General features: G+C 58.9%; 62 protein-coding genes and 2 pseudogenes (1 of these 64 cut by a window edge). 16 read left to right on the top strand and 48 right to left on the bottom strand.

Annotated features, from left to right (window positions below; translation table 11 throughout):
* The 5 genes from ACOX7T_RS12310 to ACOX7T_RS12290 all read right to left on the bottom strand — a co-directional run.
* Positions 1-508 carry the 5' portion of a recombinase family protein gene (locus tag ACOX7T_RS12310; RefSeq protein WP_433443155.1) on the bottom strand. 1,028 nt of this gene lie to the left of the window's left edge, so only the first 508 of its 1,536 coding nucleotides appear in the window; its start codon is at positions 506-508; the stop codon falls past the left edge of the window.
* A gap of 93 nt (positions 509-601) precedes the next feature.
* A complete protein-coding gene (locus ACOX7T_RS12305) occupies positions 602-781 on the bottom strand; it encodes a hypothetical protein (RefSeq protein WP_433443153.1) in 180 nt (59 codons plus the stop codon).
* A gap of 84 nt (positions 782-865) precedes the next feature.
* A complete protein-coding gene (gene mobV, locus ACOX7T_RS12300; RefSeq protein ID WP_433443150.1) occupies positions 866-1,813 on the bottom strand; it encodes a MobV family relaxase in 948 nt (315 codons plus the stop codon).
* Positions 1,814-2,013: 200 nt separating this feature from the next.
* On the bottom strand, positions 2,014-2,391 hold the full coding sequence (locus ACOX7T_RS12295) for a replication initiator protein A (protein ID WP_302382183.1): 378 nt from the start codon (positions 2,389-2,391) through the stop codon (positions 2,014-2,016).
* A gap of 110 nt (positions 2,392-2,501) precedes the next feature.
* Entirely contained in the window at positions 2,502-2,909 is a 408-nt protein-coding gene (locus ACOX7T_RS12290; protein ID WP_433443178.1) for a cysteine-rich VLP domain-containing protein, read from the bottom strand.
* Positions 2,910-3,107: 198 nt separating this feature from the next.
* Here ACOX7T_RS12290 and ACOX7T_RS12285 point away from each other — a divergent pair, with 198 nt between their 5' ends.
* From ACOX7T_RS12285 to ACOX7T_RS12265, 5 genes are all read left to right on the top strand, one after another.
* Positions 3,108-3,920, top strand: coding sequence for a helix-turn-helix domain-containing protein (locus ACOX7T_RS12285; RefSeq protein ID WP_297232812.1), 813 nt, complete (start codon positions 3,108-3,110; stop codon positions 3,918-3,920).
* Positions 3,921-4,029: 109 nt separating this feature from the next.
* Positions 4,030-4,224 carry a DNA-binding protein gene (locus tag ACOX7T_RS12280; RefSeq protein ID WP_080906324.1) on the top strand — a complete coding sequence of 65 codons (195 nt, stop codon included), beginning with the start codon at positions 4,030-4,032 and terminating at the stop codon, positions 4,222-4,224.
* Entirely contained in the window at positions 4,221-5,093 is an 873-nt protein-coding gene (locus tag ACOX7T_RS12275; protein WP_080906325.1) for a site-specific DNA-methyltransferase, read from the top strand. Before ACOX7T_RS12280 ends, ACOX7T_RS12275 begins: the two co-directional genes overlap by 4 nt.
* Position 5,094: 1 nt before the next feature.
* Positions 5,095-6,057 (top strand): XcyI family restriction endonuclease, encoded by a 963-nt coding sequence (locus ACOX7T_RS12270; protein ID WP_080906326.1) that lies wholly within the window; start codon positions 5,095-5,097, stop codon positions 6,055-6,057.
* A gap of 38 nt (positions 6,058-6,095) precedes the next feature.
* A complete protein-coding gene (locus ACOX7T_RS12265) occupies positions 6,096-7,733 on the top strand; it encodes a DUF6119 family protein (RefSeq protein ID WP_080906327.1) in 1,638 nt (545 codons plus the stop codon).
* Positions 7,734-8,105: 372 nt separating this feature from the next.
* On the opposite strand, the pseudogene ACOX7T_RS12260 reads toward ACOX7T_RS12265, so the two are convergent.
* A pseudogene (locus ACOX7T_RS12260) lies at positions 8,106-8,228 on the bottom strand (sporulation transcriptional regulator SpoIIID); the annotation flags it as partial.
* Positions 8,229-8,413: 185 nt separating this feature from the next.
* Here ACOX7T_RS12260 and ACOX7T_RS12255 point away from each other — a divergent pair.
* Entirely contained in the window at positions 8,414-9,325 is a 912-nt protein-coding gene (locus ACOX7T_RS12255; RefSeq protein ID WP_433443145.1) for a phosphatase, read from the top strand.
* Positions 9,318-11,459, top strand: a complete 2,142-nt coding sequence (gene ppk1, locus ACOX7T_RS12250) for a polyphosphate kinase 1 (protein ID WP_433443143.1) — start codon at positions 9,318-9,320, stop codon at positions 11,457-11,459. Before ACOX7T_RS12255 ends, ppk1 begins: the two co-directional genes overlap by 8 nt.
* 215 nt (positions 11,460-11,674) lie before the next feature.
* Here ppk1 and ychF read toward each other — a convergent pair whose 3' ends face one another.
* The 3 genes from ychF to mgtE form a co-directional block, all read right to left on the bottom strand.
* Positions 11,675-12,784 carry a redox-regulated ATPase YchF gene (ychF, locus tag ACOX7T_RS12245; protein ID WP_433443141.1) on the bottom strand — a complete coding sequence of 370 codons (1,110 nt, stop codon included), beginning with the start codon at positions 12,782-12,784 and terminating at the stop codon, positions 11,675-11,677.
* Positions 12,785-12,869: 85 nt separating this feature from the next.
* Positions 12,870-14,102 (bottom strand): MFS transporter, encoded by a 1,233-nt coding sequence (locus ACOX7T_RS12240; protein WP_433443176.1) that lies wholly within the window; start codon positions 14,100-14,102, stop codon positions 12,870-12,872.
* Between the two features lie 171 nt (positions 14,103-14,273).
* Complete coding sequence (gene mgtE, locus ACOX7T_RS12235; RefSeq protein WP_433443139.1) at positions 14,274-15,623, bottom strand: magnesium transporter; 1,350 nt, start codon at positions 15,621-15,623, stop codon at positions 14,274-14,276.
* Positions 15,624-16,158: 535 nt separating this feature from the next.
* Between mgtE and ACOX7T_RS12230 the strand changes: the two genes are divergently transcribed.
* Positions 16,159-17,511 carry an MATE family efflux transporter gene (locus tag ACOX7T_RS12230; protein ID WP_433443136.1) on the top strand — a complete coding sequence of 451 codons (1,353 nt, stop codon included), beginning with the start codon at positions 16,159-16,161 and terminating at the stop codon, positions 17,509-17,511.
* 41 nt (positions 17,512-17,552) lie between these two features.
* On the opposite strand, the gene ACOX7T_RS12225 is transcribed toward ACOX7T_RS12230, so the two are convergent.
* From ACOX7T_RS12225 to ACOX7T_RS12055, 35 genes are all read right to left on the bottom strand, one after another.
* Positions 17,553-18,920 (bottom strand): MATE family efflux transporter, encoded by a 1,368-nt coding sequence (locus tag ACOX7T_RS12225; RefSeq protein ID WP_433443134.1) that lies wholly within the window; start codon positions 18,918-18,920, stop codon positions 17,553-17,555.
* A gap of 158 nt (positions 18,921-19,078) precedes the next feature.
* Positions 19,079-19,420, bottom strand: a complete 342-nt coding sequence (gene rplQ, locus ACOX7T_RS12220; RefSeq protein ID WP_040647170.1) for a 50S ribosomal protein L17 — start codon at positions 19,418-19,420, stop codon at positions 19,079-19,081.
* Between the two features lie 164 nt (positions 19,421-19,584).
* Positions 19,585-20,532, bottom strand: coding sequence for a DNA-directed RNA polymerase subunit alpha (locus ACOX7T_RS12215; RefSeq protein ID WP_433443132.1), 948 nt, complete (start codon positions 20,530-20,532; stop codon positions 19,585-19,587).
* Positions 20,533-20,617: 85 nt separating this feature from the next.
* Entirely contained in the window at positions 20,618-21,220 is a 603-nt protein-coding gene (gene rpsD / locus ACOX7T_RS12210; protein WP_433443130.1) for a 30S ribosomal protein S4, read from the bottom strand.
* Between the two features lie 18 nt (positions 21,221-21,238).
* Complete coding sequence (gene rpsK / locus ACOX7T_RS12205; protein ID WP_006573430.1) at positions 21,239-21,646, bottom strand: 30S ribosomal protein S11; 408 nt, start codon at positions 21,644-21,646, stop codon at positions 21,239-21,241.
* 14 nt (positions 21,647-21,660) lie between these two features.
* Positions 21,661-22,029 carry a 30S ribosomal protein S13 gene (gene rpsM / locus ACOX7T_RS12200; protein ID WP_191540250.1) on the bottom strand — a complete coding sequence of 123 codons (369 nt, stop codon included), beginning with the start codon at positions 22,027-22,029 and terminating at the stop codon, positions 21,661-21,663.
* A gap of 19 nt (positions 22,030-22,048) precedes the next feature.
* Entirely contained in the window at positions 22,049-22,162 is a 114-nt protein-coding gene (gene rpmJ, locus ACOX7T_RS12195; RefSeq protein ID WP_006573428.1) for a 50S ribosomal protein L36, read from the bottom strand.
* Between the two features lie 117 nt (positions 22,163-22,279).
* On the bottom strand, positions 22,280-22,498 hold the full coding sequence (gene infA, locus ACOX7T_RS12190) for a translation initiation factor IF-1 (RefSeq protein ID WP_040647168.1): 219 nt from the start codon (positions 22,496-22,498) through the stop codon (positions 22,280-22,282).
* Positions 22,480-22,779: a KOW domain-containing RNA-binding protein gene (locus ACOX7T_RS12185; protein ID WP_433443126.1), complete on the bottom strand. Its 300-nt coding sequence runs from the start codon at positions 22,777-22,779 to the stop codon at positions 22,480-22,482. The genes infA and ACOX7T_RS12185 overlap by 19 nt, the downstream gene beginning before the upstream one ends.
* 17 nt (positions 22,780-22,796) lie before the next feature.
* Positions 22,797-23,549: a type I methionyl aminopeptidase gene (gene map, locus ACOX7T_RS12180; protein ID WP_433443173.1), complete on the bottom strand. Its 753-nt coding sequence runs from the start codon at positions 23,547-23,549 to the stop codon at positions 22,797-22,799.
* 8 nt (positions 23,550-23,557) lie between these two features.
* Positions 23,558-24,193, bottom strand: coding sequence for an adenylate kinase (locus tag ACOX7T_RS12175; RefSeq protein WP_433443124.1), 636 nt, complete (start codon positions 24,191-24,193; stop codon positions 23,558-23,560).
* A 16-nt stretch (positions 24,194-24,209) separates the two neighbouring features.
* Complete coding sequence (gene secY, locus ACOX7T_RS12170) at positions 24,210-25,577, bottom strand: preprotein translocase subunit SecY (RefSeq protein WP_433443122.1); 1,368 nt, start codon at positions 25,575-25,577, stop codon at positions 24,210-24,212.
* Positions 25,578-26,018: a 50S ribosomal protein L15 gene (gene rplO, locus ACOX7T_RS12165; protein WP_006573422.1), complete on the bottom strand. Its 441-nt coding sequence runs from the start codon at positions 26,016-26,018 to the stop codon at positions 25,578-25,580.
* A 14-nt stretch (positions 26,019-26,032) separates the two neighbouring features.
* Positions 26,033-26,215: a 50S ribosomal protein L30 gene (gene rpmD / locus ACOX7T_RS12160; protein ID WP_006573421.1), complete on the bottom strand. Its 183-nt coding sequence runs from the start codon at positions 26,213-26,215 to the stop codon at positions 26,033-26,035.
* Positions 26,216-26,229: 14 nt separating this feature from the next.
* Complete coding sequence (rpsE, locus tag ACOX7T_RS12155) at positions 26,230-26,730, bottom strand: 30S ribosomal protein S5 (protein WP_006573420.1); 501 nt, start codon at positions 26,728-26,730, stop codon at positions 26,230-26,232.
* A gap of 18 nt (positions 26,731-26,748) precedes the next feature.
* Positions 26,749-27,108 carry a 50S ribosomal protein L18 gene (gene rplR / locus ACOX7T_RS12150; RefSeq protein ID WP_294552863.1) on the bottom strand — a complete coding sequence of 120 codons (360 nt, stop codon included), beginning with the start codon at positions 27,106-27,108 and terminating at the stop codon, positions 26,749-26,751.
* A gap of 14 nt (positions 27,109-27,122) precedes the next feature.
* Entirely contained in the window at positions 27,123-27,671 is a 549-nt protein-coding gene (gene rplF, locus ACOX7T_RS12145) for a 50S ribosomal protein L6 (protein ID WP_433443118.1), read from the bottom strand.
* A gap of 15 nt (positions 27,672-27,686) precedes the next feature.
* Positions 27,687-28,088 carry a 30S ribosomal protein S8 gene (gene rpsH, locus ACOX7T_RS12140; protein WP_433443116.1) on the bottom strand — a complete coding sequence of 134 codons (402 nt, stop codon included), beginning with the start codon at positions 28,086-28,088 and terminating at the stop codon, positions 27,687-27,689.
* A 174-nt stretch (positions 28,089-28,262) separates the two neighbouring features.
* On the bottom strand, positions 28,263-28,448 hold the full coding sequence (locus ACOX7T_RS12135) for a type Z 30S ribosomal protein S14 (protein ID WP_006573415.1): 186 nt from the start codon (positions 28,446-28,448) through the stop codon (positions 28,263-28,265).
* Positions 28,449-28,462: 14 nt separating this feature from the next.
* On the bottom strand, positions 28,463-29,002 hold the full coding sequence (gene rplE / locus ACOX7T_RS12130) for a 50S ribosomal protein L5 (protein ID WP_198286281.1): 540 nt from the start codon (positions 29,000-29,002) through the stop codon (positions 28,463-28,465).
* A gap of 32 nt (positions 29,003-29,034) precedes the next feature.
* On the bottom strand, positions 29,035-29,352 hold the full coding sequence (gene rplX, locus ACOX7T_RS12125) for a 50S ribosomal protein L24 (RefSeq protein ID WP_006573413.1): 318 nt from the start codon (positions 29,350-29,352) through the stop codon (positions 29,035-29,037).
* A gap of 17 nt (positions 29,353-29,369) precedes the next feature.
* Entirely contained in the window at positions 29,370-29,738 is a 369-nt protein-coding gene (gene rplN, locus ACOX7T_RS12120; RefSeq protein ID WP_148319004.1) for a 50S ribosomal protein L14, read from the bottom strand.
* A gap of 12 nt (positions 29,739-29,750) precedes the next feature.
* Entirely contained in the window at positions 29,751-30,011 is a 261-nt protein-coding gene (gene rpsQ / locus ACOX7T_RS12115; RefSeq protein WP_433443113.1) for a 30S ribosomal protein S17, read from the bottom strand.
* 17 nt (positions 30,012-30,028) lie between these two features.
* Positions 30,029-30,232: a 50S ribosomal protein L29 gene (gene rpmC, locus ACOX7T_RS12110; protein ID WP_148319006.1), complete on the bottom strand. Its 204-nt coding sequence runs from the start codon at positions 30,230-30,232 to the stop codon at positions 30,029-30,031.
* On the bottom strand, positions 30,229-30,663 hold the full coding sequence (gene rplP / locus ACOX7T_RS12105; protein WP_148319008.1) for a 50S ribosomal protein L16: 435 nt from the start codon (positions 30,661-30,663) through the stop codon (positions 30,229-30,231). Before rplP ends, rpmC begins: the two co-directional genes overlap by 4 nt.
* A complete protein-coding gene (gene rpsC, locus ACOX7T_RS12100; RefSeq protein WP_433443110.1) occupies positions 30,663-31,517 on the bottom strand; it encodes a 30S ribosomal protein S3 in 855 nt (284 codons plus the stop codon). The genes rplP and rpsC overlap by 1 nt, the downstream gene beginning before the upstream one ends.
* Positions 31,518-31,532: 15 nt before the next feature.
* Positions 31,533-31,877 (bottom strand): 50S ribosomal protein L22, encoded by a 345-nt coding sequence (gene rplV / locus ACOX7T_RS12095; RefSeq protein WP_433443108.1) that lies wholly within the window; start codon positions 31,875-31,877, stop codon positions 31,533-31,535.
* Positions 31,878-31,891: 14 nt separating this feature from the next.
* Complete coding sequence (rpsS, locus tag ACOX7T_RS12090; protein WP_006573406.1) at positions 31,892-32,164, bottom strand: 30S ribosomal protein S19; 273 nt, start codon at positions 32,162-32,164, stop codon at positions 31,892-31,894.
* Between the two features lie 14 nt (positions 32,165-32,178).
* Entirely contained in the window at positions 32,179-33,015 is an 837-nt protein-coding gene (gene rplB / locus ACOX7T_RS12085; protein ID WP_433443105.1) for a 50S ribosomal protein L2, read from the bottom strand.
* Positions 33,016-33,030: 15 nt separating this feature from the next.
* On the bottom strand, positions 33,031-33,330 hold the full coding sequence (rplW, locus tag ACOX7T_RS12080; protein ID WP_006573404.1) for a 50S ribosomal protein L23: 300 nt from the start codon (positions 33,328-33,330) through the stop codon (positions 33,031-33,033).
* The gene (gene rplD, locus ACOX7T_RS12075; RefSeq protein ID WP_433443101.1) at positions 33,330-33,950 is read right to left on the bottom strand and encodes a 50S ribosomal protein L4; all 621 of its coding nucleotides are present in this window, start codon (positions 33,948-33,950) and stop codon (positions 33,330-33,332) included. The genes rplW and rplD overlap by 1 nt, the downstream gene beginning before the upstream one ends.
* 17 nt (positions 33,951-33,967) lie before the next feature.
* Positions 33,968-34,690 (bottom strand): 50S ribosomal protein L3, encoded by a 723-nt coding sequence (rplC, locus tag ACOX7T_RS12070; protein ID WP_433443098.1) that lies wholly within the window; start codon positions 34,688-34,690, stop codon positions 33,968-33,970.
* A gap of 136 nt (positions 34,691-34,826) precedes the next feature.
* Positions 34,827-35,141 carry a 30S ribosomal protein S10 gene (gene rpsJ / locus ACOX7T_RS12065; RefSeq protein WP_006573401.1) on the bottom strand — a complete coding sequence of 105 codons (315 nt, stop codon included), beginning with the start codon at positions 35,139-35,141 and terminating at the stop codon, positions 34,827-34,829.
* Positions 35,142-35,625: 484 nt separating this feature from the next.
* On the bottom strand, positions 35,626-37,974 hold the full coding sequence (locus tag ACOX7T_RS12060) for an S-layer homology domain-containing protein (protein WP_433443095.1): 2,349 nt from the start codon (positions 37,972-37,974) through the stop codon (positions 35,626-35,628).
* A gap of 229 nt (positions 37,975-38,203) precedes the next feature.
* Positions 38,204-39,133: a hypothetical protein gene (locus ACOX7T_RS12055; protein ID WP_433443093.1), complete on the bottom strand. Its 930-nt coding sequence runs from the start codon at positions 39,131-39,133 to the stop codon at positions 38,204-38,206.
* A gap of 209 nt (positions 39,134-39,342) precedes the next feature.
* On the opposite strand from ACOX7T_RS12055, the gene ACOX7T_RS12050 reads away from it, so the two are divergent.
* The 3 genes from ACOX7T_RS12050 to ACOX7T_RS12040 are packed head-to-tail and all read left to right on the top strand — an operon-like array spanning position 39,343 to position 45,483.
* Positions 39,343-41,028, top strand: coding sequence for a zinc ribbon domain-containing protein (locus ACOX7T_RS12050; protein WP_433443090.1), 1,686 nt, complete (start codon positions 39,343-39,345; stop codon positions 41,026-41,028).
* 40 nt (positions 41,029-41,068) lie between these two features.
* On the top strand, positions 41,069-42,754 hold the full coding sequence (locus tag ACOX7T_RS12045) for a zinc ribbon domain-containing protein (RefSeq protein WP_433443087.1): 1,686 nt from the start codon (positions 41,069-41,071) through the stop codon (positions 42,752-42,754).
* 44 nt (positions 42,755-42,798) lie between these two features.
* The gene (locus ACOX7T_RS12040; RefSeq protein WP_433443084.1) at positions 42,799-45,483 is read left to right on the top strand and encodes a zinc-ribbon domain-containing protein; all 2,685 of its coding nucleotides are present in this window, start codon (positions 42,799-42,801) and stop codon (positions 45,481-45,483) included.
* A 56-nt stretch (positions 45,484-45,539) separates the two neighbouring features.
* Here ACOX7T_RS12040 and ACOX7T_RS12035 read toward each other — a convergent pair whose 3' ends face one another.
* Entirely contained in the window at positions 45,540-45,971 is a 432-nt protein-coding gene (locus tag ACOX7T_RS12035) for a hypothetical protein (protein ID WP_433443081.1), read from the bottom strand.
* 237 nt (positions 45,972-46,208) lie between these two features.
* Here ACOX7T_RS12035 and ACOX7T_RS12030 point away from each other — a divergent pair, with 237 nt between their 5' ends.
* Together ACOX7T_RS12030 and ACOX7T_RS12025 are read left to right on the top strand one after the other, a co-directional pair.
* The gene (locus tag ACOX7T_RS12030; RefSeq protein WP_006573395.1) at positions 46,209-46,511 is read left to right on the top strand and encodes a Dabb family protein; all 303 of its coding nucleotides are present in this window, start codon (positions 46,209-46,211) and stop codon (positions 46,509-46,511) included.
* A gap of 288 nt (positions 46,512-46,799) precedes the next feature.
* On the top strand, positions 46,800-50,594 hold the full coding sequence (locus ACOX7T_RS12025; RefSeq protein WP_433443078.1) for a M14 family metallopeptidase: 3,795 nt from the start codon (positions 46,800-46,802) through the stop codon (positions 50,592-50,594).
* Between the two features lie 69 nt (positions 50,595-50,663).
* On the opposite strand, the gene ACOX7T_RS12020 is transcribed toward ACOX7T_RS12025, so the two are convergent.
* Positions 50,664-51,029 (bottom strand): hypothetical protein, encoded by a 366-nt coding sequence (locus ACOX7T_RS12020; RefSeq protein WP_433443075.1) that lies wholly within the window; start codon positions 51,027-51,029, stop codon positions 50,664-50,666.
* 149 nt (positions 51,030-51,178) lie between these two features.
* On the opposite strand from ACOX7T_RS12020, the gene bilS reads away from it, so the two are divergent.
* The 3 genes from bilS (at position 51,179) to ACOX7T_RS12005 (ending at position 53,625) form a co-directional block, all read left to right on the top strand.
* A complete protein-coding gene (gene bilS / locus ACOX7T_RS12015; protein WP_433443073.1) occupies positions 51,179-51,697 on the top strand; it encodes a flavodoxin family protein BilS in 519 nt (172 codons plus the stop codon).
* Between the two features lie 151 nt (positions 51,698-51,848).
* The gene (locus ACOX7T_RS12010) at positions 51,849-53,000 is read left to right on the top strand and encodes a D-alanyl-D-alanine carboxypeptidase family protein (protein ID WP_433443071.1); all 1,152 of its coding nucleotides are present in this window, start codon (positions 51,849-51,851) and stop codon (positions 52,998-53,000) included.
* A 424-nt stretch (positions 53,001-53,424) separates the two neighbouring features.
* Entirely contained in the window at positions 53,425-53,625 is a 201-nt protein-coding gene (locus ACOX7T_RS12005) for a hypothetical protein (RefSeq protein WP_433443068.1), read from the top strand.
* Between the two features lie 42 nt (positions 53,626-53,667).
* Here the strand turns inward: ACOX7T_RS12005 and ACOX7T_RS12000 are convergent.
* Positions 53,668-54,756: pseudogene (locus ACOX7T_RS12000) on the bottom strand (sugar kinase).
* A 71-nt stretch (positions 54,757-54,827) separates the two neighbouring features.
* On the bottom strand, positions 54,828-55,096 hold a 269-nt coding region (locus ACOX7T_RS11995; protein ID WP_433442124.1), incomplete at its 5' end, for a PfkB family carbohydrate kinase.

The raw sequence follows: 55,096 nt of genomic DNA, 5'->3' as shown, positions 1-55,096 counted from the left end.
TGATTGCGAGGTTGAAGTAATCCCCGATGGTCTTATCGTACCCATAGACAATGTTGGGGACGCGGCCTTTTTCCGCGTTCATTTTCTTGCCAAATTTTACACGCTTTGAAGTATTGGCGCTCTCCTCTTGGGCCAGGGCCCCAAAGATCGTCAGCACAAATTCGCTGTTGCCCATGCTGGTCATGTTGGCGGTCAGGAACTGCGTTTCAATCCCCAACGCTTTCAGTTTGCGGACATTCTGCAAGAGATCCACCGTGTTCCGGGCGAAACGGGAAATGTCCTTGACCACCACCATGTCAAAGAGGCCATGTTCCGCATCCGCCATCATACGCAAAAACTCTTTTCGGTTCTTGATTTTCGTCCCGGAAATACCTTCGTCTGCGTAAAGGCGCACAAGGTTATCCCCGGTGCGTTTGGTATATTCGGAGAAGAATTCTTTTTGCGCTTCCAGGCTGTTGAGCTGATCTTCTTTATCGGTGGAAACGCGGCAGTAAGCGGCGATGTTCATAGCAAAACCTCTCTGTTAAAATAAAACCGTTCTGTTACATCCCTATTTTATCATGTGCTGTTTTAGATTGCAATAGGGAAAGGGGCGCCCCGCTTATGCATGGCACCCCTCGTTATCCTTTTCGCCGGAACCATCCACCGCATCTGCGGCAGACTGTATGGCAAGCTGTACCTTTTCCTGGTTTGCTTCCATAAAGATTTTCAGTAAGTAATCGGCGGTAGCTGCCGTCGGGTTAGGGTTATGGAAGCGGTAATTGAGTTTCCTCTTTTTCACAGCAGCATTCCCACCTCCCTCTTGCTGCCTGTCCTTTGTCCATGTCTATGAAAACAAGGCGGAAAATAGTACCTGATAGGGTTGTCAAAGATCATGCCCCTGGTAGGGTCGCTGTGCCTGCCCTAATTCCCTGCGGATTTCCGGCGGGATGCGGTCAAGCAGCCGTTGCATATCGTGCAATTCACTTTCCAGCTTTGCCCGCTCCATGCGGTCTTTCATCTTCCCGCTTTCACTGGCCTTCGCCCTTGCTTCCAGCTTTTGATTTTCTTCCAAAAGGTCTTTGATCGTGATCTTGTACTTTTTCAGCTGCCCGGAGAAGTCCTCCATCTGCGGGAACCACTTTTTCAGCAGGGAGAGGGCTTCTTCCTTTTTCTTTCCGGCGTTCAGCGGGTTCATGCCGTCAAGGATGGCTTCGATGGCTCTGGCCTGTTTGGAGAGGGAAACCGCCTGCTTGAAAAGCCGGGTGGGGATATGCTTCCGGCCTGTCTTGCTGGCGCTCTCCCCACGCTCCAAATCCGGGTATTTCTCCACCATGTAGGCGTGAAAGTCATCCTGCCACTTCGTCAGGTTTGCCCGGTTGCCGATGATTTCTTTGGCGCACAGGCGGTTGTCCTTTGTCAGCGGCACAAAGGTCAAATGCAGGTGGGGCGTTTTCTCGTCCATGTGTACCACAGCCGACACGATATTTTCCCGGCCTACCCGGTCAATGAGGAAATCCGCTGCCCGCTGGAAAAACGCCTGTATTTCCTTTGGGGATTTCCCTTTGAAAAACTCCGGGCTGGCGGTTATCAGCGTATCGACAAACCGTGTACTGTCTTTCCTTGTCCGGCATCCGGCCTGCTCAATTCGGCTCTGAATGAAGTGGTAATAGCGTCCCTCCGGCTTGACGATATGGAAGTTGTACTTGCTCTTGGCGGTGTCAATGTCGGGATTGCTGGCATACTGCTCTTTCTGCCGTTCGTGATGGGCTTCCAGCGGCCTTGCCGGGTTGCCCTTGTGCTTCTCAAAACGCAAAATTGCGTGTTGTGCCATGAAACTCCTTTCCCCATTCCTTTCCCATCCGGGGTTTTCCACAGGGAAAATCCTGCCAGAAATAGCTCGGATAGGATTGGAATGGATAGAATCTAAATCAATCTCTTAATCTTTGTATTTCTATATACCGTCCGGTTTCCGTACTTCTCAAGGGTGATTTCCGTACTTCATGGGTACAGTTTTCAATCCTCCGGCGTACCCTAACCGGATTTCTTGAAGTCGGTGTTTGAAACCGCTTCATAGGATTTTGGGTAAATGCGGTTGGGTTTTCCACAGCCCTGCTTCTGGATCTCCACCAGCCCGGCGTATTGCAGTTCCCGCAGGGTATTCACCGCCTTTTGCCGCCCACAGCAGAGCAGGTCAACCACCTCGCAGATGGGATAATACAGATAAATCCGCCCGTACTCGTCCGCCCACCCATTTTTCCGGGATAACTCCGCCCGTCGCAGGATAAAGGCGTACAGTAGCTTTGCCTCGTTGGATAGAGGCTGGAATGTAGGGGCTTCAAAGAGAAAATTGGGGAGCCGGGTGAAGCTGAACGCCTGTTCCGGCTGATGAATGTAAATCGTGTTTGTCATAGCGTGTTTTGTGGACGGTTAGAAGCCCGTTTTCCGGGGTGGGCGATAGTTTATACCACCCGCCCCGGTTTGGGGCCTGTGAAGCCTGATAAATCAAGGCTTTTTTGCTCCTAACTGTCCACACAAGACCTCCTTTTCCGTTCACTTTCTGTTTTCTGCCGCCTGTGAACTTTGGCGGCGCAGCCGGGGCAGTATTTAGCCCGGTTGGATTTGGGGACGAATACGCCGCCGCAGACTGCACAGCGTTTCAAGTCCTTATCCCGGAAAATCTCTGCTTCCAACGCCCCGTCCAGCGGCAAGACCGCCCACCGGAACCACTTGCAGCAGACCGAGAAAGAAACCGTCTGCGGGCAGGTGCAGGCGTCCCCATCGTCAAGGGCAATACAGTTGCCGTCTTCACAGCAACAGCACTCCCGGCGTATCAGGGCGCTTGCCCGTTTCCGCTGCGCTGGTGTCATGCGGTAAAGGGAACCGTCTGGCCTGCGTCCCAGCGGCGGCAAAGTTTTGGTAGGATGGATGCTGACCCCTCTTTTCTTGTTGTATTCAACCGGTTGTGAGATCAGTTTATCATGAAAAAATGCAATTCCCGTTTTTCTGCGGGAATTGCATTTATGCCATCGTGTAGACCTTCAAAATTGTAAATCTGCAATTACTGCTATTCCTAAATGTGGAATGGTGTGGTAAACTGAAAGAAATACAGGCAAGGAGGGGGAAATATGGCGGCAAAACAGTTTGAGGAACATCCAGGCGACCGGATTGGCGATTTGAGGACGAACCTGGGGATGACAAAGAAAGAATTGAGCCGGAAAACCGGGATCGATGCATCCCAGATCACCCGCATTGAAAATGGCAGCCTCAAAACTATCAGCAGCGATTATCTGATAAAGCTGGCAAAGGAATTGAAAACATCTACGGATTATATCCTGGGTCTTACCCCTGTCAGCGTCCCGAAAAGCTATGATATTTCTGAACTGGGCCTGTCTAATGAAGCGGTTAAAAGGCTTGTCACGGGCGCTGTCGATGTACAAATCCTCAATCGGTTGTTAGAACACAGGAATTTCCCCAAACTGATAGATTTGATACGGATATATTTTCAGGACACGGCAGCAAAGGGGATAATGGCACGAAACCAGATTATCGAGATGGCAACGGCTTCCCTGTCTGACCTGATGAAAGAACACCCGGAATATCGGGCAGGAGCAAAGCCGGATTTGCAGCTTTTGAACGCCCAAAAGATGGGGGAACATGAAGCGGAGATTGAAAAAATCAAGAATGTGTTCCTTACCATCCTGCGGGATATTAAAAAAGATATGGATAGCGGTGGACAGCCGGGAGAAGTAGCCACCGCCGCAATGCTTCAAACCATGAGGGACGCGCTGGCTGGGCAACAGCAGGAGCCGGTGTCAATGGACGATGTGACTGCGATGATTGCTAGGCAGATTGGGCAGATTATCCCAATGGATGAGGAAACAGCAGAGGAGTTTCAACGATTGGCGATAAAAATGATAGAACAAGTGCGAGACACCTAAAAATGTATTCGTTTCCTATCAAAAGAATCCCTTGTGTAATTTCGCTTAAACGAATATAATATAGACAGTTAATAGCTTCTCCCCCAAAAACTCTGCTGAGGTAATATAAATGAACGGATATATTACGGTTCAAGAAGCGGCACAAAAATGGGGAATAACCCCGCGCCAAGTTCAGATTCTCTGTAAAGAAGAACGTATAATTGGAGCAACTCGAATGAGTCGCATCTGGGTTATTCCAGAGAATGCAGAGAAACCGACAAAAAAACTAAAGAAACAATATCGTATGTTTAAGGAGCAAAAATGAAAATGGGCGATATTACATATAAAAAAATTACAACAACCCCTATTAATCTCGATAACTCGATTATAATTGAAAGTGATGCTATACTTGCTTTACAAAAACTTCCATCGGCTTCAGTGCAGTGCATTGTTACTTCACCGCCATATTGGGGACTTCGAGATTATGGTATTAAAGGTCAAATTGGCCTGGAGGAAAAATTACAGCAGTACATTAATAAATTAGTATCTGTTTTTGCTGAAGCAAAAAGAGTTTTACGAGATGATGGTGTGTTTTGGTTAAATATTGGTGATGGGTATACTAGCGGAAATCGTGGGTATAGAGCACCTGACAAAAAGAATCCAGCTAGAGCAATGAGTGTTCGTCCCGACACTCCAGAAGGATTGAAACCAAAAGATTTGTTAGGAATTCCGTGGAGGCTGGCCCTAGCCTTACAAGCTGATGGTTGGTTTTTGCGTAGTGATATTATTTGGAACAAACCTAATGCTATGCCAGAAAGCGTGAAAGATCGGCCAACACGTTCCCACGAATATGTTTTTATGCTTACAAAAAAAGAAAAATATTATTACGATTACCAAGCCATAAAAGAAAATGGACGCAACAAGCGCACAGTTTGGAATGTAAACACCGCGCCGTTTGCAGAAGCCCACTTTGCAACATTCCCTCCTGCTTTGATAGAACCATGTATTCTTGCCTCAACTAAAGAGAATGATTTTGTGCTTGACCCATTTTTTGGTTCTGGAACAGTTGGCGTTGTTTGTCAAGAATTTAATAGACAATTTGTTGGCATAGAGTTAAACGATGAGTATGTTAAAATTGCAAGAACACGATTGGATATTTTAGAACTTCCAGTGTTGAAAGTTGTAGGTGAATAAGATGGCAATAATATTTGACTTGCCCAATACCCAGGTCGGTTTTGCTAATACATTGAAAGAATTACGAGAGACGTTTCTTCAGGATGCCTTGGCTACGACAGTTGCAGTAATGGAAATTAATATACTTGATTCAGAGCTACATGAGTATGTTAACAATGGTTCGCTACAAACTCTTGCCACGCATGGAATGAGAGGCGAATTATTGTTTGCGGTTCCAAGTATTTTGGAAAAGAACCCTAGATTACTGGGCTATTATCGTCTTTTGCTAGGTTACAGTCAAAAAGGCTTTTACACTGCCGCCACTGGCGCAGGGATGTTCAAATCATTAGAGGAAAAGGGCTCCCTTTCGCAAAAGCAACGTAGTGCTCTACCAGAATTATGCCGAGCATTAAATCTCAGTGCAAAATATATGTTGGAGCATCTTGAGGACCAAATGATCAGTTCCGGATTCTTTGATCAGTTGACCCTTTTGACATTGGGACCACAACTTCGTGGCGGGGCTAATGTCCAAAAAGGGACTTCTGCTATTTCACAAGTATTCGATGTAGTTTATCAAATTGTAAGCGCATCTGTTGTTCGCTCTAACTCAAGATGCATTGAATTAAAGAATAATTCAGGCCGTACCGTATACATACAATTTGCAGCTGATCCCGATATTGTGATAAGGGAAGAATTAGCAACAGACAAATACCGAAATTTAGTTGCAATCGAGGTTAAAGGAGGACAAGACTACTCGAATATTCACAACCGAGTGGGAGAGGCCGAAAAAAGCCATCAGAAGGCAAAAAAAGATGGTTATGTAGAGTGCTGGACAGTAGTTAATGTTGACCGCATTGATATGAACATGGCACAAAAAGAATCTCCGACTACAAACAAATTTTACCGAATATCTGAACTTTTGAATCAAAGCAGCGCTGAATATAGAGATTTTTCGTTGCAAATTTTATCTATTGCAGGCATTTAACCTTCACTAGATATTATTTGCAAAAACGAGGTGTTGGTATGCCACGAAAGAGAGACGATAAACCGCTCTATGACTACAATATATACCGCATTCTTCCAGAAAAAGCAGAGAGCTTCAAGTCGTTCTTGGAAGATCGAAGATTTGAAGAAATACCATTGAAACCGGAGTGTATTCAAAACCCCTCTGGATATACATTTACCCTCATGTTTTGCGATAAAGACAACCGAAAGGGCTCTCCTTGGGTAAATTTATTATCCACCTGTACCGAATGGGATTTGAGCCAAGAATTAAAAATATATGGAGCAGCCTTAATTTGTTATAGGGAAGACTCTTGTTTTGTTGTTTCTTATGGCAATGCACACTTTTATGTGAGCGATTATTGTGATTTTAATTTTGGAGTGGCTGTTGCAGAACGACTAATTGATTTAGACCAGGTTCGAGCACAACAAAATATTTCTCATGGTAGCAAGCTAAGTAAAATGCACATGGATTACTTGGGCGGTACAGTGCTGTCCTATCGTAGCGGAGAGATACCTACCTATATTCGAGGAACAAGTCTTGATCCAGAGTTATGGGGAACTACTATTAACTGCGGCACCTCTGCACAATTCAAATGGGAAGAGAAGCCAACTGAAATCGGCGAAAAATTGAATCTCCTAAATGAAATAATAAAAGCAGATAGCTCGATTTCTCTACCGAGATTAACTTTTTTGGATGTAGAAGAAGATGCAGAAAAAATTGAAAGCCTTTATCATCAATTAGCTGTTGCTATTGAGCAATATGACGGAGCCGCTAACGATGGAAACTTAATAAATGTTCCATCTTTCTACATGATGGGAACACGGCTAATACAGAACGATTCTGTCCGTTTCAAATTAAGCTGTAATCATAAAAGCCTTGAATTCGATGGTGAATTATCCATAACTGCAATTAATGAGTTTGTTAGGGAAAAAGAATTTGCGCTACAAGAAGTAATTCAGAAAATTAACATCTCTATTGAATACGCCAATGATGCATGGACAAACCGCAAACCTATCACGGAGTATCTGGAATTTATCACAGAAGATAATTTTTGCTTGCGCAATGGCAAATGGTGCTCCTTTAACATTGCATATCTTGACCGTATCTTCCAAGAAGCCAAAAGGGTTGCTTTTATAAATCATTCTCAAGACGAGTTTGCACTATCTAAAGACGATGTCATTCAATTTGCAAGGGAAAACGGTTTTTATGACGAAACAAACAGCAGGCAACCATATGAAACTTTCTACAATCAGAACATTTCGCAGCTGATAGGGGCAATTTGTTTACACCCGCGAACCGTACCTGTTGATCCGGAAGGTAATGGCCGATACAGATATGAAGTGTGCGACTTTTGCAAGGATCAGACCCTATACTTTGTGAAGATAGGAAAGCCGAATGATTTTGCGTATGCCATTGACCAAGCTATGCTGACACTCGAAAAATGTGAAGCAGGTATGGGTTCTTTAACATTGCCAGGAGATTTAGCTGTTTCTCCCACAGAGTTTAGAATGGTATTAATCTTTGATGGGCGTGCTAATATGGTAGAAAAATGGGAAGATGTTTTTTCTATCAATTTCCTTATCCATCTAACAGAATTGAAGCGGCGTTTGAGCAGTACAGACATATCTCTTACAATCGATTTTGTTTACTGGTGAGTTTTATATACCTGCTGCCACTCCCGAAACCGCCCAGCTTTTTGCTCACCCCTATCCGCAAAAACCTGTCCGTTTTCCTGCCGGGCAAAGTGAGCGTTTCCATCCGGCGAAACTCTCATTTTACCCGCCAGCCGTGACAGCAGGTATAACACACTACACTTTGCGTTGCAAAGTCGTGTGCCAAAGGGGAAGCCCCTTTGGAAACCCCGATTTTGTCGGGAAGCTGGTACAGCCTGCATAGGTGCAGTTGTACCCCTTCCTTCCAAAACGAAATAGGCGGCATAGGTCAGCCCGTCCCCGGTGCTGATCTATGCCGCCTATTTGCTTATATGGGCGCTTACTGTATCGCCCATATCAACCGTTCTAATTTATCACTTCCGTATGTACGGTGGATTTGCTGATGCCGAATTTCTGGGCAGCGCCGCGCACCGTGGCCCTGTTCTCTATAATGTAAAGCGCCAGCTGGCAGGCGCGCTCCTCGATATTCCCCTTCAAACAGCAACACTCCCTGCTTGTTTCTAGGGCATATATATGCGCCCGGGCTGCCGGTTATGAAGTTATCCCCCTTCTGACTCCCTTTTCCGTGAAGATTGTAAATCTTGCGTAAATTCCATTGATAACCGCTGGAAAATCGCGTAAACTAAATTGAATATATCAATTCATTGTGAGGTGTCAGGGAAATGAAATGCGGAATTGTGGATTTGGGCTCCAATACCATTCGGCTTTCCATTTACCACTGGGAGGGTCGGCAGTTCAAGCTGCTGATGAATAAAAAGGAGATGGCCGGACTGGCCGGCTATATCAAGGACGGCGTGCTGTCCGACCGGGGTATCCTGGTGGCCTGCCAGGTGCTGGCCGGCTTCAAGTCGCTGCTGGAGAATTTCGATATCCGGGATATTCACGTGTTTGCCACCGCCTCCCTGCGGAATATTGTCAACACAGAGGACGCGCTGGACACCATCCGCGCCGTCACTGGTATGACGGTGGAGGTAGTCTCCGGCTCGGATGAGGCCACCTTCTCCTTCCTGGGCGCCACGGTAGGCGGCGGCGCACCTGCCACCGGCCTGCTGGCTGACATCGGCGGCGGCTCCACCGAGCTGGTGTCCTACGAAAAGGGCATCATTACCTCCGGGTGCAGCCTGCCCATGGGCTCCCTGTCACTGTTCACGAAGTATGTCTCCGGGCTGTTCCCCACCCGTGAGGAGCGCCACGCCATCCGGGACCAGGTGGAGGCCGAGCTGGAGCGGGCCAAGACCGCCGGCGTGCGCAGCGCCCACCTCACCGGTGTGGGCGGCACCATCCGTGCGGCGGCCAAACTGTGCAACGACCTGTCCGGTGCCGACCAGAACAACCGCACCATCCCCGCCGAGGAGATCCGCGCCCTGTACAAGGACCTGAAGAAGGGCGACCAGGCCACCCTGCGGCAGATTCTCCGCACGGTCCCCGACCGTGTCCACACTATCCTGCCCGGCCTGGCCATTCTCAACGCAGTACTCAAGAGCTATGAGGTGGAGACGGTGCTGGTGAGCCCCTGCGGCGTGCGGGAGGGATATCTGCTCCAGTGGGTAATGGGAGTGAACGGACATGAGTAAAACAGTGGACACCCGCTACACCCAGGAGCGGGAGCTCTCTTGGCTGCGGTTCAACGAGCGTGTGCTGGAGGAGGCCCGGGACGAGAATGTTCCCCTGTTTGAACGGCTGAAATTCGCCGCCATCTTCACCAGCAACCTGGACGAGTTCTTCATGATCCGTGTGGGCTCCATCTACGACATGACCCTGTCCAAGCAGGACTATGTGGACAGCCGCAGCGGCCTGACCCCTGCCGAGCAGCTTCAGGCCATCTGCAAGGCGGTACCCGCCCTGTACAAGCAGCGGGACAAGATTGTCTCCCAGCTGGAAAAGCGGCTGCGGGCCTGCAATATCTGTGCCCTCAAGCCGGAGGAGCTGGATGGCAAGGAGCGCAAGCAGGTGGAGCGCTGGTTTAAGGACTATGTACAGCCGGTGCTCTCCCCCATGGTGATGGACAGCCACCACCCCTTCCCCCATCTGCCCTCCAAGAGCCTGAACATCTTCCTCTCCCTCCGCCGGGACGGAGAGCGGAGGTTCGGCCTGATCTCCATCCCCAAGGCGCTGCCCACCTTCCTCCGGCTGGAGGAGCGGGGGCTGCGGTATCTGCTCACCGAGCAGATTGTCCTGACCTATGCCGACTCCCTCTTTGATACCTATCAGGTGGAGGAGAAGCATGTCATCTCGGTCACCCGCAACGCCGACATTAGCCCGGAGGACGAGGACTACGACGTCATGGAGGACTTCCGGGAGCACATGCAGAAGGTGCTCAAGAAGCGGGCCCGTCTTGCCCCCGTGCGGCTGGAGGTCCAGGGGCACCCCTCCGAGGAGCTGCTGAGCTATCTGTGCCAGCGGCTGGAGCTGCCCAGAGAGCATGTGTTCTTCTCCAAGGCGCCTCTGGCCATGGGGTATGTGTACGCCCTGGAGGGCAAGCTGCCCCCGGAGAGCGCAGCCGCCCTGTGCTATGCCAAGTATGTCCCCCAGTGGCCTGCCGGGCTCAACCGGAACGAGAAGATGATCCCCCAGATTCTCCGGCGGGATGCCCTGCTCTTCTACCCCTTCCACTCCATGGACCCCTTTCTCCATCTGGTGAAGGAGGCCGCCAACGACCCCTCCGTCCTGGCCATTAAGATCACCATCTACCGTCTGGCCTCCACCGCAAAGCTGGTGGAGTATCTGGCGGCAGCGGCGGAAAACGGCAAGGACGTCACCGTGCTCATGGAGCTGCGGGCCCGCTTTGACGAGCAGAACAATATTGCCTGGGCCGAGCGGCTGGAGGAGGCGGGCTGCACCATCCTTTACGGCTTTGAGCACTACAAGGTCCACTCCAAGATCTGCCTTATCACCCGGCGGGACAAGGCCCGCATCCAGTACATCACCCAGATCGGAACGGGCAACTACAACGAAAAGACCGCCAAGCTGTACACCGACTTCTGCCTCATGACGGCCAGCCCGGCCATCGGCGCCGATGCGGCCGCCTTCTTCCAGAATATGTCCACCTCCAATCTGGAGGGGGATTACCAGCAGCTGCTGGTGGCACCCTACGGGCTCAAGCCCAAGCTCATGTCCCTCATCGACGGGGAGATTGAAAAGGCGCGGCAGGGCAAGCCCGCACGTATTTTCATCAAGGTCAACTCGGTCACTGACCGCCACCTCATCGACAAGCTGGCCCAGGCCAGTCAGGCCGGGGTGCCTGTCACCATGAACGTCCGGGGTATCTGCTGCCTGCGGCCCGGGGTACCCGGCCTTACCGACCACATCCGGGTGTTCTCCATTGTGGGCCGGTTCCTGGAGCACCCCCGCATCTATGCCTTCGGCGTAGGAGAGGAGACCAAGCTCTATATCGGCTCCGCCGACCTGATGACCCGCAACACCCAGCGGCGGGTGGAGATTGCATGCCCGGTCATCGACCCCGCAGTCCGGCGGCAGATTAAGCACTATGTGGAGCTGTTCTGTGCCGACAATGTGAAGGCCCGCAACCTCTGTGTGGATGGCACCTACGCCCCCGTGGGCCGTCCGGAGGGCGCACCCGCTCTGGATGCCCAGGCCACCCTGATGGCGGAGGCCCTCCAGGAGGCCAGCTCCACCCAGGCCGCACCCAGTCCCCAGGAGCGCCGTCCCGGCCTGCTGGGCCGTCTGCTGGGCAAACTGAAGGGATAAAAACAAAAAACTCCGGCGTGTCCCCCTCTGGGACACGCCGGAGTTTTTTAATATTTGGGGTTACACGTTGAAGCGGAAGAGGACAATGTCGCCGTCCTTCATCTCGGCGTCGCAAGCGCCGTATCCCTCACCCCGGCGATTTCGCCGGGGCTCGCTCACTCTGCTGCTCCGCCTCTCCCCACAAAAGGCACAGCTTTTTATGGGGACCCCGTTTGTTAGACGTTGAAGCGGAAGAGAACAATGTCACCGTCCTTCATCACGTACTCTTTGCCCTCGGAGCGGACAAGGCCCTTCTCCTTGGCTGCGGCCATGGAGCCGCAGTTCTTCAGGTCCTCAAAGGACACCACCTCGGCGCGGATAAAGCCACGCTCAAAGTCGGTGTGGATCTTACCGGCGGCCTGGGGGGCCTTGGTGCCCTTGCGGATGGTCCAGGCACGGCACTCGTCCTCGCCGGAGGTGAGGAAGGAGATGAGGCCCAGCAGGGTGTAGCTGGCCTTGATAAGCCGGTCCAGGCCGGACTCAGCGATGCCCAGGTCGTCCAGGAACATCTTCTTCTCGTCGGCGTCCAGCTCGGCAATCTCGGCCTCCAGCTTGGCGCACACGGGGATCACCTGGGCGCCTTCCTTGGCGGCCAGCTCCTCCACAATCTTGTAGTAGGCGTTGCTCTGGCAGTCGGCAAAGCCCTCCTCATCCAGATTGGCGGCGTAGATGATAGGCTTCAGGCTCAGCAGCTCGGAGGTGGCGATAAGCTCAGCGTCGTCCTCGTCGCACGCAAAGGATCGGGCGGAGTTGCCGTCGTTGAGCCAGTCCTTCAGAGCGGAGAACACCTCCACCTCATGGAGATACTTCTTGTCGCCCTTGGCGGCCTTCTGAGCCCGGTCAATGCGCCGCTCCACCATCTCCACGTCGGCCATGATGAGCTCGATGTCGATGACGCCGATGTCGCCGGCGGGGTCCACAGGCACATTGGTGCTGGTATCGGCCACCACGTGCATGATGTTCTCGTCGTCAAAGCAGCGGACCACGTGGACAATGGCGTCGCACTCACGGATGTTGGCCAGGAACTTGTTGCCCAGGCCCTGGCCCTTGGAGGCGCCCTTTACCAGGCCGGCGATGTCCACGAACTCCACCACAGCGGGAGTGGTCTTCTTGGGCTGATAGAACTCGGAGAGCCAGTCCAGCCGGCTGTCGGGCACGGCTACCACGCCCACATTGGGGTCGATGGTGCAGAAGGGGTAGTTGGCGCTCTCGGCGCCGGCGTTGGTAATGGCGTTAAACAGGGTGCTCTTGCCCACGTTGGGCAGACCCACGATACCCAATTTCATCGGTTAAAAACCCTCTTTCGGTATTTTAGCCATAGTATTATATATGATTGCGGAACAAAAAACAAGCCCCGGTCCGCCATTGCCCCTATTTCAGTGCCGCCATCTCCCGTCTGCCCGACAGGAGCAGGAAGCCCGCGGCAGCAATGGCGGCGGTGAACAGATAGACTCCTGAGATGGGCACTACCCGCTGAAGCGCGGCAAAAAACAGAGAGGCCACCGGCATGGAGGCGCAGACCAGGGCGTTGAATACACCGCCCACGCGCCCCAGGAACTCCCGATCCACATTTCGCATCATTACCACATTGAGCGCCACGCCCACCGCCGAGGTGGCCGCACCGTAGAGCAGGCAGAGGACGGCGTACAGCGCAGCTCTCAGCCAGGGCTGAGGCAGCCAGGTTACCGTCCAGAGGAGTAGATAGATACCCCCTACCGCCAGGCCGCAGGCACAGAGCAGCCGCCGCTTTGGAATCCGACTGAGGATCCCGTAGCCCGCCGCCCCCAGAAACAGGCCCAGGGAGAGCCCTGCGCTGCCCGTGGTGAGGGCGTCCTCTGCCAGACCAAGCCCCTCGGTGATGAACGCGGCCCGCAGGCTCTCCAGAGGCACACTCACCAGATTGATCAGGCAGCAGAAACAGGTCACCAGCACCAGTATCTGATTTCCTTTATAATAGCCAAGCCCGCTGCGCAACTGCCGGAGATAGCCTCCGCCAGGCCGCTCCTGCTCGGCGGGCAGCTTCAGCCCAGTAAGGATTCCGCCCGAGAGAAAGAATGTGGCCGCGTCCACCAGCACCGCGCCGCCCACGCCCAGTACCGCCACAATCACGCCGGACAGCCCCATACCTACCAGTTCACAGGCCCGGCAGGTGCTCTGATTAAAGGCCATGGCTGTCTCCAGATTCTCCGGCCGGAGCACTCTGGGCAGCACAGACAGGCCGCAGGGCTGACGCAGGGCTTCCAACGAAGAGTTGAGAAGTGTGATCATCAGCAGCATCCAGGGCGTCAGCCAGCCCTGAAAAAAGCCCAGGGCAATGAGCATCACCAGCAGTCCCCTGCCAAAGTCACACAGCACCATCACCCATTTTTTGTTCAGATAATTCACCCATGCGCCGGTGAAGGGCTGGAGCAGGACAGTGGGAAGGTAATTCACACCCAGAATCACCGCCAGCCATTCTCCCGAACCGGTCAGTGCGTAGATCAGCCAACCAAAGGCCACTGCATCCACCGAGTCGCCAAAGCGGTTGACCATGTTGGCGGCCACAATTTTCAGGTATTCATGCTCTGTCCAGATTCCTTTTCGAAAACGCTCCGTATGCACCATTTTCACCTCAATTCCTTCTCAATGTTCTGAATATTGATTACTATGACAATTCTTTTGTCATAGTATCACAAAAGAATTCCATTGAAAAGGCTTTTGTGACCTTCACAAATACCGGGGCCCCAGCGCCTGCCGGAAATAGATGGCAGACACTGGGGCCCATTTCCCCGCTGCTCAGATGGGCAGCAGTGCGGAGGCGATGTTGAAGTAGACGATGAGGGAGATGGCGTCCACAATGGTGGTGATGAGGGGGGCAGCCATGATAGCGGGGTCGGCGTGGAACAGCTTGGCGGCCATGGGCAGCACGCCGCCCACGGTCTTGGCCAGCAGCACGGTGACAAAGAGGGCCATGGCCACGGTGAGGGCAATCATCTCGTTGCCGGGGTAGGTGATGATAAGCCGGACGAAGTTGACCGCGCTGAGCACCACGCCCACCATCATGCTGACCCGCAGCTCCTTCCAGAACACCTTCATAAAGTCCTTGAGCTGGATCTCGCCCACGGCCATGCCGCGGATGATGAGGGTGCTGCTCTGGCTGCCGGCGTTTCCGCCGGTGTCGGTGAGCATGGGGATGAAGGTGACCAGCAGGGGCATGGCGGCAAAAGCGGCCTCGTACTGGCCCAGAATGCCGCCGGTGATCATGCCTGAGATCATCAGTACCAGCAGCCACACAATGCGGTGCTTGGCCAGAGTGAAGGCGCTGGTCTTGAGATAGGGCTTCTCCGAGGGGGCCATGGCGGCCATCTTCTCAAAGTCCTCGGTGGCCTCCTCCTCCATGACGTCCATACCGTCATCGACCGTGACAATACCCACCAGCCGGTTCTCCTTGTCCACCACGGGCATCGAGATGAAGTCGTACTTCATCATCCGGCTGACCGCCTCTTCCTGGTCCTCGGTGGTCTCGGCGGTGATGACATCGGTCTCCATCAGGTCCTCCACCCGCTGTTCGTCCTTGGCGATGAGCAGTTCACGCACGGTGATGACGCCCTCCAGACGGCGGGCGTGGTCGGTGACGTAACAGGTGTAGATGCTCTCGGAGTCCTCGCCTGTGCGGCGGATGTGGGCGATGGCCTCGGCCACGGTCATGGACTTCTTCAGGTCCATGAACTCGGCGGTCATAATGCTGCCCACCGAGTTTTCGGGGTAGTTGAGGAACTGGTTGATGAGCTTGCGGGTCTCGGGGCGGGCGTTCTTCAGCACCCGCTTGACCACGTTGGCGGGCAGCTCCTCCAGCATGTCCACCGCGTCGTCCACGTAGAGCTCCTCCACAATGGCGGACAGCTCCTGGTCGGTGGCGGCGGCCAGAATGGCCTCCTGGTTCTCGGGGGACAGGTTGGAGAACACCTCCGCCGCCAGCTCCTTGGGCAGGGTGCGGAACACCACCGTGGCCTGTTCGCTGGTCAGCTCCTCCATGAACTCGGCGATGTCCACCTCGTTTTCCTCGGCCAGAATAGCCTGAAGGGCGTGGTAATCCCGGCGCTCCAGCAGCTCCCGGAGCACCTCAAAGTTATTTTTCTTTTCCATCGGATATTCCTCCTGTTTGATGAGATGACAGCAAGGAAGTCACCAAATGGACAAAGCCGCAGCAGGGCCGCCGGACAAACTGTCCAGCCGCCCTCTGCGGCGATATTCAGCGGGGGATTCGTCAGAATGAGGAACCCAGGCGGACAGCGCCGGCCCGGACCCGCAAATGAATATCACTGCCCATTTTCGTACTTCGGCCGCATTGGTCCACCTGATTTTCCTCCTTTTTCCTATTATCTGGCTGGGAATTCCCAGCCGCCCAATGAGGATAGCACATTCCTGCTCTAAAATCAACCCCCATTTTCCCTTTTTCGCTCATTTTCAGCAAATATATTTATTTTCCCGCTTTGGCATTTCATTATCTCCCTCAATCTTCTTCTCAGCTCGTCTGGCTTTTGTTTTCTTCGTGTTTCTATCTTCCATTTTCTGTGTATTGTGCGCTGTGGAAAATAATTTTTCCCCGCTCTTGTAAAGCGCCGTCGGAGCGTGTAGAATCGTATGACAGTGTGCGCAATGTTTTTCAGGAGGTGTTCCCATGCTGCTGCGTTCCTCCGGTGACATCACTCAAGGTGTCATCTGGAAGCATCTGCTGGCCTTTTTCTTCCCCCTCTGGCTTGGTACCTTTTTTCAACAGCTCTACAACACGGTGGACACCTTGGTTGTGGGCCGTTTTGTAGGTAAGGTCGCCCTGGCTGCTGTGGGCTCCACAGGCGTGCTGGTGAACCTGACGGTGGGTATCTTTACCGGCCTGGCCAGCGGCGCGGTGGTGGCCATTGCCCAGCACTACGGCGCCCGTCAGTGGGAGGATGTGCACAAGGGCGTCCACACGGCCATGCTGCTCTCCGTCATCATCGGCGCTTTCTTTATGGTGGCGGGCTTTCTCCTCACGCCCTGGGCCCTCCGCGCTCTGGGCACCAAGGCAGACGCCTTTCCGGGGGCGGAGCTGTATCTGAAAATTTACTTTCTGGGCATGATACCCAATGTGGTATACAATATGGGCACCGGTGTGCTCCGGGCCGTGGGAGACTTTAAGCGGCCGCTGTACTTCCTCATTGCCGCGTCGGTGTGCAACATCATACTGGACCTGGTTCTGGTGCTGGGCTTCCGGCTGGATGTAGCCGGTGTGGCCATTGCCACGGTGTGCTCCCAGCTGCTCTCCGCTGTGCTGGTTGTGGTCTCCCTCATGCGCTCGGAGATGTCCGCCTACCAGTTCTTTCCCCGCCAGATGCGGTTCCACGCAGGTCCCATCCACAGTATCCTGGTGATCGGCGTACCCACCGCCCTCCAGTCGGTAATGTACAGCGCCTCCAACCTGTTTATCCAGGCCGCCATCAACTCCTTCAGCACCGACGCCGTGGCCGCCTGGACTGCCTACGGCAAGCTGGATATCTTCTTCTGGATGACCATCACCGCCATGTCCCAGTCCCTCACTACCTTTGCGGGACAGAACTACGGCGCCGGGAAGTTTGACCGGGTGAAAAAGGGTGTCCGGGTCTCCACCGCCATGACCGCTGCCTTCACGCTGGCTATCAGCTCCGTCATGTTTATTTGGGCTCAGCCTCTGGTCGCTTTCTTCTGTCCGGATGCGGACGTGGTACCCATCGGCATTGAGCTGGTCCGCTTTCTGGCCCCCACCTACATTACCTACATTCTCATCGAACTGCTGACCGGCGCCATTCGCGGCGCCGGGAAGTCCATGGTTCCCATGATTATTTCCATTCTGGGTGTCTGCGGCCTCCGATTGGCGTGGATTTTCTTTGTGGTGCCCGCCAACCACACCCTGATCATGGTGGCCGCAAGCTATCCCATTACCTGGTCCATTACCTCCGCGGCGCTCTATCTCTATTACCGCTTTGGCCGCTGGTTGACGCCTTCCTCTGTAAAATAAAAAATGCCTTCCTGAGCCGTTTAGGGCACAGGAAGGCATTTTTATATTGCAGCTTCCGGAGTCGCTGCTTCCACCACAGCGCCGTTTTTCCAGCGGCCCAGACGGTAATAAATAAGCTGGATGATAATCTGGACGGCAGAAGCCAAAGGAGCCGCCAGACCGATATGCAGCAGTGTAGCGCCCGGCATGGAGCTCACCAGCAGCGTCACCGGCACACGCACCGCGAAAGTGGAAGCCAGTGCGTTCATCATCGCAAATCCAGTGCGGCCGCAGCCGCCGAAGAAACCGTTGAGCGAGAATACGAAACACACCAGTATCACGTCGAAACTGAATGTCCGCAGATAAAGTGTCCCCGCCTCCATCACAGCCGGGTCGCTGCGAATTATACCGATGGCCTGTCCGGGAAAGATCTGAATCAGCGTGAACATGACAAGGCCAAACACCAGGGAGAACAGGATCCCCCACCGCAAAGTCTGTCTGGCACGCTCGGGACGCCCTGCGCCGATGTTCTGTGCCGTCATCGCGGAGACGGAGGAGAAGAAGGAGATCGGGCCCATCATGCAGAAATCGCTTATGCGGCCTGCTGCACCTACCGCAGCCGACTCCGCCAGGCCAATGTTGTTGACCGTAGCGGCAATAATGAGGAAAGAAAGGCTTACCAGAATGTTCTGGAGCGCCGCCGGTGTACCAATGCGAATAAGCGTAAAGAGCTTTTTCCGCCGGATGCGGAAGCTGGAGAAGCGGAAGTCAAAGGGAAAGTCACGACGCCGCAGTATAATCACAGAAAGCAGCAGAGAGAGTCCCTGGGCAAAGACTGTGGCAATGGCCGCGCCTGCCGCGCCCATTTGGAGCGGACCTACCAGAAGCAGGTCGCCCAGGATGTTCGCTCCACAGGCGATGAGAACAAAGATCATAGGGTTCTTGGAATCTCCCAGCCCCCGCAGAATACCGCTGACCATGTTGTATCCGCTGATAAAAATGATGCCGCAGCCGCAGATGAAGATATAGGCCCAAGCGTCATCTACCGCCGCCTCAGGTACCCGCATCCATCTGACAAAATGTCCCGCACATGCAGTCACCACGCCGGTCATCACAACTGCGAAGATCGAGAAAAATGTGAACATAGTGCCTATCGTCTCCGAGACGTCCTGCCGCCGTGCTGCCCCCCAGTACTGACCAATGATGACGGTTCCACCTGACGCCAGCCCCATAATCAGTCCAGTCACCGCCATCATAATCTGGCTGCCAGTTGATACGGCGGACACACCGGCGGTGTCGGCAAAGCGGCCCACAATCACCAGATCCGCTGCACCGTAAAGAAACTGGAGCAGGCTGGCTGCCAAAAAGGGCAAGGTAAAACGGAATAGTGTACTGCGTACCGCTCCGTCTGTCAGGTCATGCTGCTTCACCGTCTTGTGCCCCCTTGCAGTCGATTCCAATTAAAATTATAACAATTTTAACCAGTTTCTCTGTCTTGGTATAGGAAAAATCGGTTTCACCCGCTCTTATATTCATAAAAACAGCCCGCTGTTCCAAATGGAACAGCGGGCTTGCTTTTCCTTTATGCTCAGACGAGCTGGACAATGGCCATCTCGGCGGCGTCGCCGCGGCGGGGCCCGATCTTGACCACGCGGGTGTAGCCACCCTCGCGGCCCTGATACTTCAGGTTGAGCTCGGAGAAGAGCTTCTTGGCCACGTCCTCCTTGGTGATAAAGGACAGCGCCTGACGGTAGGAAGCCAGGTCGTTCTTCTTGGCCAGGGTGATCATCTTCTCAGCCAGGGGAGCAACCTCCTTGGCGCGGGGCAGGGTGGTCTTAATCTGGCCGTTCTCCAGCAGGTAGGTCACCATGGCACGAAGCATGGCCTTACGCTGGTCGCTGCGGCGGCCCAGTCTACGATATCCGGACATGAAAAACACTCCTATTCGATTTCACGTACGCAGACGCAAAATTCCTTTTAAATTCGTCCTGAAGAAGGCAGAGCCTTCTCTGGAAAGCACGCACAGCGCCCAGGCAGAACCTGGGGCCGCGAGGGAACGTTACATGCCCGCGGCCGCCTTCCGGTATAGGGAAATCAGTTCTCGTCGCTGGCCAGGCTCAGGCCCATCATAGCCAGCTTGTTGACGACCTCTTCCAGGGACTTGCGGCCCAGGTTGCGGACCTTCATCATCTCGTCCTCGGTCTTGGAAATCAGATCCTCGACGGTGTTGATGTTGGCGCGCTTGAGGCAGTTGAAGGAACGGACGGACAGGTCCAGCTCCTCGATGGTCATCTCCAGCACCTTGTCCCGCTGGGCCTCGGCCTTCTCCACCACCGTGGACTTGTTGCCCATGGTCTCAGACAGGTCGGTGAACAGCAGGAAGTGGTCGCAGAGGATGCGGGCACCCAGACTGACAGCGTCCCGGGCGGTGATGGTACCGTTGGTCCACACCTCCAGAGTCAGCTTGTCAAAGTCGGTCTGATCTCCAACGCGGGTGGGCTCCACGGTGTAGTTGACCTTGCGCACGGGGGTGTACACAGAGTCCACCGGGATAACGCCGATGATGTTCTGGGCCGGCTTGTTCCGGTCGGCGGGCACATAGCCCCGGCCGTGGGACAGGGTCAGCTCCATGTTCAGGGACGCGTCGGGACCCAGGGTGGCAATGTGAAGGTCGGGATTCAGGACCTCCACCTCGCCGTCGGCCTTGATGTCGCCGGCAGTGACCTCGCACTCGCCGCTGGCCTCAATATAGACCGTCTTGACGCCCTCGCAGTGGAGCTTCGCGATGATGCTCTTCACGTTGAGGACAATCTCCGTCACATCCTCCTTCACGCCGGGGATGCTGCAGAACTCATGCTGCACACCGGCGATCTTGATGGAGGTGACTGCCGTACCGGGCAGAGAAGAGAGAAGAATGCGGCGCAGGGAATTGCCCAGAGTCGTGCCGTAACCACGCTCCAGAGGCTCGACCACGTACTTGCCATAGGAGCCGTCGCCGGGGTTCTCCACACATTCGATGCGCGGCTTCTCGATTTCTACCATGTGTTACCCTCCTTTTCGCAGCGGCGGGCCGGGCAGTCCGCCGCCTGGTTTTACAGCTCACCAATAATCGAGGGTACGCGCTCTCTTACTTGGAGTACAGCTCGACGATCAGGTGCTCCTCAACAGGCAGATCCACGTCCTCGCGGACGGGCAGCTTGGTGACAGTACCCTTCAGGGTGTTCTTCTCGCGCTCCAGCCACTGGGGCAGCAGCACGTTGGGAGCGTCCTCGCCGGTCAGCTTCTTGAACTTGGCGGAGGAACGGCTGGTCTCCTTGACCTCGATCACATCGCCCGCCTTCACCAGGTAGGAGGGGATGTCCACGCGCTGGCCGTTGACGGTGAAGTGGCCGTGGTTGACCAGCTGACGGGCCTCGCGGCGGGTGTTGGCGAAGCCGAGGCGATACACGGCGTTGTCCAGACGACGCTCCACCAGGATCAGCAGGTTGTCGCCGGTCTTGCCGGGCATACGGGTGGCCTTCTCATAGTAGGAGCGGAACTGCTTCTCCATGATGCCGTAGACGAACTTGACCTTCTGCTTCTCAGACAGCTGAAGGGCATACTCGCTCTTCTTCTTTCTCATCTGGCCGCCGGGATTGCGGTTGCTCTCCTTCTTGGCGTAGCCCATAGCGGCAGGAGAAATGCCCAGCGCACGGCAGCGCTTGGCGATAGGCTGCATATTCTTTGCCATTGATTCTTCCTCCTTCTATTACACGCGACGACGCTTGGGCGGACGGCAGCCGTTGTGGGGGATGGGGGTCACGTCCTTGATCAGGGTGACTTCCAGACCCACGGCCTGCAGGGCGCGGATGGCAGCCTCACGGCCGGCGCCGGGGCCCTTCACGTAGACCTCGACGGTCTTCAGGCCGTGCTCCATGGCAGCCTTGGCGGCGGTCTCGGCGGCGGTCTGGGCGGCGAAGGGGGTGGACTTACGGGAACCGCGGAAGCCCAGGCCGCCGGAGGAGGCCCAGGACAGGGCGTTGCCGCCCATGTCAGTCACGGTAACCATGGTGTTATTGAAGGAGGAGCGGATGTGCACCTGGCCCTTCTCAACGTTCTTACGCTCGCGGCGCTTACGCACCACTTTCTTGCCCTTGGTATTAGCAGCAGTAGCCATGTGTATCTCCCTCCTTACTTCTTCTTATTGGCGACGGTGCGCTTGGGACCCTTGCGGGTACGAGCGTTGGTCTTGCTGCGCTGGCCGCGGACGGGCAGGCCCTTGCGGTGACGGATGCCGCGGTAGCAGCCAATCTCAGTCAGACGCTTGATGTCCATCGCGACGTCGCGACGCAGGTCGCCTTCCACAGTGTAGTTGTGGGCGATGCACTCACGGAGCGCGGCTTCGTCGGCCTCGGTGAGGTCCTTGACGCGGGTATCGGGGTTGATCCCGGTCTCGGCCAGGATCTTGTTGGCGCTGGTGCGCCCGATGCCATAGATATAGGTCAGACCGATTTCGATCCGCTTATCCTTGGGCAGGTCAATGCCGGCAATACGTGCCATATTTCTCGTGCACCTCCACTTAACCTTGTCTCTGCTTGTGCTTGGGGTTCTCGCAAATGACCATGACTTTGCCCTTGCGCTTGATGATCTTGCACTTCTCGCACATGGGCTTCACGGACGGTCTTACTTTCATAATGATAACCTCCTGATAGCCTGATGGCCCCGGCGTGGACGGGGGCAAGGCCCCTCGGCCGCCGGTCGTTGATGGAACAGCGGGTTGTTTCCCGCCATGAGCAGGCAGGCCCTCGCCTTACTTGCTCCGCCAGGTAATCCGGCCCCGGGTCAAGTCGTACGGCGACATCTGCACCGTTACCTTGTCGCCCGGCAGGATCCTGATGAAGTTCATTCTGAGCTTGCCAGAGATATGAGCCAGGATGATGTGCCCATTACCGATGTCCACCTTGAAGGTGGTGTTGGGCAGGGCCTCGGTGACAACGCCCTCCAGCTCGATCATATCGTCTTTTGCCAAGCGTGATTACCTCCTTGACCTTTGCTGCCGCCGTACAGCTGGTCTCTGGTCTGGGCCAGGACCCGCCGCAGCTCCCGGTCGGAGTCCGGAATGGCGGACATGGGGCCGGACCCACCGGCCAGCTCCACATGCTTTCTGCGTTTCCGCTTGGGCTGTGTGAGCTTTCGCCCTTTTCCGTCGGCCAGCAGCAGGAAGTCCCCCTCCGTCGCGATGACGCAGTAGAGGCTTCCGCTGTCGTGGCCGGCCAGGGCTCGGACGATGTGTCCGGTTTGGATTTCCATGCTGTTCACCGTCCCTCTCACACGGTGGTGGTCAGGATTTCGGGCTGCTCGCCCTCGGTGATGAGAATTGTGTTTTCATAGTGGGCGGCCAGACTGCCGTCACAGGTGACGGTGGTCCACTTGTCCTTCAGGACCCGGACCTCCCAGTGACCGGCGCACACCATGGGCTCCACCGCAATGGTCATACCCGGCTGAAGCCGGACGCCGTGACCGGCGGGGCCGAAGTTGGGAACCTCGGGGGGCTCGTGGAGCTTGGCGCCCACGCCGTGGCCCACAAAGTCCCGTACCACAGAGTATCCGTTGCTCTCCACATACTTCTGAACCGCATGGGAGATGTCGGAAATCCGGCAGCCGGGGTGGGCGAACTTCATGCCCTCCCAGAAGCTCTGCTCGGTGACGCGGATGAGGCGCATGGCCTCTTCGCTCACCTCGCCGCAGGGATAGGTGCCCGCACAGTCGCCGTGGAAGCCGTCAATGAGGGCTCCCACGTCAACGCTGACGATATCGCCCTCCTTGAGCACCCGGTGATCCGGGATGCCGTGGATGACTACCTCGTTGACAGAGATGCAGGCGGAGCCGGGAAACCCGCCGTACCCCAGGAAGGAGGGGCGGGCGCCCTGGCTTTCGATGAACTTGCGGACTGCGGTGTCAATCTCCAGCGTGGACACGCCGGGACGCACCATGCTGCCCGCCAGCTCCCGGGCCTGGGCGGTAATCCGCCCGGCACGGCGCATGTGCTCAATTTCACGGGGAGATTTAATGGAAATGATTTCCATTGTTACGCCTCCAGAATTCGCACAATCGCCTGGGTGGTGGCCTCAATGGTCCCCTGGGCGCCGGCCACCGGGTCCAGCTTGCCCCGCTTCTGGTAGAAGTCCTTCAGCGGCTCAGTGGACTGGTGGTAGATCTCCAGCCGATGACGCACCGTCTCCGGCTTGTCATCCTCCCGCTCAATCAGCTCGCCGCCGCACACATCGCAGACGTCGGCCACCTTAGGCGGGTTGGACTCAATGTGGAAAGGCGTGCCGCAGTGGGAGCAGACGCGGCGTCCGTCCATACGCTTCACGATATCCTCGTCAGAGACCTCCAGAGAGATGACGTGGTCAAAGGTGATGCCACGCGCCTCCAGAGCCTCTGCCTGGGCGATGGTGCGGGGCACGCCGTCCAGGATATAGCCGCCATTGCAGTCCGGCTGGGCCAGCCGCTCCTCGATGATGTCCAGGATGACATCGTCGGGAACCAGCTTGCCGGCGTCCATATAGGACTTGGCCTTCAGTCCCACGCTGGTACCCGCCTTGACGGCGGCGCGCAGGATGTTGCCAGTAGAAATAGTGGGGATCCCCAGCTTCTTGCTGAGAATCTCAGCCTGCGTGCCCTTGCCGGCACCAGGCGCTCCCAAGAGAATCAGCTTCATTTCTTCCTCCCTGCGCTTACTCAAGGAAGCCCTTGTAGTGACGCATGAGCATCTGGGCCTCCAGAGCCTTCACGGTCTCCAGAGCAACACCCACAACGATGATGATGGAAGTGCCGCCGATGGACAGGCTGCGGCCCATCTGGGAACCGCTGGCCAGGTTGATGATGTTGGAGGTGATGATGGGCAGCAGCGCGATGATAGCCAGATAGATGGCACCGAACAGGGTGATCTTATTGAGCACCTTGGCGATGAAGTCAGCGGTGGGCTTGCCGGGCCGGAAGCCGGGCACAAAGCCGCCGTTCTTCTTCAGGTTGTTGGCCACCTCGATGGGGTTGAACTGCATGGTGGCATAGAAGTAGCTGAAGCCCAGGATCAGCAGGAAGTAGACGATGGCGTAGACCAGACCGTTGGAGTCGAACACCTTCATGAAGGTGGACTCGCTGCCGCCGGGGATAAAGGCCGCGATGGTGGCGGGCAGAGAGGCAATGGCCTGGGCGAAGATGATGGGCATAACGCCGCTCATGTTCACCTTCAGGGGGATGTGGCTGGACTGGCCGCCGTACATCTTCCGGCCCACCACGCGCTTGGCGTACTGGACGGGGATGCGGCGCTCAGAGTCGTTGATGAAGACAATGAACACCACCAGAGCCAGGATGCCGATGATAATCAGGGGAATCATGGCGGGGTGCACCAGGCTGTTGCGGAAGGCCTCGCCCTGGGTGGTGCCCATGGCGGCGATCTCGTCATCAGACAGGTGCATGGACCACTTCTGCACACCATTCACCATGTTCATCAGCATGCTGGGGAAACGGGACACAATGCCGGCAAACAGGATCACGGAGATGCCGTTGCCGATGCCGAACTCGGTAATCTGCTCGCCCAGCCACATCACGAAAGCAGAGCCTGCGGTGAAGGACAGGACAATGATGATACCGGCCAGCCAGGTGGGCAGGTCACCGCTGACCAGGCCGTTGGCGTTGATCAGGGTGAAGTAGCCGAAGCCCTGAAGCAGGGCGATGGCCACAGTGGTGTAGCGGGTGATGGCCGCGATCTTCTTGCGGCCTTCCTCGCCGCCTTCCTTCTGCATCCTCTCAAGAGCGGGGATGGCGACGGTGAGGAGCTGGATGATAATGGAGCTGTTGATATAGGGCTGTACGCCGAGGGCGAAAACAGTGGCCATAGCGAAAGCGTTGCCGCTCATCGCGTTGATAAGACCGAAGATGCTGCCGCTCATGGCGTTCAGGTATTCCTGAAGGCCTTTCGTGTCAATCCAGGGCACGGGAACGGAAGAACCCAGCCGGAAGATCAGCAGCGCGAAGATGGTAAAGAGAATCTTCTTGCGCAGCTCGGGGATCGCCCAGGCGTTCCTGACGGTCTTGAACACTTAGACCACCTCGTACTTTCCACCTGCCGCGACGATCTTCTCCTTGGCGGAGGCGGAGAAAGCAGAGGCACGGACGATCAGCTTCTTGGTGAGCTCACCGTTGCCGAGCACCTTCACGCCGTACTCACACTTGGAGAGGATACCCTTTTCCAGCAGGTCGCAAACGTTAACGGTGGCTCCATCCTCGAACTTGTTCAGAGCGGAGACGTTGATAGCCTCCAGGGGCTTGGCGAAGATGTTGTTGAAGCCGCGCTTGGGCAGACGACGAACCAGAGGCATCTGGCCGCCCTCAAAGCCGGTGCGGACACCGCCGCCGGAACGGGCCCACTGGCCCTTCTGGCCGCGGCCGGCAGTCTTGCCGTTACCGGAGCCGTGGCCGCGGCCCTTGCGGTACGCGGGACGGGTGGAACCGGCAGCGGGAGAGAGTTCATGCAGATTCATTGACGTGCACCTCCTTACTGTTCCTCGGTGACCTGGAGCAGGTAGCCGATGGCGGCAATCTTGCCCCGGGTAGCCGAGTTGTCGGGCTGTACGGTCACGTCACCGATTTTGCGCAGCCCCAGAGCCTCGGCGGTCGCCTTGTGCTTGACAATGCGGCCGTTCAGGCTCTTGACCAGCTTGATATTCAGGTTAGCCATTGTATAGCCCCTCCTTAACCTACGATTTCTTCCACGCTCTTGCCGCGGACGCGGGCCACTTCCTCAGGACCACGGAGGGACTTGAGGCCCTCGAAGGTGGCGGAGACCACGTTCTGAGGGTTGTTGGAGCGCAGGCACTTGGCGCGGATGTCGCGGATGCCGGCGGCCTCCATGACAGCGCGGACAGGGCCGCCGGCGATGATACCGGTACCGGGGGCAGCGGGCTTCAGCAGCACGCGGCCGGCGCCGAACTCACCGATGACCTCGTGGGGAATGGTGGTGCCGGAGCGGGTGATGGTGCACATGTTCTTCTTGGCATCCTCGATGCCCTTGCGGATAGCCTCGGGCACCTCGGCGGCCTTGCCGGTGCCGAAGCCGACCCGGCCCTTCTCGTCGCCGACCACCATCAGGGCGGCGAACTTCATCACGCGACCGCCCTTGACGGTCTTGCTGACGCGGTTCAGAGAAACGAGCTTCTCGGTGAACTCGCTGGGTTCTCTTTCAAATCTAGCCATGTTCGTTTTCTCCTCCCCTTAAAATTCCAGGCCGCCCTCACGGGCGCCCTCGGCCAGAGCGGCGACGCGGCCATGGTAGACATAGCCGCCGCGGTCGAAGACCACGGTGGTGATGCCGGCGGCCTTGGCGCGCTCGGCTACCATCTGGCCAACCTTCTTGGCGGCCTCACAGTTGGAGCCGGAGCCCTCAAAGCCCTTCTCCAGGGAGGAAGCGGAGACCAGGGTCTTGCCGTGGACATCGTCGATGACCTGGGCATAGATGTTGGTCTCGCTGCGGAACACGTTCAGACGGGGACGCTCGGGCGTGCCGGCGATCTTGCCGCGCACTCTCTTGTGGCGCTTAAGCCGCTGAGCCTTGGTATTGGGACGATTGATCATAGTGGCACACCTCCTTACTTCTTCTTGACGCCGGTCTTACCTTCCTTGCGGCGGATGACCTCGTCGGTGTATTTGATACCCTTGCCCTTATAAGGCTCGGGGGGACGCTTCTCTCTCACTTCGGCGGCGAACTGGCCCACCTTCTGCTTGTCAGCGCCGCTGATGACGATCTTGTTGGGAGTGGGGACCTCGATGGTGATGCCCTCGGGCTCATCCATGGTCACCTGGTGGGAGAAGCCCAGGTTCATGACCAGCTTCTTGCCCTCCTTGGCAACACGGTAGCCCACGCCGTTGACGTCCAGCTCCTTCTTGAAGCCCTCAGTCACGCCCACCACCATGTTGTGCAGCAGGCTGCGGGTCAGGCCGTGCAGAGCGCGGTTCTCCTTCAGATCGTTGGGACGGGTCACGTGGATGACGTTACCCTCCTGATTAAAGCTCATCGCGGGGTGGAGCTGCTGAGTCAGGGTGCCCTTGGGGCCCTTGACGGTGACGACGTTATTGTCGCCGATCTTCACTTCCACGCCGGCGGGGAGCTCGATCGGCATTCTTCCGATTCTAGACATATCTGAGACTCCTCCTTACCAAACGAATGCAAGGACTTCGCCGCCGACATGAGCCTCGCGGGCCTTCTTGTCGGTCATGACGCCCTTGGAAGTGGACACGATGGCGATACCCAGACCCTTGAGGACCCGGGGCAGCTCGTCGGCGCCCGCATAGACGCGCAGACCGGGCTTGGAGACGCGGCGCAGACCGGAGATGGCCTTCTCCTTGCCGGGGTTGTTGTACTTCAGGGTGACGCGAATCACGCCCTGGGTGCCGTCGTCGATGAGCTGGAAGTTCTTGATATAGCCCTCGTCCAGGAGAATCTGGGCAATGGCCTTCTTCATGTTGGACGCGGGGACATCGACGGTGTCATGCTTGGCATTCGAGGCGTTGCGGATGCGGGTGAGCATATCCGCAATGGGATCGGTAATATGCATGAGTGTTACCTCCTATTAGAATTACGGGCATCTGCCCGTATCAGCGGCAAGGTATCGGAGCTAGGCAACTTCGACCTGTTGACCGCCGGCTGGGGATATATTGAAAATTGAAATTAGGAGTTCGGAATTAGGCACGCGCCTAATTCCGCATTCCTAATTTCTCATTTCACAAGGTTACCAGGACGCCTTCTTCACGCCGGGAATCTGACCCTTGTAGGCCAGCTCGCGGAAGCAGATACGGCAGATGCCGTAGTCCCGCAGGTAGGCGTGGGGACGGCCGCAGATCTTGCAGCGATTGTAGCGGCGGGTGGAGAACTTGGGCTCCGCCTGCTGCTTCAGGATCATAGACTTCTTAGCCATTTCGTTCTCCTCCTTTAGCGGGCGAAGGGAGCGCCGATGAGGGTCAGCAGCTCCTTGGCCTCTTCGTCAGTGTGGGCGGTGGTGCACATGACCACGTCCAGGCCGCGGATCTTGTCGATCTTATCGTACTCGATCTCGGGGAAGATCAGCTGCTCCTTGATGCCCAGGGCGTAGTTGCCGCGGCCATCGAAGGCGTTGGGGTTGATGCCGCGGAAGTCACGCACGCGGGGCAGGGCCACGTTGAACAGGCGGTCCAGGAACTCCCACATCTTGTCGCCGCGCAGGGTAACCTTAGCGCCGATGGGCATGCCCTCACGGAGCTTGAAGTTAGCCACGGACTTCTTGGCCTTGGTGATGATGGCCTTCTGGCCGGTGATCTTGGTCAGGTCGCCCACAACGGCCTCCAGCACCTTGGAGTTGTCACGGGCCTCGCCGCAGCCGCAGTTGACCACGATCTTCTCCAGGCGGGGGATCTGCATGGTGGACTTGTAGCCGAACTTCTGCATCAGAGCAGGAGCCACCTCGGCCTGGTACTTTGCCTTCAGGTTGGGCATGTTCTTCTCAGCCATTGTTAACTCCTCCTCTCTCAGATTTCAGCGCCGCACTTCTTGCAGACGCGGACCTTCTTGCCGTCGGCCAGAACCTTGTGGGCGGGGCGGGTAGCCTTGCCGCACTTGGGGCAGACGCGCATGACCTTGGAGGCGTACATGGGGGCCTCCTTGGGGATGATGCCGCCCTCCTGGCCCTGCTGACGGGGCTTGGTGTGGCGGGACACCATGTTGATCTTCTCGACAACGACCTTGCCGCTCTTGGGCAGGGTGGCAATGACCTTGCCCTGCTTGCCCTTGTCCTTGCCGGACAGAACGACGACCTCGTCGCCCTTCTTAATGCTCATCTTATTCATTGTCTACTCCTACCCCCTTACAGCACTTCGGGAGCCAGCGACAGGATCTTCATGTAGTCCTTGTCGCGCAGCTCGCGGGCCACGGGCCCAAAGATACGGGTACCGCGGGGGTTCTTGTCGTCCTTGATGAGAACGGCAGCGTTCTCGTCGAAGCGGACATAGCTGCCGTCGGCGCGGCGAACGCCCTTGGCGGAGCGGACGATAACGGCCTTCACGACCTCGCCCTTCTTCACCGTGCCGCCGGGCTGAGCCTTGCGGACGGAGGCCACGATCACGTCGCCGATGTTGCCATACTTGCGCTTGGAACCGCCCAGCACACGGATGGTCTTGATTTCCTTGGCGCCGGTGTTGTCGGCTACCTTCAGATAAGTCTCCTGCTGAATCATACCGACACCTCCTTACTTCGCCTTCTCGATGATCTCGACCACGCGCCACCGCTTGTTCTTGGACAGGGGACGGGTCTCCATCACCTTGACGCGGTCACCCACACCGCACTCATTGAGCTCGTCATGAGCCTTGAGCTTGTAGGTCCGCTTAACAATCTTCTTGTACAGGGGGTGGGCCACACGGTCGGCAATGGCCACCACCACGGTCTTGTCCATCTTGTCAGAGACAACCAGGCCGACTCTGGTCTTGCGGGAAGAAGTTCTGTTTTCCATTGTCTAGTTCCTCCTTCTTATCGGCCTGCGAGCTGCTGCTCACGGATGAGGGTCTTGACACGGGCGATGTCTTTCTTCACCTGGGCGATCCGGATGGGATTGTCCAGCTGATTGGTGGCGTGCTGAAGACGGAGCTGGAAGAGATCCTTCTTCAGGTCGCCCAGCTTAGCCTCCAGCTCGGCGGCGCTCATCTTACGGATTTCAGTAGCCTTCATCTTCATTCACCACCATTCTCGGTCTCGGCGGTCTCCTTAGCCACAATCTTGCACTTGACGGGCAGCTTGTGGGAAGCGAGACGCAGTGCCTCGCGGGCGATCTCCTCGGAGACGCCGGCGATCTCGAACATAACGCGGCCGGGCTTGACCACGGCCACCCAGTACTCGGGGGAACCCTTACCGGAACCCATTCGGGTCTCAGCGGGCTTCTCGGTAACGGGCTTGTCGGGGAAGATCTTGATCCAGACCTTACCGCCACGCTTGGTGTAACGGGTCATGGCGATACGGGCGGCCTCGATCTGGTTGCTGGTGATCCAGCAGGGCTCAGTGGCCTGCAGGCCGAACTCACCGTAGGTCACGGTGTTGCCACGGGTGGCCTTGCCCTTCATGCGGCCGCGGTGAACGCGGCGGTATTTCACTCTCTTAGGCAGCAGCATTAGTTGGCGCCTCCTTCCTTGGCAGCAGCGGGAGCGGCGGGACGGGGGCCGCGGTTAAAGCCCTGGCCCTGGGGACGGCCCTGGCCGTTCCGGTTGAAGCCGCCCTGACGGCGGTCACCGCCGAAGCCGGGCTTCCGGTCGCCGTCGCGGCGATCGCGGCGGGGACGGTCGGGACGCTCCTTGAAGTTCTTGGTGTCCAGGGTGCGGGGGGTGGTCCGCAGGGCCTGGGAGAGAATCTCACCCTTGTAGACCCACACCTTCACGCCGATGCGGCCGTAGGTGGTGGCAGCCTCAGCGAAGCCGTAGTCGATGTCGGCGCGCAGGGTCTGCAGGGGAATGGTGCCGTCGTGATAGTGCTCGGTGCGGGCGATCTCGGCGCCGCCCAGACGGCCGGACACCTGAGTCTTGATGCCGCGGGCGCCCATGCGCATGGCACGGCCCATGGCGTTCTTCATAGCGCGGCGGAAGCCGATGCGCTTCTCCAGCTGCTGAGCGATGTTCTCAGCGATGAGCTGGGCGTCCATGTCGGGGTTCTTGACCTCGACGATGTTCAGGGCAACGCTCTTGCCCAGCATCTTCTCCAGCTGCAGGCGCAGGGCCTCGATGGCCTCGCCGCCCTTGCCGATGACCACGCCGGGACGGGCGCAGTGCAGGTAGATGCGCACCTTGGCGTTGTCGCGCTCGATCTCAATCTTGGGGATACCAGCGCCGTACTGGGTCTTCTTCAGGAAGTCCCGGATCTTCTTGTCCTCCACCAGCAGGTCGCCGACCTTCTCGTTGCGGGCGTACCAACGGGAGTCCCAGTCCTTAATGACGCCCACGCGAAGGCCGTGGGGGTTCACTTTCTGTCCCATATTTTTCCTCCTCCCTTAGCGCTCGCTCACCGCGATGGTGATGTGAGAAGTACGCTTGTTGATGCGGAACGCGCGACCCTGGGCCCGGGGACGCATACGCTTGATGATGGGGCCGGGGTTGGCGTAGGTGGCAGACACGTACAGCTTCTCGGGATCCATCTGGTGATTGTTCTCCGCGTTGGCAGCCGCGCTCTTGAGAATCTTCAGCATGAGCTCGGAAGCAGCCTTGGGAGTGGCCATCAGAACAGCAGTGGCCTCGGGCACGCTCTTGCCCCGGATCAGATCGCAGACGATCTGAACCTTACGGGGAGAGATGCGGGCATAACGCAGAGTAGCCTGGGCTACCTTTTTATCTTCCATGTTATCTCTCCTCCTTACTTACCGGACTTGGCGCCGGCGTGACCGCGGAAGGTACGGGTGGGGGCGAACTCGCCCAGCTTGTGGCCGACCATATCCTCGGTAACGTAGACGGGCACGTGCTTGCGGCCGTCGTGCACGGCAAAGGTGTGACCGACGAAGGAGGGGAAGATGGTGGAGGCGCGGCTCCAGGTCTTCAGGACCTTCTTCTCACCGGTCTTGTTCATCTCATCGACCCGCTTGAGCAGCTCGGGGGCGCAAAAGGGGCCTTTCTTAATGCTTCTGGACATCTTTTACTGCCTCCTTACTTAGAATTACGATGCTTGACGATGAACTTCTCGGTACGGTTCTTCGTCTTGCGGGTCTTGTAACCCAGAGCGGGCTTGCCCCAAGGAGTGACAGGGCCGGGACGACCGACAGGGCTCTTGCCCTCGCCGCCGCCGTGGGGGTGGTCATTGGGGTTCATGACGGAGCCGCGGACGGTGGGACGCCAACCCATGTGACGCTTACGGCCGGCCTTACCAATCTGGATGTTGGCCCAGTCGGTGTTGCCCACCTGGCCGATGCAGGCCTTGCAGTCCTCGCGGATATAGCGGACCTCGCCGGAGGGCAGGCGGACCTGAGCCATGCCGTTCTCCTTAGCCATCAGCTGGGCAGCCACGCCGGCGGACCGGACGAGCTGAGCGCCCTTGCCGGGGTAGAGCTCGATGTTGTGGATGAGCTCGCCCACGGGGATGTTGGCGATGGGGAGGCAGTTGCCGGGCAGGATGTCGGCGTTGGGGCCGGAGACGATCTTGTGGCCGGCCTTCAGGCCAACAGGAGCCAGGATATAGCTCTTGGTGCCGTCCTCATACTGGATGAGGGCGATGTTGGCGGAGCGGTTGGGGTCGTACTCAAGACGGAGCACCACAGCGACCTCGCCGTCCTTCTGACGCTTGAAGTCGATGATACGGTACTTCTTCTTGTTGCCGCCGCCGCGGTGGCGGACGGTGATGCGGCCGTAGCTGTTGCGGCCGGCATTCTTCTTCAGGTTCTCAATCAGGCTGCGCTCGGGCTTAGCCTTCTTGTCAATGCCCTCGAAGGCGCTCACGGTCATGTGGCGGCGGGAGGGCGTTGTGGGCTTATAAGTTTTGATAGCCATTGTTCGTTATCCTCCTTACACCATGCCTTCGAAGAACTCGATGGTCTTGGAGTCCTCGCTGAGGGTGACCACAGCCTTCTTCCAGGAGGGGCGGCGGCCCTTGGGATAGGCGCCGGTGCGCTTCTCCTTACCCTGCATGTTCAGGGTGTTGACCTTGACCACCTTCACGCCGAAGATTTCCTCGACGGCCTTGGCGATCTCAATCTTGTTGGCGCTCTTGGCCACCTCGAAGGTGTAGCGCTTCATCTCGGTCATCTCCATGGACTGCTCGGTGATGACGGGACGCTTAATGATATCATAAGCGGTGGTAGCCATTATGCGAACACCTCCTCGATGACGGCCAGGGCGGCCTTGTCCACGATGAACTGGTTGGCGTTTACGATGTCGTAAACGGAGAGGAGCTTGGCAGTGGTGGTGACCACGCCGGGGATGTTCCGGGCGGACAGGACCACGTTCTCATTGACCTCGGGGGTGACCAGGACGGCCTTCTTGGACTCGACAGCGCCCAGGAAAGCGGCCATGTTCTTGGTCTTGACGGCGTCCAGGTTCAGGCCGTCCACCACGATGACGTTGCCCTCGGCGGCCTTGGCGGAGAGGGCGGACTTGAGAGCCAGGCGCTTCACCTTCTTGTTGAGGGTGTAGCTGTAGGAGCGGGGCTTGGGAGCGAACACCACGCCGCCGTGAGTCCACTGGGGAGCGCGGGTGGAACCCTGACGGGCACGGCCGGTGCCCTTCTGGCGCCAGGGCTTGATGCCGCCGCCGGAAACCTCGGCGCGGGTGAGAGCGGACTGAGTGCCCTGGCGGCAATTGGCCAGGTGATTCTTGACAGCCTCGTGAACAACGCTCACGTTGGGCTCAATGCCGAAGATAGCGTCGGAGAGGTCCACTTCGCCGACCTTCTTGCCGGTCATATCAACAACAGTTGCTTTAGGCATTTGGTATCTCTCCTTTCTTACTTGTTACGGGCGGAAGCCTTCTGGGGATTGCGGCCGGAAGCCTTCTGCGGGTTCTTGGAGATGTCAGCGCCGGCGCTCTTCTCCTTGACGTTGATGACGGAGCTGCGCAGGCACACGATGCCGCCCTTGGGGCCGGGGATGGCGCCGCAGACAGCGATGAGGTTCAGCTCGGGGTCGACCTTGACCACGTCCAGGTTGAGCACGGTGACCTGCTCATTACCCATCTGGCCGGCGCCGATCTTACCCTTGAAGATACGGGAAGGATCGCTGTTGGCGCTCATGGAGCCGGCGTGACGGTGCACAGGGCCGGTACCGTGGGACTCCTTCAGACGGGCAGCGCCGTGACGCTTGATAACGCCGGCGTAACCCTTACCTTTGCTGATGCCGGTCACGTCCACGCGGTCGCCGGCGGCGAAGGTGTCAGCCTTGACCTCGTCGCCGATGTTCAGGGACTCGGCGTTGTTGAGAGCGAACTCCTTGAGCACGCGCTTGGCGCTGACGCCAGCCTTCTTCAGGTGGCCCAGCTCGGGCTTGGTGAGCTTGCGCTCAGCGACGTCCTCGAAGCCCAGCTGCACAGCAGTGTAGCCGTCCTTCTCCACGGTCTTCTTCTGGGTGACCACGCAGGGGCCAGCCTCAATGACGGTGACCGGGATGACCTTGCCGGCTTCGTCGAAGATCTGCGTCATGCCGACCTTCTTGCCGATAATGGCCTTTTCCATGTGTTTTCCTCCTTAAATAAGGTTATTGGTTGGGAGACTTGGGGCATCAGGCTCCCCATTGGTCTGCCAACTTGACCCGTCCGCCTCAAAACGCGGCGGACTGCGGGTACAACATAGTTGTGAGACTCAGCTGCGATTACAGCTTAATCTCGATCTCCACGCCGGCGGGGAGCTCCAGGCTCATCAGAGCCTCCACAGTCTTGGGGGAGGGCTTGAGGATGTCGATGAGGCGCTTGTGGGTGCGGCGCTCAAACTGCTCCCGGGAGTCCTTGTACTTGTGCACAGCGCGCAGGATGGTCACGACCTCTTTCTTGGTGGGCAGGGGGATCGGGCCGGAGACAGACGCGCCGGTGCGCTTGGCGGTCTCCACGATCTTCTCGGCGCTCTGGTCGATGAGCTGGTGGTCGTAGGCCTTGAGACGGATGCGAATCATTTCTTTCTGGGCTGCCATGGTGTTTCCTCCTTAAAACATACGAAGTGGGGTTCGGTACTCCTCGCACGCTTCGTACGGTGAGAAATCTTATGTCCACGGTTCCGTGCGTATCACTCCGTGGCATGAAGAAAACCGGCTCTAAGCAGGCCGGTTTACTCCATGCACCGGCGATATACGCCCGTGCACAGATTCCTCAGCCGCCCGATTCTAGCTCGGACATACTCCGCGGAAGTTACCGGCTCTCGCCGCAATCTCCCGCATCATCGCAGATCGCGCCCTAAACAGGCACTTTGATATAATACCCTAAACCCCGATCTATGTCAAGGGTTTCCGGGTATTTTTTTATTATTTTTTCAGGAAAAGCCTGCTTTTGGCCACTTACACAAAGAGACTGACGACACAGCCTCTCCTTATGTCCGCTTTGCCCGTCCGGGGAGAAGGAGGACCGGGCCGTCCCTGCTGGACGGCCCGGTCTGAAGTGTTCATAGAGGTTCCGCTTTGATTACTTCGCGGTACGGACAATGATGCTGGCCTTGAACTCGCCGGAGGTGGTGTAGCCGCCGTAGATGTTCAGGGTGTCGCCGGTTTTCAGTCCGCTCAGGGAGAAGGTGCCGCCGGTGGCCTCCTGCATGACGGTGCCGGAGGGGGCGCTGACCTGGATGACAGACCCGCTGCCGGTGCCGTCATCGGCCCGGAAGGTGATGGTCCGGTCAGAGGTGTTCACGTAGATGACGGTGCCCACCAGCTGGCTGCTGCTGGTGGTGGTCTTGTCCACCTCGATGGATGCCACGGCGTCGCCGTTGGTGACCATGGCCACGTGGTAGCCCACCCGCAGGTCGTACATGGAGATAAGCTTGCCGTCCTGGGTGACCGACACGCCGCTGGTGATGGAATAGGTGGCGGTGCCGCCGTTGTTGTCCAGCTCCACCTCAATGGTGATGCCGGAGGTGTCCTCGCTCTTGCGGGTGATGGTGCCGGAGACGTTGGCGCTCTGGGGCACGGAGTCAATCAGGGTGACGGCGTTGTACCGGACGGTGACGGTGACGGCATCGCCGGTGCGCAGCTTGTCGATGGAGCTGGTCTTGTTGCTGCGGCGGACCTCCGGAGGATCGGACAGGTCCACCTGGAAGGGGACCACCCGGCCGTCGGCGGTGGTGACGCTGATGATCTCAGTGGTGGTGCCGGTGGGGTAGCTGATGTCGGTGATGGTACCCTCGGTGACGGTGGAGCCGGGGTAACCGGCGAGCATGGCCACCTCGCCGCCGGACAGGCGGATGGTGACAAACCAATCCTTCTGGACGCCGCCCACGGTAATAGCCTTGCCCTCATAGGTCACCACGGCGTCGGCGGAGAAGTTATAGGTAGTGGCCTTGTTGGTCTTCAGGTCGGTGATGGTCACGTTGTTGACGCCGCTGGCGCTGCCAAGGCTCTTCACCGCGCCCTGAATGTACTGGGTGACCGTATCCAGCGCGGCAGTGGTCACATTGCCGTTGTCATTGGACACCCGCACAGACACATAGCTGCCCACATAGCTGGCGCTCATACCGGAGACGGCCAGGCCGTTTGCGGTGATGGCGGTGCCCGCGGGGACGGTGAGCCGCTCCAGCTGGCCGTCGAAGTTGGAGATGGTGATCACACAGCCGCCGGAGGCCTGGGTCTCCACAGCGGTAATCAGGCCCTCAGCCTTCCGGGTTCCGCCGGAGAGCTGGACAGCGGCCAGATGGTCCTGCTGGTCCACCCGGCAGACAGCGGTGGTATACCCCGCCTCGGGGTCGATAAGCTCATAGCCGCCCACCTTCTGGCCCACCTGTACCTCAGTGAAGCGGTCATAGGGCAGAGTGACGGAGGTGCCGTTTACATTAAGGAGGATCTCACTGTCGGAGACGCCCACCACAGTGCCGGCCACGGTGTCCAGCTTGCCGGACAGGCGCACCGCCATGGGGGTGCCGTCCTCGTCGTAGCACACCCGGGCATAGGTGCCGGGCTGGAGCAGGGCGCTGTCCACCAGCATGCTGTTCTCATAGATGGGGGTATCCACCGGCAGGGAGATGGTGTAGGAGCCGGACAGATCGCTGTTGAGGGTGAGGAGGATCACGTTCTTGCTGCTGGAGGTGGCGGAGACGATGGTGCCCGCCTGCCACTCGTAGTCGGTGTAGTTGGGCAGCTCCACGCTGGTGCCCCGCTCCTCCATGAAGGCGATGGCCCGGGAGAGCATGGTGGCGGCCACCTCACGGGTGACGGTGCTCTTGGGCTGGAACTCGTTCTGGTCGGTGCCGGTGATGATGCCGTATGTATTGAGCAGATAAATGTAGGGCTCACGGCCGGGGGTAATGTCGGCCTTGTCGGTAAAGGTGAGGGTGTAGCTGGACAGATGCTCGGCCATAGAGTCCAGCTGCATGGCCCGCACCAGATAGAGGGCAAAGTCCTCCTTGGTGATGGTCTTGCCGTTGTCCAGGGCGCCCGAGTCATAGAGGCCCTTCAGCTCGGTGTAGGAGAGAATACCCGCCTCCAGACAGGTGGCATACTCGTCCCGGAACCAGGACTGTTTGTCTCCCATGATGGCGGAGATATCATCCGCCCGGTCCTTGCCAATCTGGGTCCGCAGGTCGGTCTCCACGGCGATACGGGCGCACAGAGCCAGAGCCTCGCTGCCCTGGAGTTCATTCTTGGGCCGGAACTCACCGTTGTCATAGCCCTTAAAGACCCCCTGGGCGGCCATGTCGTTGATATAGGACTCCGCCCAATATCCGGCGGGCACATCGGGGAACGTGGCGGCGAATGCGGGTACTGTGGTCAGTGAGAGTGCCAGCGCCAGGGCCAGCGCACCGGAAAGCAGTCTGTTTCGTTTCATAGCGCACCTCCAAATTTGGGCTCGTCCATGCCCCCGCTGTAAGGCGGGTTGCTGCACTTAACATAATTATAGCGGCTTGTCCAGGAAAAAGCAACGGGAACCCTGTCTTTTTCTTCCCGTTCCAGAATCTGCTGTTTTTCAGACGTTTTCCCCCGCAAAAAGTTCCGCGGTAAAAAAGGAGCGGAGACAGCAATGCCATCTCCGCTCTATATATTATATATGTATCCTCTTACGCTCCGGCAGCCTGGCTGTTCTGGTCGGCGCCGGTATCCTGCGTGCTGCCGTCACTCTGGGCAGCCTGGGTCGCGTCCTCCGCCTCCAGGGCCTCGGCCGGGATCTCAAAGTCGGTGGCCGCACCGAAATCGGAGCAGGTCATGCGGATCACAGAGCCGAGCAGCTCGCTGGAAGCCTCGTCGGTGGCGGTGCTGGGGTGGCCCAGGGTCTCGTCAATGTTGGCCTCCATGTTGTTGATGACCTTCAGCATGTCCAGCTCCATCTTTACCAGATAGCCCTCCTGGTCCACCCACACAGCGACCTCCGCGGCGGGCATGCTCTCCAGGTTGGTTCTGATTTTGGTCTGCTGATCCTCAGACATGGAGGAGATGGAATCCAGGTAGCCATTGGACTCCAGAATGTCCACCAGAGGCTTGCCGCTGATAGAGCCGGTGTACTTCACCGCCTGGGCGTCGTTGACGGTGTCGGTGCCGTTCTTTTTGAAGCCGGAGGCGCCGCTCAGGTAGGTGGCCAGCGTGTTGCCCGCGTTATAGGTGTCCAGCACCTCCTGGGTGGTGGTCTGCTTGGCCCAGTAGCTGCCGTCGGTGGCGTACTGCACCAGGTCCTCCCCATCCTTCTGGGCATACATGGTGATGGTCTGGGAGTAGGTATCCTCTCCGCTGGCCATGTCCAGCACCACCTCCGCCTTGATCTTCAGCGGGTCCTGGAAGCTGGTCAGATTCAGCCGGTTGGTGACAGACAGGCTCTGATCCTCCGAGGCGTACTCCGCCGTCACCTCTACAACGGCGTTGACGCTGGGGGCGTTCTTCACCTTCTCCAGCGCGGCGGTCACGGTCTCGTCGGCATTTCCGCCGGAGCAGGCAGCGAGAGACATTGTCAGCATCACGGCAGCCCCCAGGGCGGCCGCAGATTTCATCCATTTCATTGTGCATTGTCCTTTCTTTCCGGTACGCGGCATACGCGCAATTATGGTTAGTATAGCATGTTTTTCTCCCTCTGTCACCCATTTCCCAGCCTTTTTGGCGGGTGAGTACGCTTTTTTCTTCCTCTTCTTGCTATCAGGGCCGGGGTATGCTAGGATGGATCTGGAAGCAAACATTCTGTCGATTATGATGTTTCAGAGGTGAGGACCCTATGTTTTGCCCCAACTGCGGCTTTCCCTACGGTCCCGACGACCGTTTCTGCGGTCGCTGCGGCGCAGCCCTTCCCGCTCGGGCGGAGACACCCTCGACGCCCTCCACACCCCCGCTCGAGGAGCCCTCTTCTCCCCCGCCCCGCCCGAAACGGCGTCGGCTCCGTTATGTGCTCCCGGCCGTTCTGGTGCTGGCCGCGGCGGCAGGTGCCCTGGCCTTCTTTCTCACCCGCCCGGCCCCGCTGGACCGGTCCTACACTCTGTGCAGCGACTCGGTGCCCGTCTTTCTTGCCCAGGAGGGTGCCGCCGCTCTGGAGCTGTGGCAGGGCACAGAGAAGGTGGCCTCCTTCTCTGCCGAGGAAGATGACTTTCTGGCCGTCTCGCCCTCCCTGGATCACGGAACTCAGCTGTTTGTCACAGAGCAGGGCACACTCTGCCGCACCAGCCCCCAGGGCTACGCCGTCCTGGCCGAGGGCGCGGACAGCTGCGCGCTCTCAGGCGACGGGAGCACCGCTGCCTGGGTCACCACAGAGAGTCAGCTCTGGCTCCAGCGGGGCGAGGAGACCCCGGTACTGGTGGACGAGGGTGTCCTCTCCGGCTCTGTGGCTATCTCATACAGCGGCAGAGCTCTCATGTGGAAGAGTGTGGCGGACAGCTGCTATTGTCTCTCCCTGGACGGCGGCACACCTCAGGTTCTGGAGCTGAACCCGGGCGGCAGCAGTCCCATCCTGCTCTCCGACAGCGGCACCTTCTACTATACCGTCATCGGCAGCGGCCTGCACCTGTACGCCTGGCGGGACGGAACCAGCACCCTGCTCACCGAACATCTCTCTGTGTTTGACGACGCTCTGCTCTTCAACCGGGACGGCAGGGAACTGCTCTACATCACGGAGGACGACGGCAGTACCGTCTCCACCTGGTTTTACCGGGAGGGAGAGGAGCCCCGGCGGGTGGGGAGCTTTGTGCCTGACACCCTCTGCACGCCCAGTTTCTGCTTCTCCCAGTCCATCTATGCCGACCACCTCACCGCCTCTCAGTACAATGTCTCCACCCTGCTGGAAAAGGCCTTCCTGGCCGGAGAGACCGTCTGGCTCCTGGGCCGGGAGGGCGAGGCGTCCCCCCTCTTCTCCGACGGCTCCGCCATCACCAACGCAGCTGTCTCCACGGATGGCAACAGCCTGGTGGTCCTGGTGGACAAAATGGATGGAAGTGCGCAAAACAACACGCTCTACCGCTTCGACGACCTCTGGGGCAGCTCAGAGTCCCAGGTCCTGGCAGAAAATGTTGCTTCTCTGGACGCTACTGCACCCGACCTCTCTGTCCTGTGCTATGCCGTCTCCCACGGCAACAGCTTCTACGACCGGACGCATTACCAGCTCCGGCAGGGCAGTACGCCGGAACTGCTGACCGAAGGCAATGAATTTGTCTCAATTTTTTCTGGCGGGGAAATCCTCTATTCTACCGAAAACCGCACCCGGTTCTTTCTCACTGACGGTGTGAGCGTTGTCCCTCTGGATATTTCCGTTCCGGAGGATAGTGCCGTTTCCCCCGGCCTGCTCTCTATTGGTCAACAGTTCTATCTCAGTCTGTACTACGAGGACACAGGCCTTATCGACAGCTATGCCGTCTCCTCCGACGGCTCCGTCACTCCCATAGAGGACGTAATATTCAGCTTTGTCTCTTGGTAACCGCACCCCTCAACCTGCACCACAGAGAGGAGGCATTTCCATGTTCTGTCCCAACTGCGGCTTTCCCTACGGCCCGGACGACCGCTTCTGCGGCCGCTGCGGCGCTGCTCTTCCCACCGGGGCGGAGGCGGCCGCGCCGCCGCCGGAACCCCCGCCCGAAGAACCGGCTTCTCCCCCGCCCCGCCCCAAACGGCGGCGGCTCCGTTACCTGCTTCCGGCCGTGCTGGTGCTGGCCGCGGCGGCAGGTGCCCTGGCCTTCTTTCTCACCCGCCCGGCCCCGCTGGACCGTTCCTACGGCCTGCACAGCACCCCCTCTCTCTTCTTCCTGACGGAGGAGAACAGGTCACAGATCGCGCTGTGGCGCGGCACGGAGCAGCTGCTGACCTTCCCGGCAGAGGACGGCTTCTTCCGATCCTCCGCCTCCGCCGCAGGCGGGTCCCCCATCCTGGTGACAGGCACCGACGGCATCCTCCACCGGGCTGATTCCCAGAGCTGCACCACCCTGGCAGAGCAGGTACTGAGCTGCTTCCTTTCCGGCGACGGCAGCACCGCCGCCTGGGTCACTGAGGACCAGGCGCTCTGGCTTCAGCGGGGAGAGGAGGCCCCGGTGCTGGTGGATGAATCCGTCTCCCCCTACTCCGTCCTCGTCTCCTTCACAGGCAGAGCCCTTGTGTGGCAGACCGATTACAGCATCGAGGGCGCCCCCCGCTGCTATCTCTCCCTGGACGGCGGCGCACCCCGGGATCTGGAGCTGGACGGTATTGCCCCCGCCCTGGTCACCGACAGCGGCACGCTGTACTACACCACCATGCAGGGCAGTTCCCTCAACCTGTATACCTGGCGTGACGGGGTGAGCACGCTGCTCACCGACCGGCTGTCCTCGCCGGGCTGTACGCTGTTCTTCAACCGGGACGGCACCGAGCTGCTCTACAAGACCGCGGAGGACGACATCACCTCCACCTGGTTCTGCCGGGAGGGGGAGGAGCCCAAAAAGCTGGGGGATTTCTTCCTCAGACTCCTCTGCTTCCCCTCCTGCGCCTACCAGCAGTTTTCCAGCACTGCTCATCTCTCCGTCTATCAGTATGATGTGGCCACGCTGCGGGAAAAGGCCCTCCGCACGGACCAGAACATCTGGCTGCTGGACCGGGACGGGAACGCCTCACCTCTGTTCCCGGAGGGGTCCGTGGTCAGCCTGAGCTATGTCTCCCAGGACGGAAACAGTCTGGTGACCCAGGTGGGCGGTTCGGGCGATCAGTATACCCTCTACCGCTTTGACGACCTCTGGGGCAGTCCTGAATCCCAGGTGCTGGCCCAGGGCAGAGGGCTCAGGCTGTCCGCCCCCTCTGCGGACCTGTCCGTCCTGTGCTACTCCACATACGGCGAGAACGAGAGCAGCCATATGTACTACGTAATCCGGGAGGGCTCGGAGCCCGAATGCTTTACGGAGGGAAACGAGTCCGTTTTGATGTTCCCCGACGGCCGGTTTCTGTACTCAACCGATGACGGCACCCGTTTTTTCCTGTCTGACGGCTCCGGTGACCCTATCCCGGTGGATATGCCCCAGACGGATGAGGACACCAATACGCTCACCTTCTGGTCCATAGGGCAGCAGCAGTTTGCCGTGCTGTACGATTTCAACACCTCCCTTCAGGACGTCTACGCCCTCTCTCCTGACGGCTCGGTCACCCTTCTCTCGGAGAATGTAGGAAACATGTTCAACTATTGACCTGTACCGCTGTACACAATGGGAAACAAGGAAATGAGGAAAGGATGAAAGCCATGTTCTGTCCCAACTGCGGCGGCCCTGTCGGCGCCAAGGCCAAGTTCTGCTCCCACTGCGGCGCATCCCTTACCCCGCCAGAGCCGGAGCCGGCAGCTCAGCCCGCTCCCTCCGTCCCCTCCGACCCGCCGGAGCTGTTCCCCAAGTCCCAGCTTCCTCCTCAGGACAGCCCGGACTCCTCCCCTGAGGCGCCCCAGTCCCCCTCTGCGCCGGAGGACGCCTCCACGCCCGGGGACCTGGACCAGTCTGCGGAGCCTGTCCCTCAGCCGGAGGAGGATTCCCCCTTCTCCGACCTGCTCCGCCGCCAGAGCGCCCCCAGCCCCTCCGCCGGGTTTGCGCCCCCCGCGGAGGATACGCCTCCCATGGGCTTTTACGGCGGACCGGCCGGACCGGACAGCCCTCCGCCCCCTCCGCCGGATATGCCGGAGGAGTTCCAGCCGCCCCACAGGAAAAAGCGGGTCGGCCTGGCAGTGGGTATTGCGGCCGCGGTGGTGCTGGTGGCCGCCGGCGCCCTTGCTGCTTTCCTGCTCTTCTTCAACACCAGCCCCAAGGCCCAGCTGGCCGCCTATATGGGAAATACCTGGGCGGCCATGGTGCCGGGCGGCGGGGAGGACGGCTTCTTTGCCGCTCTGGCCGCCGGCAAGGACAAGGCTTCCCGCCAGACCTGGAATATCCGTCTGGGAGATGACCTGACCGAGCTCCTTCTGGAGGGGGGTACGGACACCTTCCTCGGCACAAATGCCAGTCTCTCCCTGACTCCTGAGGAGCTCTCAGACAGCGGCATTACCCTGATCAGCGAGCAGGACCTGGCCAACCGCAAGCTGTCCCTGGCCATGTCCGGCAATCTGGGCGGCTTCCAGGTGGACGCCCTGCAGCTCTTCCTGGACGACAGCCTGCTGTCTGTCAGCAGTCCCGACTTCCTGGGCGAGCAGTTCTACGCCATCAACACCGAGACCCTGGCTGCCGACCTGGCCGCCTCCCCGCTGGGCGGGGGCGTCACCGCCGACGAGAGCATGAACTTCAACTACTTTGATCTGATCGCGCCGGAGGCCGACGGCAGGCTGGACCAGCTGCTCAGCCCCGACACCCTCTCCGCCCTCCGGGAGCTGTATAAAGCCTGGCAGGACAGCGTCACCGTGGAGAAGGGCAGCGCCGGTTCTGTTGTGGTCAACGGCGCCACCCTGACCTGCACCCCCTACACCATGACCATCCCCGCTCCCTCTCTGAGAGATTTCATCACCGACGGCTTTGCGCTGCTGGAGGCGGACGAGGCGTTCCGTATCTGGCTGGCCCAGGCCATGATAAACGGTGAATACGGCTCCCTCTCCGGCACGGACCCGGAGGCCTACTGGCAGGAGAACCGGCAGGACGTGTATGACACGCTGGACAGCCTGTCTGCCGTGTTCCAGGACGACCTGGTGCTGGTCTTCCAGGTGGCCGATGAGCAGGTCCGGCAGATCACCGGTAATACCCGTCTCACCTCTGCCTACGGGGACACCCTCTCCCTGTCGCTGGACGTACAGTTCGGCGACGAGAGCGGCGTGTCCGGCGCTTTCTCCGCCTTTCTCACCGTGGATGACGGGTACACCCCCGTCCGGCTGGAGCTGGTGTCCTCCGGCAGCCATGTCCCCCAGGCCGGGGAGGCCTTCACCGACGCCACCCGCTTCTCCGTGTTCGAGGCCGGAGCGGAGGTCTTCTCCATCACCGCCGACACCTGGTACGACAGCATCCAGCCCACGGACAACTTCTCCTTCTCCTGCCTGATCTCGGATGAATATGGATCCACCGCCATGCTGAATCTGTCCGGCACCGTCCGGTACGACGTCCAGGCCGGCGCCGCCTCGGTGGACCTGGACACCATCAGCCTGGGGTCCGGAGCACAGCAGTTCACGCTGGCGGGCAGCTGGTCCGTGGAGCCTCTGGACGGCTTCTCCTTCCAGCCGGACAGCCCCACCATGCTCCTGTCCATGAGCCAGGCGGAGCTGGACGCCCTCTCCCCGCTGGTAGAGGAGCGCCTGGCCGCGCTGGAGGAGCGGTTCTACGAGTACTTCCCCGAGGCCTATGTGGAGCCCTTTGACGCGGGGGACTTTATGACAGACCTGCTGGACAACACCTACCACGGTATCCTGGACCACGAATACCTGGAGCACAGCGGATACACCCAGGAAGAGGCGCTGGCCATCCATCGGAGCAAGCTGGACACCGAGCCTGAGTACTTTTTCACCGCCTTTGGCATTGAGTACCCCACCGAAGCGCTCCAGACCCGGTTTGCCACGCTGTATGCTCAGCTCTACGTCCAGGCCCGCTACGAGATTGCCGGCGTGGAGCAGCTGGACAGCGAGACCTATGTGGTCACCGTGGCCGTGGAGCCCATGGACGCCATCCAGCAGATGTACGACCGGTTCCCCGCTTTCTCCGAGGCCTTTGAGGCCCAGTTTGACGAGGCCGCGCTGGCGGCCATGAGCCAGGAGGAGTGGGACGACTGGTATGTCAACGTCTACGACGCCCAGTACGGCCAGGGTCTGTCCGACCTGTTTGAGACCGTGCTGACGGAGGGCGTCGGCTACGGCGAGACGGAGTATGTGGAGGTGTATGTCACCCGCAATTACGACGGCACCTGGTCCGCCGACGAGAACAGTCTGTGGGACCTGGACCTGGCCATTCTGCCCTATTAACGCCAAAGAGCGCCGCGCCCATGAAGGGCGCGGCGCTCTTTATCTGCGCTTGACGTTTACTGCTGAGCAGGCGTCCCCACCGGGATGCCTCTGGACCGCAGCTCGGCCAGGAAGATCTCCCGACCCTCAAAGAGGAACTCCAGATTCACCCGCCGGCCGTTTTTGAGGAAGATGGCCAGACGGCGGCCGCCCAGCACATCCACCCGGGTGATGTCCCCCACGGGGATACGTCTGGCGGGCCCATAGCCCTCACAGCAGACGAGGGTGTCGTCATCCTCCAGCCGGACTCTGGCCCGGGCGGGCCGCAGCAGGGACGCCACACCCACTACCGCCACCACCACGGCGCCGATGCGGCACAGCAGCTGCAGACTGTCGTCCCCGGTCAGCTCCAGCCCGCTGCACACCCACAGCAGCACTGCCGCCGCCAGAAACACCACACCCGCCAGGCGGTAGGAGGTGCTCAGACTCCGATTCATCCGATATTCCATGCGTTTTTCCTTCTTTCAGGAGGAGTGCCGCAGTATCCGCCGTTGTACCGGATGCTGCCGGCAGGCAGAGGAAATCATACCCGCTCCGGGCTTGCCCCTCTGCGCCGTACGCATTATAATATAACAAGACGTCCGGCGCAACGGTCATTCTGGTGGAAACACGGCGGGTTTTCTCCCCGGATTTTTGGCTGCCTGACTGTCCGGCGGCTCCGGCACTTTGCAGAGGAGGTTTTTCCCATGCTCAAGCATATTGTCGTATGGAAATTCAAGGATGAGGCCGAGGGCAAGTCCCGGGCCGAGAACTGCGCCCTGGTCCGGGAGCGGCTGCTGGCCCTGGTGGGGGTCATCCCCGAGGTGAAGCACATGGAGATCGGCATTGATATCGGCTCCATCCAGGGCAACTTCGACCTGGCCCTCATCGTGGACACCGACAACACCGACACCCTCTCCGCCTACGCCAATCACCCCGAGCACCTGAAGGTGGTGGACTACATCAAGAAGGTCGTGGAGCAGCGGGTGGCCGTGGATTTCACCTTTTGAATATTTTCAAGGCAAAAAGCGCCCTGTTTTTTGAGCAGGGCGCTTTTTTATTCCCATTTTCATCCGTATTCACCCCTATCCCCCATTGTTTATTCGCATCTGTACATTCAATTTATCCAATTCATCTTCATCTTGAACGCTCTATTTTGTCTGTTTTTTACCATTTAGACAGTTGACACTTTTATTTCACAGTGGTATTATTCTTTCATAATTATTCATCAAGTTGTGAGTATTCCGTATTTTTATTCTGTGTGTGCCCGCGATTTGAGAGAAGGAAAGGTGAAGCAAATGAAAAGCAGTATCCACGCCCCCAAAAAGTGGCTGTCACTGATTCTGGCGCTGGCCATGTGCCTGTCGCTGGTCTCTCTGCCCGCCGCTGCCGTGGAGACGGAGACTACCTCCGCCCCCGCCGCAACCTTTGTCAACACCACCGAGGACGGCGGCGACAACGCCATCTCCCTCACCGCCGAGCGTACCTTCAAGGTCATGCTCCCCGTTGACATGACCCTGGACCAGGCCAAGGCCGCCGCCGCTGAGGCTGTGTGGTCCCTGGTGCCCGACGAGACCCAGGACTACCTGGACGACACCCTGTTCCCCAACCAGACCGAGGGCGGCGCCCTGGACACCTGGATGTGCAAGGACGGGGAGACTCCCTTCTTCACCGACCTGAGCGCCTCCGCCGAGGAGGCTGACGGCCAGGTGTACGTGACCCTGACCTTTGCCAACAGCTGCTACTTCCTGGACGACTTCAGCGTCCCCCACACCAACGGCGGCTATTACATGGACGTGTGTGGCTACTTCAACCTGACCGCCCAGGCCGATGGTAAGACCCTGGGCTCCGTGAACGTGAAGATCGCCCCCTACGACCAGTTCCACACCATGAGCGAGATCTACGCTGAGATCGACGAGATGGTGGAATTTGCCGCTGAGAACACCGACCTGTACGTGGAGAAGTTCTCCATGGGCATGAGCCAGGGTGACAACGGGCTGGAGAGCCTGGATATGCCCTACCTCATCGTGGCCAAGGACAAGGCCGCTGTGGAGAAGTGGCAGAAGATCAAGGCCGAAGCCGAGAGCGACCCCACCGGCCTCATCGCCAAGATTGAGAACGGCACTCTGGGCGACTACCAGGTGCCCGTGATGTACTCCAACGTCCACGCCAACGAGGTGGCCGCCAGCGACGGCGTCACCGCCTTTGCCTGGATGCTCCTCAACGCCGCTGCCGGCGACGGCACCATCGACTACGACAAGCTCACCGGCTTCACCGCTGAGGGCGAGGCCGAGCTGGCCGCTCAGATGGGCCCCGAGGGCGAGGCTGGTTCCGTGGCCGTGCCCGACCTGGTGGCCGACACCGCCACCTACCTGGGCTACATCAAGGGCAAGAATGCCGACGGCACCACCGCCGACATCTCCACCGTAGTGGACCTGGAGAAGTACTACACCATCGAGACCGAGACCGTCAACGTGGACGAGCTCCTCAGCGACGTGTTCTTCATCCTGGTGCCCGAGGAGAACGTGGAGGGCCGGACCTATCTGACCCGTACCTCCTCCGGCGGCTTCGACCTGAACCGGGACAACTCCTTCCAGACCCAGGCCGAGACCCAGAATATGACCGCTCTCATCGCCGAGTGGAACCCCGTCAGCTTTGCCGAGTTCCACGGCCGGATCCAGGCCTTCCAGTGCGAGCCCTGCGATCCCCCTCACGAGCCCAACTTCGAGTACGACCTGCTGGCCGAGCACCTGCTGGCCGGCGGCGAGGCTCTGGGCATTGCCGCCGTGGCCAACAATGACGGCCACAACAGCTATGTGACCCCCCAGCGTGACTACCTGAGCTACACCGGTGAGGTCAACGCCGACGGCAGCTACCAGACCCAGTGGTACGATCCCTGGGACGATATGTCCACCAGCTACACTCCCCAGTACGCCATGCTCCACGGCACCCTGGCCTACACCGTTGAGGTTCCCGCCTACGACGACTACATGGTCACCGCCCTGTCCTACGGCCAGCTGGGCCAGAGCAACTACATCGCTGCCAACAAGGAGAGCTACCTGCTCAACCAGACCAAGATCTTCGAGCGCGGCGTGACCAACGCCAACTCCGATGCCTATGAGCTGGTTGGCCAGTGGTTCTGCGACCAGTACGACGTTGAGGGTGCCGAGGCCGACCTGTTCCGTCCCGAGTACGACGGCGAGGGTCAGAACGGCAACTTCTATCCCGAGTGCTACATCATCCCCCTGGACGGCGAGCATCAGAGCAACCTCCAGGATGCCGACGACATGCTCACCTACCTGACCCGCAACGGCGTCGAGATCATGGTGGCCGACAAGGCCTTCACCTATGACGGCGTGGAGTATCCCGCCGGTACCGCTGTGGTCTCCATGTACCAGGCCAAGCGGAGCGTGGCCAACGGCGTGCTGTACGACGGCACCGTCATCACCGAGTGGCCCGTCCTCTACTCCGAGGGCATCACCGCCTTCAATTACACCCGCGGCTTTGACATGATCACCTGTGCTGAGCCTGCCGCCTACGAGACCATCGCCGCCGCCTGCTCCGTCTCCGACGAGTGGGATGTGTCCTCCGCCTTCACCGGCGTCACCGGCGAGAAGGTCATCCTGTCCAACGCCTCCGAGGATTCCACCAGCGCCGTCAACGCCCTGCTCCAGGCCGGCAAGACCGTGTCCATGATCATCTCCGGTGAGAACAAGGGCTCCTTCCTGTGCGACTACGCCGACTGGCAGTCCGTCTCCAAGACCTACCTGCTCACCGGCAAGGGCGTCACCGCCGCTGAGGCTCCCCTGTCCCTGACCATCACCAAGGCCCCCGTCATCTACATCTCCGGCAAGCCCGCCGACAACGAGACCGGCTTCGTCAAGAGCACTCTGGTCAGCGGCGCCTACCAGTACAACTACGACCGGCAGTCCATGGAGATGCTGGGCTTCACCGTCACCGACAACGCCGCCGAGGCTGACCTCATCATCGGCGCCGCCGCTCTGGATGACCAGGCCCTGGCCGCCGTCAAGTCCGGCACTCCCTACATCGGCTACGGCTCCAACGCCATTCGCTCCGCCGTGTCCCTCTTTGCCGAGGGCGAGCTGGTCCGTGAGACCGCCGGCGACTCCGCCATGGATGCTCTGGCCTATGTGACCTATCCCACCGACAGCCTGGTGACCGCCAGCTACGTGGCTGAGGGTGACGACATCCTCTACGGCTACGGTGCCGGTTACTTCGCCGCCATCCCCGACGGCGCCCAGGTCCTCATCCAGCTGGACAGCTCCAAGGAGCTGCTGGAGGGCTTCCTGCCCAGCACCGGCGAGCACTATGAGGACTTCCTCAACGACTCCGTCCAGGCCATTGAGTACCACGAGAACGGCCTGAACCTGGTCCTCTTCGCCAACACCCTGACCAACAAGGTCAACCAGCGGGACGAGTTCAACTTCATCAGCAACACCGCCTTCTCCAGCCTGCTGGGCGACATCTGCACCGGCACCGCTGACAGCGGCGACAACGCCAAGGCTCTGGCCGCCGCCAAGTACACCGACGTGGACACCGGCGACTGGTTCGCCGAGGCCGTGGGCAGCGCCACCGCCAAGGACCTGCTCCAGGGCAACGGCAAGGGCGCCTTCCTCCCCCTGAGCACCACCGACCGCAGCGCTCTGGCCACCGTGCTCTACCGGCTGGCCGGTTCCCCCGAGGCTGAGTCCGCCAACTTCTCCGACGTGGCCGACAACGCCTGGTATGCCGACGCCGTCAACTGGGCCGCCTCCGCCGGCGTTGTCCAGGGCAACAACGGTGCCTTCTATCCCACCAATGCCCTCACCCGTGAGCAGGCCGTGGTCATGTTCTACAACTACGCCGCCTCTCTGGATCTGGACGTGAGCGGCAAGGCTGACCTGAGCGCCTACACCGACGCGGCCGACGTCTCCGGCTACGCCGCCGACGCCATGGCCTGGGCCGTGGAGGCCGGTCTGGTCACCGGCACCGGCAAGGGAGACACCCTCTCCCCCAAGGCTACCGCTACCCGCGCTGAGCTGGCCGCCCTGATTCTCCGGGCCGCCGACCTCTTCGCCACCGCGGAGGCCTGAAACCCATAATAAAAACCGCGCCTGTCATCTGACAGGCGCGGTTTTTTGCGGCTTTATAAGAAATAGAGGTCAGTTTTCCTTCCCCTTTTCATCTTCAGCGGCCTTTCTGGCCTGGATGGCCGCCTCCCTGCGGGCCATATTCTCCTCCAGGCTCTTATCCGGCCGGTCGTTGATCTCCAGGCTCTCCAGAATCAGCCAGGCACGCAGATCCTCAATGCCGTCCTCGGTCATGGGGAACTCCTCCACCTCCTCGATAACGGAGAACTCCCGGCTCCAGGGGCCCTCCCAGACCTCGCCGATGAGGAGCTCCTCCTTCGTCCCATCCTCTTTCTCCACAGTGACAGGACTCACCTGATAGCGCAGCTTGCCGTCGCTGGCAATCCAGATATTTTCATTCTGAAAGTGAGACAGTACCGGCAGAAACATTACTTCCATCCCGCTCTCCTCCTTATTGCACAATTACAGCCATCATTATAACATCCCACCTGTCCCTCGACAAGGCCATGAATCCGTGATATGATCATCCCGGCCGGGGTTCTCCGGCCGTTTCCTTCCGCTTTTGTCTCCTGAAAGGATGTGTGTACATGCGTTACGCAGTTTTGTATTCCAGCGGCACCGGCAACACCGAGCAGGTGGCCCGGTCCATTTACGCCGCGCTCCCCGCCGGCGAGGCCCGACTGGAGGCCGTGGGGCCGGACACCGCCGTCCCCGAGGAGGAGGTGCTCTTCCTGGGCTTCTGGACGGACAAGGGTGTCTGTCCTCCGGATATGCAGGCCCTGTTTGCCAAGCTGAGCGGCAAGCAGGTGGCCCTCTTCGGCACCGCCGGCTTTGGCGGCAGCCAGGCCTATTTTGACGCCATTCTCCAGCGGACCGCCGCCCTGCTCCCCGCCGGCAATACCGTGCTGGGGGGCTGGATGTGCCAGGGCAGGATGCCCGCCGCCGTCCGGACCCGGTATGAGGCCATGGCCGCCCAGAATCCGGGCGACCCCAAGGCCGCCAGCTTCCTGGCCAACTTTGACCAGGCCCTTTCCCACCCCGACCAGGCGGATCTGACCGCCGCGGCTGCCTTTGCCGTGCAAACGCTCGCCAAGGTCAAGGGCTGAGCTTTCTCCGCTCTCCTGCCGCACTCCGGGCTATTTGTCCGGAGCGCGTTTTTGTCTTTTACACCCTTCATCAAAATTTTTCTGCACTGTATAGAACCGGGTGGAATTCCATATCCTCTGTGTTAGAAATCAACCACGGAGGAACTGCCATATGAACCACAGAAAAAAGCTCCTTGCGGCGGCGTTGGCCGCCGCCCTTCTGGCACTTTCCGTCCCCACAGCCCAGGCGGCATCCGGCGCGCCCACGGTCAGCTGCGGCGCGGCAGTGCTGATGGAGAAGGAGACCGGCACCATTCTCTATGAACAGAATTCCCACGACAAGCTGGAGCCCGCCAGCGTGACGAAAATCATGACCCTTCTTCTGGTGATGGAGGCCATCGACAGCGGCCGCATCTCTCTGGACCAGACGGTGACCATTTCGGCCAACGCGGTGTCCATGGGCGGCAGCCAGATCTGGCTGAAGGAGGGGGAGCAGATGACGGTCCACGACCTGCTGAAGGCGGTGGCCGTGGTATCCGCCAACGACGGCGCCGTGGCCCTGGCCGAGCTGGTGGCGGGCAGCGAGGAGGGCTTTGTGGCCCTGATGAACCAGCGGGCCGCAGAGCTGGGCATGGCGGACACCACCTTTGTCAACTGCACCGGTCTGCCCGCCGCCGGGCATCTGACCTCCGCCCACGACATCGCCCTCATGAGCCGGGAACTGATTCTCAACCACCCCTCCATCCGGGAATACACCACCATCTGGATGGACTCCCTGCGGGACGGCGCCTTCCAGCTCACCAACACCAACAAGCTCATCCGCTTCTATGACGGCGCCACCGGCCTGAAGACCGGCTCCACCGACTCCGCCCTCTACTGCCTCTCGGCCACGGCGGAGCGGGGCGGCATGGAGCTCATCGCGGTGGTGCTCAAGTCCCCCACCTCCCAGGAGCGGTTTGACACAGCCCGCTCCCTGCTGGACTACGGCTTTGCCAACTACACCCTGATGGACGTGTACCCCGACCAGGCGCTGCCCCCCATCGACGTACTTCTGGGCGAGGAGGACTGCGTCCAGCCCGTGCTGTCAGCATCCAGCCGGATTCTGGTGGACAAGTCCCAGGTCAACAGCGTAACCTCCCAGATCAACCTGTGCGAGAATGTGGAGGCCCCGGTGGAGGCCGGGCAGAAGCTGGGCGAGATGGTGGTCATGGCCGACGGCCAGGTCCTCCAGACCATTCCCATTGTGGCGGAGCGGGCTGTGGCACGGCTCACCGTCCCCGGCATCTTCCTGCGCTTCCTGGACCGGCTGCTTATGGCCGGGTAAGCACTTCAAACGTCTTGTTCTGTGTCCGCGCCGGATCATTTCCGGCGCGGACATATCTTTTATTGCTCACCTCAGCCAAACAATAAAAAGGAGCAGATAGTGCCCTGCACTATTTTTTTGCAAAAGCCCTTGACATATTCCCATCAGTGTGGTAGTCTTTTCTCAACGGATGGTTAGTTTCAGCTAACAAAGAATCCGCTGTGCAGACATTCTGTTTCCCCCATCTCATGCCGGACCGGTGCGGTCCCTCTCCCGCTCCCCTCCGGCGCCCCTCCTTTGGCTTGTGATTCAGCGCACAGCCTTCTCTGAACACGCAGAAGCGCCCGGACCAAACTGGTCCGGGCGCTTCTGTACTGTCCACGGGACATGATGTGTTGCCTTTCTTCATATAAATGCCATGAAAAAACGGAGGAGGTAATCTGCTATGAAGCTCTTATTGGTCCGGCGCAAAATGCTGGCGGCCTTTGCCTGTGTACTGGCTGCCGCCGCCATGTTCTATGTGGTCAACCATCCCGCGGTGGTGGGCGCCTCCGCATCCACCCGCCAGCTGCCCATCTACTGCGTGGAGCGGGACCAGAAAATGCTCTCCATCTCCTTTGACGCGGCGTGGGGTGATGTAAGATAGCGGCACAGCTCCGCCAAGGCAGGCTGCCCATGCCGGAATCCGTTATCTCTTGATGTCGTAGTTCTGGTTCATGATGGCGCGGATGGTGTCCGCGTCGTCGGTGATGTTGCCGTCGCCGTGGATGGTGTGCTTGATGACGCTGCTGGCCACGGCGAAATTGACGGTCTCCTCCGGGCTCCAGCCCTTCATCATGGCGTAGATGAGGCCGCTGGCAAAGGCGTCGCCGCCGCCCACCCGGTCCAGGATGGTGAAGGTGATGAGGCGGCTCTCATAGGTCTGGCCCTGGTACCACATATAGGCCTTCAGGCTGTTCTCGCTGCCGCTGTGGGCGTAGCGCACATGACGGGCAATGCACTTCAGGTTGGGGTACCGGGCGGCAAACGCCTCAAACACCGCCGTCTGCTGCTCCAGGCTGGGCTGGAGGGGTACGCCGTCCTTTCAGTCACCCTTGCTGTGCTCATTCTCATCTTTCCACAGGTGGTAGGGCTCGATGCCCAGCAAAACATCCACATAGGGCAGGCATTTGGTGCAAAAGTCCCGTGCCTCCTCCCAGGTCCAGAGGGTGCTGCGGAAATTGCCGTCAAAGCTAATGGTCATACCTTTCTCCCGGCCCGCCTTCAGGCAGTCCAGCACCAGCTGGGCGCAGGAGGGGCTGAGGGCGGGGGTAATGCCGCTGAGGTGGAGCCAGTCAAAGCCCTCCAGCAGAGCGGACAGGTCCACCTCCCGGAAGTCGTACTCGGCAAAGGCGCTGTGCTTGCGGTCGTAGGTGACCTTGCTGGGGCGGATGCCGTAGCCGGTCTCCAGATAGTAGGTGCCCAGCCGGTGGGTGGGGGTCTCCTGGGGAGTGCTGAGGATGACGGGGGTGCAGTGGACGTCGTTACTGCGCAGCATGCGCACCGCGCTCTTGCCCAGGCTGTTGTTGGGCACTACGGTGAAGAAGGTGCTGTCAATGCCCAGGTTGGCCAGGGCCAGGGCGATGTTGGCCTCACTGCCGCCGTAGCTGGCCTCAAAGCTGGTGGCTACCCGGATTTTCCCGTAGTCCGGCGGCGTGAGCCGCAGCATAATCTCTCCCACGGTGATGAACTTCCCCGTGTCCTCCTGCTCTCTCAGAAGCGGATTGCGGTGGATCATAGCCTGCATCTCCTCTCTGTCATAGATAAAAAGGCCGGCTGCTGGTGCAGCCGGCCCTGTTTTTGTGATATTCAGCGCTGGATGCGGCCGGAGCCGTCGCCGCCAGCCAGTTTCTCCACCTCGGGGAGGGTGACCATGTTGTAGTCGCCCTCGATGGAGTGCTTGAGCGCGGAGGCCGCCACAGCGAACTCCACAGCCTCCTGGGTGGACTTACCGGACAGCAGGGCGTAGATGAGGCCGCCGCCGAAGCTGTCGCCGCCGCCCACGCGGTCGATGATGTGGAGGTTGTACTTCTTGGAGAAGCAGTACTCGTTGGAGGCCACATCGTAGAGCATGGCGC

The organism is Pseudoflavonifractor sp., assembly GCF_050943825.1.
Lineage (GTDB): Bacteria > Bacillota > Clostridia > Oscillospirales > Oscillospiraceae > Pseudoflavonifractor.
This window is presented reverse-complemented; position numbering and strand designations above follow the sequence as displayed.

Excerpts from the sequence above, each read along its gene's own strand:
- ACOX7T_RS12185 (WP_433443126.1), bottom strand. The coding sequence starts at position 22,779 with ATGGAAATCCAAACCGGACACATCGTCCGAGCCCTGGCCGGCCACGAC.
- rplE (WP_198286281.1), bottom strand. The coding sequence starts at position 29,002 with ATGCCCAACCTGAAGGCAAAGTACCAGGCCGAGGTGGCTCCTGCTCTG.
- rplQ (WP_040647170.1), bottom strand. The coding sequence starts at position 19,420 with ATGTCCGGATATCGTAGACTGGGCCGCCGCAGCGACCAGCGTAAGGCC.
- bilS (WP_433443073.1), top strand. The coding sequence starts at position 51,179 with ATGCGTTACGCAGTTTTGTATTCCAGCGGCACCGGCAACACCGAGCAG.
- ACOX7T_RS12055 (WP_433443093.1), bottom strand. The coding sequence starts at position 39,133 with ATGAAATGGATGAAATCTGCGGCCGCCCTGGGGGCTGCCGTGATGCTG.
- rplN (WP_148319004.1), bottom strand. The coding sequence starts at position 29,738 with ATGATTCAGCAGGAGACTTATCTGAAGGTAGCCGACAACACCGGCGCC.
- rpsS (WP_006573406.1), bottom strand. The coding sequence starts at position 32,164 with ATGTCCAGAAGCATTAAGAAAGGCCCCTTTTGCGCCCCCGAGCTGCTC.
- ppk1 (WP_433443143.1), top strand. The coding sequence starts at position 9,318 with ATGAGTAAAACAGTGGACACCCGCTACACCCAGGAGCGGGAGCTCTCT.
- rplF (WP_433443118.1), bottom strand. The coding sequence starts at position 27,671 with ATGTCTAGAATCGGAAGAATGCCGATCGAGCTCCCCGCCGGCGTGGAA.
- rplB (WP_433443105.1), bottom strand. The coding sequence starts at position 33,015 with ATGGCTATCAAAACTTATAAGCCCACAACGCCCTCCCGCCGCCACATG.
- ACOX7T_RS12175 (WP_433443124.1), bottom strand. The coding sequence starts at position 24,193 with ATGAAGCTGATTCTCTTGGGAGCGCCTGGTGCCGGCAAGGGCACGCAG.
- ACOX7T_RS12265 (WP_080906327.1), top strand. The coding sequence starts at position 6,096 with ATGCCACGAAAGAGAGACGATAAACCGCTCTATGACTACAATATATAC.
- ACOX7T_RS12255 (WP_433443145.1), top strand. The coding sequence starts at position 8,414 with ATGAAATGCGGAATTGTGGATTTGGGCTCCAATACCATTCGGCTTTCC.
- ACOX7T_RS12240 (WP_433443176.1), bottom strand. The coding sequence starts at position 14,102 with ATGGTGCATACGGAGCGTTTTCGAAAAGGAATCTGGACAGAGCATGAA.
- rpmJ (WP_006573428.1), bottom strand. The coding sequence starts at position 22,162 with ATGAAAGTAAGACCGTCCGTGAAGCCCATGTGCGAGAAGTGCAAGATC.
- ychF (WP_433443141.1), bottom strand. The coding sequence starts at position 12,784 with ATGAAATTGGGTATCGTGGGTCTGCCCAACGTGGGCAAGAGCACCCTG.
- ACOX7T_RS12010 (WP_433443071.1), top strand. The coding sequence starts at position 51,849 with ATGAACCACAGAAAAAAGCTCCTTGCGGCGGCGTTGGCCGCCGCCCTT.
- ACOX7T_RS12040 (WP_433443084.1), top strand. The coding sequence starts at position 42,799 with ATGAAAGCCATGTTCTGTCCCAACTGCGGCGGCCCTGTCGGCGCCAAG.
- ACOX7T_RS12295 (WP_302382183.1), bottom strand. The coding sequence starts at position 2,391 with ATGACAAACACGATTTACATTCATCAGCCGGAACAGGCGTTCAGCTTC.
- rplW (WP_006573404.1), bottom strand. The coding sequence starts at position 33,330 with ATGGCTACCACCGCTTATGATATCATTAAGCGTCCCGTCATCACCGAG.
- rpsM (WP_191540250.1), bottom strand. The coding sequence starts at position 22,029 with ATGGCACGTATTGCCGGCATTGACCTGCCCAAGGATAAGCGGATCGAA.
- ACOX7T_RS12280 (WP_080906324.1), top strand. The coding sequence starts at position 4,030 with ATGAACGGATATATTACGGTTCAAGAAGCGGCACAAAAATGGGGAATA.
- rpsC (WP_433443110.1), bottom strand. The coding sequence starts at position 31,517 with ATGGGACAGAAAGTGAACCCCCACGGCCTTCGCGTGGGCGTCATTAAG.
- ACOX7T_RS12005 (WP_433443068.1), top strand. The coding sequence starts at position 53,425 with ATGAAGCTCTTATTGGTCCGGCGCAAAATGCTGGCGGCCTTTGCCTGT.
- ACOX7T_RS12045 (WP_433443087.1), top strand. The coding sequence starts at position 41,069 with ATGTTCTGTCCCAACTGCGGCTTTCCCTACGGCCCGGACGACCGCTTC.
- rplC (WP_433443098.1), bottom strand. The coding sequence starts at position 34,690 with ATGGAAAAGGCCATTATCGGCAAGAAGGTCGGCATGACGCAGATCTTC.
- ACOX7T_RS12230 (WP_433443136.1), top strand. The coding sequence starts at position 16,159 with ATGCTGCTGCGTTCCTCCGGTGACATCACTCAAGGTGTCATCTGGAAG.
- ACOX7T_RS12025 (WP_433443078.1), top strand. The coding sequence starts at position 46,800 with ATGAAAAGCAGTATCCACGCCCCCAAAAAGTGGCTGTCACTGATTCTG.
- rpsH (WP_433443116.1), bottom strand. The coding sequence starts at position 28,088 with ATGCATATTACCGATCCCATTGCGGATATGCTCACCCGCATCCGCAAC.
- rpmD (WP_006573421.1), bottom strand. The coding sequence starts at position 26,215 with ATGGCTAACCTGAATATCAAGCTGGTCAAGAGCCTGAACGGCCGCATT.
- rplX (WP_006573413.1), bottom strand. The coding sequence starts at position 29,352 with ATGAATAAGATGAGCATTAAGAAGGGCGACGAGGTCGTCGTTCTGTCC.
- mobV (WP_433443150.1), bottom strand. The coding sequence starts at position 1,813 with ATGGCACAACACGCAATTTTGCGTTTTGAGAAGCACAAGGGCAACCCG.
- ACOX7T_RS12030 (WP_006573395.1), top strand. The coding sequence starts at position 46,209 with ATGCTCAAGCATATTGTCGTATGGAAATTCAAGGATGAGGCCGAGGGC.
- ACOX7T_RS12215 (WP_433443132.1), bottom strand. The coding sequence starts at position 20,532 with ATGGTAGAAATCGAGAAGCCGCGCATCGAATGTGTGGAGAACCCCGGC.
- rpsJ (WP_006573401.1), bottom strand. The coding sequence starts at position 35,141 with ATGGCAGCCCAGAAAGAAATGATTCGCATCCGTCTCAAGGCCTACGAC.
- ACOX7T_RS12135 (WP_006573415.1), bottom strand. The coding sequence starts at position 28,448 with ATGGCTAAGAAGTCTATGATCCTGAAGCAGCAGGCGGAGCCCAAGTTC.
- ACOX7T_RS12020 (WP_433443075.1), bottom strand. The coding sequence starts at position 51,029 with ATGGAAGTAATGTTTCTGCCGGTACTGTCTCACTTTCAGAATGAAAAT.
- rplR (WP_294552863.1), bottom strand. The coding sequence starts at position 27,108 with ATGATCAATCGTCCCAATACCAAGGCTCAGCGGCTTAAGCGCCACAAG.
- ACOX7T_RS12270 (WP_080906326.1), top strand. The coding sequence starts at position 5,095 with ATGGCAATAATATTTGACTTGCCCAATACCCAGGTCGGTTTTGCTAAT.
- mgtE (WP_433443139.1), bottom strand. The coding sequence starts at position 15,623 with ATGGAAAAGAAAAATAACTTTGAGGTGCTCCGGGAGCTGCTGGAGCGC.
- ACOX7T_RS12050 (WP_433443090.1), top strand. The coding sequence starts at position 39,343 with ATGTTTTGCCCCAACTGCGGCTTTCCCTACGGTCCCGACGACCGTTTC.
- rplP (WP_148319008.1), bottom strand. The coding sequence starts at position 30,663 with ATGCTGCTGCCTAAGAGAGTGAAATACCGCCGCGTTCACCGCGGCCGC.
- rpsE (WP_006573420.1), bottom strand. The coding sequence starts at position 26,730 with ATGGCTAGATTTGAAAGAGAACCCAGCGAGTTCACCGAGAAGCTCGTT.
- rplD (WP_433443101.1), bottom strand. The coding sequence starts at position 33,950 with ATGCCTAAAGCAACTGTTGTTGATATGACCGGCAAGAAGGTCGGCGAA.
- rplV (WP_433443108.1), bottom strand. The coding sequence starts at position 31,877 with ATGGAAGATAAAAAGGTAGCCCAGGCTACTCTGCGTTATGCCCGCATC.
- rpsD (WP_433443130.1), bottom strand. The coding sequence starts at position 21,220 with ATGGCAAAGAATATGCAGCCTATCGCCAAGCGCTGCCGTGCGCTGGGC.
- rpmC (WP_148319006.1), bottom strand. The coding sequence starts at position 30,232 with ATGAAGATGAAGGCTACTGAAATCCGTAAGATGAGCGCCGCCGAGCTG.
- rplO (WP_006573422.1), bottom strand. The coding sequence starts at position 26,018 with ATGAATCTGCATGAACTCTCTCCCGCTGCCGGTTCCACCCGTCCCGCG.
- ACOX7T_RS12035 (WP_433443081.1), bottom strand. The coding sequence starts at position 45,971 with ATGGAATATCGGATGAATCGGAGTCTGAGCACCTCCTACCGCCTGGCG.
- rpsQ (WP_433443113.1), bottom strand. The coding sequence starts at position 30,011 with ATGGAAAACAGAACTTCTTCCCGCAAGACCAGAGTCGGCCTGGTTGTC.
- ACOX7T_RS12060 (WP_433443095.1), bottom strand. The coding sequence starts at position 37,974 with ATGAAACGAAACAGACTGCTTTCCGGTGCGCTGGCCCTGGCGCTGGCA.
- ACOX7T_RS12285 (WP_297232812.1), top strand. The coding sequence starts at position 3,108 with ATGGCGGCAAAACAGTTTGAGGAACATCCAGGCGACCGGATTGGCGAT.
- rpsK (WP_006573430.1), bottom strand. The coding sequence starts at position 21,646 with ATGGCTACTGCTGCTAATACCAAGGGCAAGAAAGTGGTGCGTAAGCGC.
- ACOX7T_RS12275 (WP_080906325.1), top strand. The coding sequence starts at position 4,221 with ATGAAAATGGGCGATATTACATATAAAAAAATTACAACAACCCCTATT.